The sequence below is a fragment of the Clostridia bacterium genome (genome assembly GCA_026414765.1).
Classification (GTDB): domain Bacteria; phylum Bacillota; class Clostridia; order Acetivibrionales; family DSM-27016; genus SKW86.
Genome location: JAOAIJ010000018.1, coordinates 1 through 53613 on the forward strand (window position 1 = coordinate 1; position 53613 = coordinate 53613).

At 36.2% G+C, this 53613-nt stretch carries 62 protein-coding genes and 5 pseudogenes; 60 read left to right on the forward strand and 7 right to left on the reverse strand.

Annotation, left to right across the window (positions count from 1 at the left end; genetic code table 11):
- Positions 1 to 131: 131 nt before the first annotated feature.
- Positions 132 to 1019: a GIY-YIG nuclease family protein gene (locus N3I35_06255; GenBank protein ID MCX8129688.1), complete on the reverse strand. Its 888-nt coding sequence runs from the start codon at positions 1017 to 1019 to the stop codon at positions 132 to 134.
- A 391-nt stretch (positions 1020 to 1410) separates the two neighbouring features.
- Here N3I35_06255 and N3I35_06260 point away from each other — a divergent pair, with 391 nt between their 5' ends.
- The 35 genes and pseudogenes from N3I35_06260 to N3I35_06430 all read left to right on the forward strand — a co-directional run bounded on the left by N3I35_06260 (position 1411) and on the right by N3I35_06430 (position 27426).
- Positions 1411 to 1605, forward strand: a complete 195-nt coding sequence (locus tag N3I35_06260) for a helix-turn-helix domain-containing protein (protein MCX8129689.1) — start codon at positions 1411 to 1413, stop codon at positions 1603 to 1605.
- A 239-nt stretch (positions 1606 to 1844) separates the two neighbouring features.
- Positions 1845 to 3887 (forward strand): N-6 DNA methylase, encoded by a 2043-nt coding sequence (locus N3I35_06265; GenBank protein MCX8129690.1) that lies wholly within the window; start codon positions 1845 to 1847, stop codon positions 3885 to 3887.
- Positions 3884 to 5137, forward strand: a complete 1254-nt coding sequence (locus tag N3I35_06270) for a restriction endonuclease subunit S (GenBank protein ID MCX8129691.1) — start codon at positions 3884 to 3886, stop codon at positions 5135 to 5137. The genes N3I35_06265 and N3I35_06270 overlap by 4 nt, the downstream gene beginning before the upstream one ends.
- A 2-nt stretch (positions 5138 to 5139) precedes the next feature.
- Positions 5140 to 8202, forward strand: a complete 3063-nt coding sequence (locus N3I35_06275) for an HsdR family type I site-specific deoxyribonuclease (protein ID MCX8129692.1) — start codon at positions 5140 to 5142, stop codon at positions 8200 to 8202.
- Positions 8202 to 8858, forward strand: a complete 657-nt coding sequence (locus N3I35_06280; GenBank protein MCX8129693.1) for a M48 family metallopeptidase — start codon at positions 8202 to 8204, stop codon at positions 8856 to 8858. The genes N3I35_06275 and N3I35_06280 overlap by 1 nt, the downstream gene beginning before the upstream one ends.
- A gap of 296 nt (positions 8859 to 9154) precedes the next feature.
- The gene (locus tag N3I35_06285) at positions 9155 to 10300 is read left to right on the forward strand and encodes an ATP-binding protein (protein ID MCX8129694.1); all 1146 of its coding nucleotides are present in this window, start codon (positions 9155 to 9157) and stop codon (positions 10298 to 10300) included.
- Complete coding sequence (locus tag N3I35_06290; protein MCX8129695.1) at positions 10293 to 10433, forward strand: hypothetical protein; 141 nt, start codon at positions 10293 to 10295, stop codon at positions 10431 to 10433. Before N3I35_06285 ends, N3I35_06290 begins: the two co-directional genes overlap by 8 nt.
- Positions 10412 to 10717, forward strand: a pseudogene (locus tag N3I35_06295) (phage antirepressor KilAC domain-containing protein). The gene N3I35_06290 and the pseudogene N3I35_06295 overlap by 22 nt, the downstream one beginning before the upstream one ends.
- On the forward strand, positions 10704 to 11120 hold the full coding sequence (locus tag N3I35_06300; GenBank protein MCX8129696.1) for a DUF4406 domain-containing protein: 417 nt from the start codon (positions 10704 to 10706) through the stop codon (positions 11118 to 11120). Before N3I35_06295 ends, N3I35_06300 begins: the two are co-directional and overlap by 14 nt.
- Positions 11117 to 11242 carry a hypothetical protein gene (locus tag N3I35_06305; protein ID MCX8129697.1) on the forward strand — a complete coding sequence of 42 codons (126 nt, stop codon included), beginning with the start codon at positions 11117 to 11119 and terminating at the stop codon, positions 11240 to 11242. The genes N3I35_06300 and N3I35_06305 overlap by 4 nt, the downstream gene beginning before the upstream one ends.
- Positions 11239 to 13038 carry an AAA-associated domain-containing protein gene (locus N3I35_06310; GenBank protein MCX8129698.1) on the forward strand — a complete coding sequence of 600 codons (1800 nt, stop codon included), beginning with the start codon at positions 11239 to 11241 and terminating at the stop codon, positions 13036 to 13038. The genes N3I35_06305 and N3I35_06310 overlap by 4 nt, the downstream gene beginning before the upstream one ends.
- Positions 13039 to 13130: 92 nt before the next feature.
- Positions 13131 to 14153 carry a virulence RhuM family protein gene (locus tag N3I35_06315; protein MCX8129699.1) on the forward strand — a complete coding sequence of 341 codons (1023 nt, stop codon included), beginning with the start codon at positions 13131 to 13133 and terminating at the stop codon, positions 14151 to 14153.
- 339 nt (positions 14154 to 14492) lie between these two features.
- Positions 14493 to 15017 (forward strand): recombinase family protein, encoded by a 525-nt coding sequence (locus N3I35_06320; GenBank protein ID MCX8129700.1) that lies wholly within the window; start codon positions 14493 to 14495, stop codon positions 15015 to 15017.
- 123 nt (positions 15018 to 15140) lie between these two features.
- Positions 15141 to 15911: a helix-turn-helix domain-containing protein gene (locus N3I35_06325; GenBank protein ID MCX8129701.1), complete on the forward strand. Its 771-nt coding sequence runs from the start codon at positions 15141 to 15143 to the stop codon at positions 15909 to 15911.
- Between the two features lie 63 nt (positions 15912 to 15974).
- On the forward strand, positions 15975 to 16439 hold the full coding sequence (locus tag N3I35_06330; GenBank protein MCX8129702.1) for a methylated DNA-protein cysteine methyltransferase: 465 nt from the start codon (positions 15975 to 15977) through the stop codon (positions 16437 to 16439).
- A gap of 22 nt (positions 16440 to 16461) precedes the next feature.
- Complete coding sequence (locus tag N3I35_06335; protein MCX8129703.1) at positions 16462 to 17433, forward strand: hypothetical protein; 972 nt, start codon at positions 16462 to 16464, stop codon at positions 17431 to 17433.
- A gap of 24 nt (positions 17434 to 17457) precedes the next feature.
- Positions 17458 to 17796, forward strand: a complete 339-nt coding sequence (locus N3I35_06340; protein ID MCX8129704.1) for a DUF3795 domain-containing protein — start codon at positions 17458 to 17460, stop codon at positions 17794 to 17796.
- Positions 17797 to 17910: 114 nt separating this feature from the next.
- On the forward strand, positions 17911 to 18093 hold the full coding sequence (locus N3I35_06345; protein ID MCX8129705.1) for a hypothetical protein: 183 nt from the start codon (positions 17911 to 17913) through the stop codon (positions 18091 to 18093).
- Between the two features lie 251 nt (positions 18094 to 18344).
- Positions 18345 to 18929, forward strand: coding sequence for a GNAT family N-acetyltransferase (locus tag N3I35_06350; GenBank protein MCX8129706.1), 585 nt, complete (start codon positions 18345 to 18347; stop codon positions 18927 to 18929).
- Positions 18926 to 19423, forward strand: a complete 498-nt coding sequence (locus N3I35_06355; GenBank protein ID MCX8129707.1) for a GNAT family N-acetyltransferase — start codon at positions 18926 to 18928, stop codon at positions 19421 to 19423. Before N3I35_06350 ends, N3I35_06355 begins: the two co-directional genes overlap by 4 nt.
- A gap of 2 nt (positions 19424 to 19425) precedes the next feature.
- Positions 19426 to 20115 carry a class I SAM-dependent methyltransferase gene (locus N3I35_06360; GenBank protein MCX8129708.1) on the forward strand — a complete coding sequence of 230 codons (690 nt, stop codon included), beginning with the start codon at positions 19426 to 19428 and terminating at the stop codon, positions 20113 to 20115.
- Between the two features lie 166 nt (positions 20116 to 20281).
- A complete protein-coding gene (locus N3I35_06365; protein ID MCX8129709.1) occupies positions 20282 to 20416 on the forward strand; it encodes a hypothetical protein in 135 nt (44 codons plus the stop codon).
- 135 nt (positions 20417 to 20551) lie between these two features.
- On the forward strand, positions 20552 to 20980 hold the full coding sequence (locus tag N3I35_06370) for a GNAT family N-acetyltransferase (protein MCX8129710.1): 429 nt from the start codon (positions 20552 to 20554) through the stop codon (positions 20978 to 20980).
- Positions 20973 to 21220 (forward strand): annotated as a pseudogene (locus N3I35_06375) (autophagy-related protein 101). Before N3I35_06370 ends, N3I35_06375 begins: the two are co-directional and overlap by 8 nt.
- A 12-nt stretch (positions 21221 to 21232) precedes the next feature.
- Entirely contained in the window at positions 21233 to 22207 is a 975-nt protein-coding gene (locus N3I35_06380; GenBank protein ID MCX8129711.1) for a methionine biosynthesis protein MetW, read from the forward strand.
- A 97-nt stretch (positions 22208 to 22304) separates the two neighbouring features.
- Positions 22305 to 22940, forward strand: a complete 636-nt coding sequence (locus tag N3I35_06385; protein MCX8129712.1) for a hypothetical protein — start codon at positions 22305 to 22307, stop codon at positions 22938 to 22940.
- Between the two features lie 76 nt (positions 22941 to 23016).
- Complete coding sequence (locus tag N3I35_06390) at positions 23017 to 23391, forward strand: hypothetical protein (protein MCX8129713.1); 375 nt, start codon at positions 23017 to 23019, stop codon at positions 23389 to 23391.
- 54 nt (positions 23392 to 23445) lie between these two features.
- The gene (locus tag N3I35_06395; GenBank protein ID MCX8129714.1) at positions 23446 to 23940 is read left to right on the forward strand and encodes a hypothetical protein; all 495 of its coding nucleotides are present in this window, start codon (positions 23446 to 23448) and stop codon (positions 23938 to 23940) included.
- A gap of 43 nt (positions 23941 to 23983) precedes the next feature.
- Positions 23984 to 24688 (forward strand): 4Fe-4S dicluster domain-containing protein, encoded by a 705-nt coding sequence (locus N3I35_06400; protein MCX8129715.1) that lies wholly within the window; start codon positions 23984 to 23986, stop codon positions 24686 to 24688.
- Between the two features lie 121 nt (positions 24689 to 24809).
- Positions 24810 to 25043 carry a helix-turn-helix domain-containing protein gene (locus N3I35_06405; GenBank protein MCX8129716.1) on the forward strand — a complete coding sequence of 78 codons (234 nt, stop codon included), beginning with the start codon at positions 24810 to 24812 and terminating at the stop codon, positions 25041 to 25043.
- Positions 25044 to 25086: 43 nt separating this feature from the next.
- Positions 25087 to 25404, forward strand: coding sequence for a hypothetical protein (locus N3I35_06410; GenBank protein MCX8129717.1), 318 nt, complete (start codon positions 25087 to 25089; stop codon positions 25402 to 25404).
- Complete coding sequence (locus tag N3I35_06415) at positions 25394 to 25753, forward strand: hypothetical protein (GenBank protein ID MCX8129718.1); 360 nt, start codon at positions 25394 to 25396, stop codon at positions 25751 to 25753. Before N3I35_06410 ends, N3I35_06415 begins: the two co-directional genes overlap by 11 nt.
- Positions 25754 to 25944: 191 nt before the next feature.
- Positions 25945 to 26373, forward strand: a complete 429-nt coding sequence (locus N3I35_06420; protein ID MCX8129719.1) for an Ig-like domain-containing protein — start codon at positions 25945 to 25947, stop codon at positions 26371 to 26373.
- A 183-nt stretch (positions 26374 to 26556) separates the two neighbouring features.
- Positions 26557 to 26946, forward strand: a complete 390-nt coding sequence (locus tag N3I35_06425; GenBank protein MCX8129720.1) for a hypothetical protein — start codon at positions 26557 to 26559, stop codon at positions 26944 to 26946.
- A gap of 12 nt (positions 26947 to 26958) precedes the next feature.
- Complete coding sequence (locus N3I35_06430) at positions 26959 to 27426, forward strand: hypothetical protein (protein MCX8129721.1); 468 nt, start codon at positions 26959 to 26961, stop codon at positions 27424 to 27426.
- On the opposite strand, the pseudogene N3I35_06435 reads toward N3I35_06430, so the two are convergent.
- A pseudogene (locus N3I35_06435) lies at positions 27405 to 28442 on the reverse strand (FAD-dependent oxidoreductase). The gene N3I35_06430 and the pseudogene N3I35_06435 overlap by 22 nt on opposite strands.
- A gap of 196 nt (positions 28443 to 28638) precedes the next feature.
- Between N3I35_06435 and N3I35_06440 the strand changes: the two are divergent.
- The 3 genes and pseudogenes from N3I35_06440 (at position 28639) to N3I35_06450 (ending at position 31150) form a co-directional block, all read left to right on the forward strand.
- Complete coding sequence (locus tag N3I35_06440) at positions 28639 to 29559, forward strand: DUF2935 domain-containing protein (GenBank protein MCX8129722.1); 921 nt, start codon at positions 28639 to 28641, stop codon at positions 29557 to 29559.
- 71 nt (positions 29560 to 29630) lie between these two features.
- A pseudogene (locus N3I35_06445) lies at positions 29631 to 29757 on the forward strand (DUF1540 domain-containing protein).
- Positions 29758 to 30544: 787 nt separating this feature from the next.
- The gene (locus tag N3I35_06450; protein MCX8129723.1) at positions 30545 to 31150 is read left to right on the forward strand and encodes a TetR/AcrR family transcriptional regulator; all 606 of its coding nucleotides are present in this window, start codon (positions 30545 to 30547) and stop codon (positions 31148 to 31150) included.
- Between the two features lie 92 nt (positions 31151 to 31242).
- Here the strand turns inward: N3I35_06450 and N3I35_06455 are convergent, their stop codons facing one another.
- The 3 genes from N3I35_06455 to N3I35_06465 form a co-directional block, all read right to left on the reverse strand.
- Complete coding sequence (locus N3I35_06455) at positions 31243 to 32793, reverse strand: IS1182 family transposase (GenBank protein MCX8129724.1); 1551 nt, start codon at positions 32791 to 32793, stop codon at positions 31243 to 31245.
- 291 nt (positions 32794 to 33084) lie between these two features.
- Positions 33085 to 34185 carry an RNA polymerase subunit sigma-24 gene (locus N3I35_06460; GenBank protein ID MCX8129725.1) on the reverse strand — a complete coding sequence of 367 codons (1101 nt, stop codon included), beginning with the start codon at positions 34183 to 34185 and terminating at the stop codon, positions 33085 to 33087.
- Complete coding sequence (locus tag N3I35_06465; GenBank protein ID MCX8129726.1) at positions 34178 to 34600, reverse strand: AraC family transcriptional regulator; 423 nt, start codon at positions 34598 to 34600, stop codon at positions 34178 to 34180. The genes N3I35_06460 and N3I35_06465 overlap by 8 nt, the downstream gene beginning before the upstream one ends.
- Before the next feature lie 480 nt (positions 34601 to 35080).
- Here N3I35_06465 and N3I35_06470 point away from each other — a divergent pair, with 480 nt between their 5' ends.
- The 3 genes from N3I35_06470 to N3I35_06480 all read left to right on the forward strand — a co-directional run bounded on the left by N3I35_06470 (position 35081) and on the right by N3I35_06480 (position 37620).
- Positions 35081 to 35893 (forward strand): hypothetical protein, encoded by an 813-nt coding sequence (locus N3I35_06470; GenBank protein ID MCX8129727.1) that lies wholly within the window; start codon positions 35081 to 35083, stop codon positions 35891 to 35893.
- A 696-nt stretch (positions 35894 to 36589) separates the two neighbouring features.
- Entirely contained in the window at positions 36590 to 36994 is a 405-nt protein-coding gene (locus N3I35_06475; GenBank protein ID MCX8129728.1) for a hypothetical protein, read from the forward strand.
- A gap of 11 nt (positions 36995 to 37005) precedes the next feature.
- On the forward strand, positions 37006 to 37620 hold the full coding sequence (locus N3I35_06480; protein MCX8129729.1) for a hypothetical protein: 615 nt from the start codon (positions 37006 to 37008) through the stop codon (positions 37618 to 37620).
- A gap of 266 nt (positions 37621 to 37886) precedes the next feature.
- Here the strand turns inward: N3I35_06480 and N3I35_06485 are convergent.
- Positions 37887 to 38112 (reverse strand): annotated as a pseudogene (locus tag N3I35_06485) (cupin domain-containing protein).
- A 251-nt stretch (positions 38113 to 38363) separates the two neighbouring features.
- Between N3I35_06485 and N3I35_06490 the strand changes: the two are divergent.
- The 13 genes from N3I35_06490 to N3I35_06550 all read left to right on the forward strand — a co-directional run bounded on the left by N3I35_06490 (position 38364) and on the right by N3I35_06550 (position 48246).
- Positions 38364 to 38684 (forward strand): metalloregulator ArsR/SmtB family transcription factor, encoded by a 321-nt coding sequence (locus N3I35_06490; protein ID MCX8129730.1) that lies wholly within the window; start codon positions 38364 to 38366, stop codon positions 38682 to 38684.
- A gap of 33 nt (positions 38685 to 38717) precedes the next feature.
- Positions 38718 to 39722 (forward strand): permease, encoded by a 1005-nt coding sequence (locus tag N3I35_06495; GenBank protein ID MCX8129731.1) that lies wholly within the window; start codon positions 38718 to 38720, stop codon positions 39720 to 39722.
- A 19-nt stretch (positions 39723 to 39741) separates the two neighbouring features.
- Positions 39742 to 39981 carry a thioredoxin family protein gene (locus N3I35_06500; protein MCX8129732.1) on the forward strand — a complete coding sequence of 80 codons (240 nt, stop codon included), beginning with the start codon at positions 39742 to 39744 and terminating at the stop codon, positions 39979 to 39981.
- A gap of 341 nt (positions 39982 to 40322) precedes the next feature.
- Positions 40323 to 40829, forward strand: a complete 507-nt coding sequence (locus N3I35_06505; protein ID MCX8129733.1) for a hypothetical protein — start codon at positions 40323 to 40325, stop codon at positions 40827 to 40829.
- Positions 40822 to 41046 (forward strand): helix-turn-helix transcriptional regulator, encoded by a 225-nt coding sequence (locus N3I35_06510; GenBank protein MCX8129734.1) that lies wholly within the window; start codon positions 40822 to 40824, stop codon positions 41044 to 41046. The genes N3I35_06505 and N3I35_06510 overlap by 8 nt, the downstream gene beginning before the upstream one ends.
- A 3-nt stretch (positions 41047 to 41049) precedes the next feature.
- Positions 41050 to 41994: an NAD(P)-dependent alcohol dehydrogenase gene (locus N3I35_06515; GenBank protein ID MCX8129735.1), complete on the forward strand. Its 945-nt coding sequence runs from the start codon at positions 41050 to 41052 to the stop codon at positions 41992 to 41994.
- A gap of 24 nt (positions 41995 to 42018) precedes the next feature.
- Positions 42019 to 42717 carry a DUF4386 domain-containing protein gene (locus N3I35_06520; protein MCX8129736.1) on the forward strand — a complete coding sequence of 233 codons (699 nt, stop codon included), beginning with the start codon at positions 42019 to 42021 and terminating at the stop codon, positions 42715 to 42717.
- Positions 42718 to 42967: 250 nt separating this feature from the next.
- A complete protein-coding gene (locus tag N3I35_06525; protein ID MCX8129737.1) occupies positions 42968 to 44743 on the forward strand; it encodes an ABC transporter ATP-binding protein/permease in 1776 nt (591 codons plus the stop codon).
- A 150-nt stretch (positions 44744 to 44893) separates the two neighbouring features.
- Positions 44894 to 45046: a hypothetical protein gene (locus tag N3I35_06530; GenBank protein MCX8129738.1), complete on the forward strand. Its 153-nt coding sequence runs from the start codon at positions 44894 to 44896 to the stop codon at positions 45044 to 45046.
- A 101-nt stretch (positions 45047 to 45147) separates the two neighbouring features.
- Positions 45148 to 46599, forward strand: a complete 1452-nt coding sequence (gene ccpM / locus N3I35_06535; protein ID MCX8129739.1) for a Cys-rich peptide radical SAM maturase CcpM — start codon at positions 45148 to 45150, stop codon at positions 46597 to 46599.
- Between the two features lie 14 nt (positions 46600 to 46613).
- The gene (locus N3I35_06540; GenBank protein MCX8129740.1) at positions 46614 to 47744 is read left to right on the forward strand and encodes a TIGR04066 family peptide maturation system protein; all 1131 of its coding nucleotides are present in this window, start codon (positions 46614 to 46616) and stop codon (positions 47742 to 47744) included.
- 21 nt (positions 47745 to 47765) lie between these two features.
- On the forward strand, positions 47766 to 48044 hold the full coding sequence (locus tag N3I35_06545) for a hypothetical protein (protein MCX8129741.1): 279 nt from the start codon (positions 47766 to 47768) through the stop codon (positions 48042 to 48044).
- A 37-nt stretch (positions 48045 to 48081) separates the two neighbouring features.
- Positions 48082 to 48246 carry a hypothetical protein gene (locus N3I35_06550; protein ID MCX8129742.1) on the forward strand — a complete coding sequence of 55 codons (165 nt, stop codon included), beginning with the start codon at positions 48082 to 48084 and terminating at the stop codon, positions 48244 to 48246.
- Here the strand turns inward: N3I35_06550 and N3I35_06555 are convergent.
- Positions 48243 to 49685 carry a PLP-dependent aminotransferase family protein gene (locus N3I35_06555; protein MCX8129743.1) on the reverse strand — a complete coding sequence of 481 codons (1443 nt, stop codon included), beginning with the start codon at positions 49683 to 49685 and terminating at the stop codon, positions 48243 to 48245. The two genes, N3I35_06550 and N3I35_06555, sit on opposite strands and share 4 nt — an antisense overlap.
- Positions 49686 to 49811: 126 nt before the next feature.
- On the opposite strand from N3I35_06555, the gene N3I35_06560 reads away from it, so the two are divergent.
- The 6 genes from N3I35_06560 to N3I35_06585 all read left to right on the forward strand — a co-directional run bounded on the left by N3I35_06560 (position 49812) and on the right by N3I35_06585 (position 53425).
- Positions 49812 to 50291, forward strand: a complete 480-nt coding sequence (locus N3I35_06560) for a DinB family protein (protein ID MCX8129744.1) — start codon at positions 49812 to 49814, stop codon at positions 50289 to 50291.
- A 27-nt stretch (positions 50292 to 50318) separates the two neighbouring features.
- Complete coding sequence (locus N3I35_06565) at positions 50319 to 50810, forward strand: GNAT family N-acetyltransferase (GenBank protein MCX8129745.1); 492 nt, start codon at positions 50319 to 50321, stop codon at positions 50808 to 50810.
- A 36-nt stretch (positions 50811 to 50846) separates the two neighbouring features.
- The gene (locus N3I35_06570) at positions 50847 to 51068 is read left to right on the forward strand and encodes a GyrI-like domain-containing protein (protein MCX8129746.1); all 222 of its coding nucleotides are present in this window, start codon (positions 50847 to 50849) and stop codon (positions 51066 to 51068) included.
- Positions 51069 to 51233: 165 nt separating this feature from the next.
- Complete coding sequence (locus N3I35_06575) at positions 51234 to 51593, forward strand: MmcQ/YjbR family DNA-binding protein (GenBank protein ID MCX8129747.1); 360 nt, start codon at positions 51234 to 51236, stop codon at positions 51591 to 51593.
- Between the two features lie 66 nt (positions 51594 to 51659).
- Positions 51660 to 52418 (forward strand): GNAT family N-acetyltransferase, encoded by a 759-nt coding sequence (locus N3I35_06580; protein MCX8129748.1) that lies wholly within the window; start codon positions 51660 to 51662, stop codon positions 52416 to 52418.
- 149 nt (positions 52419 to 52567) lie between these two features.
- A complete protein-coding gene (locus N3I35_06585) occupies positions 52568 to 53425 on the forward strand; it encodes an AraC family transcriptional regulator (protein MCX8129749.1) in 858 nt (285 codons plus the stop codon).
- The last annotated feature ends 188 nt before the right edge of the window (positions 53426 to 53613 follow it).

Consider the following 53613-nt stretch of genomic DNA (forward strand, 5'->3'; position numbering starts at 1 on the left):
TTGCCATAATTATTCAGAAACATGCATATCCAAATTATTGTGGCAAATAATAGTATTATTAAATTCTTCAGGTATAAAGGTTATGGTAACCAGCTATAGCTATTTATCAAAATAAATTTACACGAAATTTCTTATAGACCCTTTTCAACCTCATTTAATGTCTTACCATCGGATGTCTTCCAAGCTTCACGAGCATTAATTGATGTTCCAGTCACGAAGCATGCGGCTTCAGCAGGACTTCGTAAGGGTATATCTGATTGTAAAACCCCATCAGCGCTTATCTTTAGTGAAAAATGTTCTCGCGCTTTCTTTGCATGTTTTGGGCAGGATGACGATAGCTTCATTTTTATCTTGCTACCTTCGAAAAGCACGAAGCCATCACTTGTTCGCTGCCCCCTGGCATTACAGTTCCCCTGTTTGAGCTCAAAAATAACTTCTTGTACAGTAGTGCTAGAATCTTCGTCAGACTTCACAAGGGCTGATTGAGTAAGAGGTTCAAATACCTTATGACCTAAGGCACCCATTACAATCCTTGCATAATCAATGAATTCTTCAAGCTCACTTTCTTTTTCTTCGGTGACATGCCCTGAGTTTGGTTCTTTATCATTCTTCACAACACTTCTACTGGCATTTTTAGCCATGTTGCAGAAGCGATTTTCAAGATAGCTAATTTCGGTCGGTCCAAATGAATTATTTGATGTGGCAAATGCTACAGCTTCAGTCCAATAGTCTTTTTCTTGATTTTGAACGTGCTCTTTCAAACGAAGGAGGATTCCCTCACCGTTTTTTCTCACGCCTGCCTGCCCCACATAAACAACATCCTGACCTGTCTCATCAGAGATGCCAAAAAGGAAGTAAACCCCACTTTGCTTAAGAATAGTAATATCTTTACATTTATCTAGCTCAGTGCGAGGAATTTTATATGCAACGCCGGTCCAGTTGGCGAGAGTACACTTAATACGTCCGGTTGGGGTACCATCCATCAAAAATAGGTTTATACTTTTTCCACGTGTAGCCATATCTATTCCTCCAATGTTAGGGTTTCATGCAATAAAGCAGTATCGGTGTTTATACAACAAATTTTAACAGAAAGTATCCTAATAAAATAATTGAAAATAATCAAAGGGTTTCTACAATGATAAATCTATTTTCCTTAAATAAATATTATGTAAAAATTCGCCATATGTAAATAAAATCCTCTTATCGAGTGATTAAATTTAATACAGGCTTTATAATCATTGACTACAATACAACACTAACTTTGTTCAGCATGCTTATTTGAGCCATGATTATGATAATAGGAATCTAATTGATGGAAGCATTTACATAAATGTTTGGACATCTATTGTTATTGTTCGTTTCTACGACTATAATAGTATTTGAAAACTAACTTACTGTGAGGGTGATAAGATGGACTATATCACAGCAAAAGAAGCTTCAGAAAAATGGAGTATTTCAGAACGTCGGGTTCAGGTTTTATGTAGACAGGGTAAGATTCCTGGAGTATATCGTCTTGGTTGGGCGTGGGCAATACCAAAGGATGCTATGAAACCAAAAGATGATAGACATAAGAATATCAATGAGAGGGGTAAGGATGAATTTTAATATTGGACAAATGCAGATGAAAAAATAATTGGTTCGCCATAATAAAATAGCTGTATGGAAAATGGTTACTGCTTTAATCTGTTTGTAGCAGTAACTTCAGTAACAATGGGCTAGTAATATATAAGTTTCATGTAATGTAAAGAGTACAACATTGTTAAAAGTTTATATTAATGATAAAACTACCTGCCTCCAAGATGCTTGTCGTCCATGGAGGTGAGAAAAAATAAGGAGCTGGAACAATGATAACAAAACAAGCATTAGGAAATACCCTTTTTGGAATGGCAGATATCTTGAGAGACAAGGTCGAGGACTACAAGTCATACATCCTCTCACTTTTGTTTTTTAAAAGGCTTTCTGATAACTATACATGGGAAATTGAATACGGTTTACAGGAATTTAGGAAAGAGTTCGGTGTCGAACCAAACGAAAAGCAGAAACAGAAAATCATTGCCGATAAACATGACTTCATTATTCCAGAGGGATGTTTTTGGGAAGACGTACGAAAAGCCCCTCTTGATAAAAAAAACGATGCTTTAAATAAGGCGGTTAATAATATTGCGGATGCGAATGTTGCGCTTAAAGGAGTTATTAATACTGTACGATGGAATGAGCCATCACCTGATGGATCTGGTGGGAAAAAGCTTCATCCAGAAGTACTTAGTCTTCTTGTAAGCTATCTTGATGCGGTGGATTTAAGTAATCGCAATGCTTCAGTTGATGTTCTAGGCGATGCTTATGAGTATTTAATTAAAAGGTTTGCTGACGAAAATAAAGGGGGTACTACCGCGGGACAGTTTTATACTCCGCAAGAAGTAGTAGATATTATAGTTCGGTACCTTAAACCCCAAAAAGGTAACACCGTTTATGATCCGACCTGTGGCTCTGGTGGTTTTTTAATTAATTCTGCCAAATACATTAAAAGAACAACAGGGTCTCAAAAGAATATACGCCTTTTTGGACAAGAAGATGTCTGGAACACGTGGGCGATTGCAAATATTAATATGATCTTACATGGTCTCGATGCCTCAATAAAGAAAGGCGATACTTTAAGAGACCCCAAATTTACAGAAGAGGAAAATGATCTTGCGATTAGAACGTTTGATTTAGTTATGGCAAATTTCCCATTTTCACAAGAGAACTGGTGGAAAAATGGTGAACCCAAAAAAGATAAAAAAGGGAAAGCGGTTTTAAAGAATGATGGCTCCCCTCAATTAGAGTATCCAGGGAAAGAAGATTTTAACGATCCATATGATCGTTTTGAGTATGGAATTCCACCGTACTCAAACGGGGATTTTGCATTTTTACAGCATATAGTAGCTTCAATGAGTGAAAATGGAAAAGCGGGTGTGGTTTGTCCTCAAGGAGTATTATTCCGTGGTCAGCCAGAAAAAACAGAAGAGGAAGATGGACAAAACCGAAAAGCAGATGATGAATATTTAATTCGTCGTGGCTTCTTACAAGGATCAGTCAATAAAGATGGTGAGTTTGTTAGAGGAGTTAATATAATAGATGCAATTGTTGTGTTGCCGGGGAACCTTTTCTATGGAACTACAATACCGGGTTCAATTGTATTTTTCAATAAAAATAAACCGGAAGAGCGTAAAGAAAAGGTTTTGTTGGTTTATGCAGCTAAAGAAGGATGGTACAAAGAAGAACCAAATATGAATGTTTTGTTACCTCAGGACATTTTGCGAATTTCTACAATTCTTGAATCCTGGGGTGATATTGAAATAGCTAAAGAATGGATAACATCCCAAAAGGTACGACTTAGAGAACTCATTAAAGAAGAACTTGACTTTAAGAAAAGTGAAATAGAACTTGATACACAAGAAGACATTAAATTAGCAGAGGAAAAGCTACGAAAAGCAGAGCTGCAAGTAACAGTTAAAGAAGAAGAGGGCAAGAAGCCGACTAAAACAGAGTTGGGTAATTTGGAAAAAGCCAAAGATGCTTTTGGAAAATTAGTTTCCCTGAGAGAACAACGTATTATTGAGGCCGAGAGGCAAGCTGAAATGGAAAGAGCAGCTATTGATGAAGTTGAAGCCGAACTGATCAACATGCTTGCTGATCCTGAGATGCGTAAACGCTATTTTTCTATTGTTGATATGGAGGAACTGGAAGAGAATGAGTTCAACCTAAATATACCACGATATGTGGATACCTTTGAACCTGAGGAAGAGATAGATTTAGGTGAAGCGATCAAAGGCTTTAAAGCTGCTTTGCTGGAAGAAAGTGAAGTTGATGAGTTGCTTTCAAAGCTAATGGAGGTGATTCAAAGATGAAGGCTCTTCAGAAATTTACTAATGCAGGGATACCCAAAGACTGGACTCCGTTAAGGTTGAAAACGGTTTGTAATTTTAACTATGGAATCCCCTTGTCTGACTCAAATAGAGTAGATGGACCCTATCCTGTATATGGCTCGAACGGGATTGTTGGTTGGCACAATTCATATTTTGTTACAGGTCCAGGAATTGTTGTGGGCAGAAAAGGCACTGCAGGAGAAGTATCTTGGGTATTTGATAATTTCACACCGATTGACACTACATTTTATATCACTCTCAAAGACCAAACTAATAACATGAAATATGTATATTACCTGCTTCAAATTTGTGGTTTCGAGAAATTTTCTGGAGCAACAGGGGTTCCTGGTCTAAACAGAAACGATGCTTATAAATTAATAATTCCTATGCCGAAAGAGACTGAACAAAAAGCTATCGCCGAAATTCTTTCCAAAGTTGACCAAGCTATTGAGGTAGTTAAAAAAAGCATCAAGGTAGCAGATAAACTTAAAAAGTCTCTGATGCAAAACATACTCACTGGCAAGCTTAAGCCAGATGGTTCTTGGCGTAGTGAAGAAGAGTTTTATGTGGACGAGAAGTTTGGAAAGATACCTAAGGGATGGCACATAGTCAAAGGAAATAAAATTACATCAAAAATAACAAAAGGCCAATCGCCAAAATGGAAGGGCTTTGAATACCAACCTTCAGGTATACTTTTCGTTACAAGCGAAAATGTGCGAGATGGTTATATTGATGTATCTGAGCCCAAATTCCTACCAGTTGAATTTCATGAGAAGATCAAAAATAGCCAACTACAAAACGGAGATGTATTAATTAATATTGTTGGGGCGTCGATTGGTCGTTGTGCAGTTTATGATCTGAATATAGAGTTAGCTAATACAAATCAGGCAGTATGTGTATTACGAATAAATGATGATAATGATAGCAAGTTTATTTCTTATTATTTACAATCCGAGAAGACTCAAAGAAGGCTTTTGGGTTCTCAAGTTGAGACTGCACGAGCAAATTTGTCTCTTAGTGATTTTAGAAAATTTAAATTTATAATACCTGAAACAAAACATGAACAATTATTAATTGCTGAAGAAATAGAGAAGGTTAATTCTCTTATTGTCTCCAAACAAACCAAGATACACTCACTGAGAATTCTCAAAAAATCGCTCATGCAAAACCTCTTGACGGGTAAGGTGAGAGTGAATGTAGAAGAAATCAACCAATTACTGGAGGAGGTATAAGAATGAGTAAGTTATCAGAACTCAAAGGTGTAGAAAAACCGGTCACTGAATGGCTAACAAAGATGGGTTGGACTTTTAAGAGTAATGAGGACCTAAAGGCTTATAACCGACCATTTTCCAACCCAATCATAAGCCAGATTTTAGTTGAGAAGGTGGCAGAGTTTAATAGGATATCTATAAGCGTTGCTGAAACAGTGGTTGATCAGCTTCTTCAACACCTTAACAACCCAAGTCCAATTATTGGGAACGAGAACTTTCTCGAGAAACTCGTTAAGGGAATCACTCTTTCGATTGATGGAGAAGACCGAGATTTTCATTTTATCGACTTTGATAATATCTGGAACAACAGCATGATTGTTACCAACCAGTACTGGGTGCAAGGCTTTAAAATGGTGAAGACAGATATCGTCCTACTGATCAACGGTATCCCGCTCATACCTATTGAAGCAAAACAGCGTGCCCGAAAGGGAACAAACTGGATTGAAGGGGTAAGACAGTTTTCCACCTATGATCAGAGAGCGGACAAACTTTTTATGTGTCATGGATTTGGCGTTGCCTGCAATGGTCGTATAACCAAATACGGCATACCTGGTGCGTCATCTTCCTATTTTAATGAATGGAAAAGTACTGTCCTGGATACTACGCATGCAAACCCTATTCTTGATGAATCCAATGACCTTTGCAAAACCTATCTGAATGATGAAGATGGCTTTTATCACTTTGATGTGGAACGTCTGCCTAATGGCGAAGTGTTAGAAAGAATGAAGTTAGGAATTATCGGCTTGCTACAACCTGCGAGGGTCTTGGACATTATTAAAAACTTTCTGGTGTTTGAACGAACAGATGGTAAAATCATAAAAAAAGTAGCTAGATACCAGCAGCTTCGTGCTGCCAATAAAATAGTCCATCGAGTTGTTGAATCCGATTTGAAACAAGGTGTTATATGGCATACACAAGGTTCCGGAAAAAGCCTGACTATGCTATACACAGCTTATAAACTCCGCAACATTCCAAAGCTCAATGATCCGACGGTTTATATTGTTGTTGATAGAAAAGATCTTAAAGAACAAATTGGGGGCACTTTTGATGATTGTGAATTTCCTAACGCAAGACCAGTTTATAATATAGGAGATTTGAAGTACATAATCGATAATGCACCAGCAGGAGTATTTATAACGACAATTCAAAAGTTCCGAGAATTGGGAAATAGACAGGATAATAGAGATAATATCATCATTCTTATCGATGAAGCTCATCGAACACAGTATGGTGATTTTCAGATTGAACTTCAGAATGTACTTCCAAATGCTCGACGATTTGCCTTTACAGGTACTCCAATACCTAAAACTCATAAAGAATTCGGAGTTAAAAATGCCAAGGGAAATCAAGAGTATTACCTTGATAAGTATGGGATTAAGGATGCAATTGAGGATGGGGCGACCGTTCCTATTCGCTATACCTTCGGACCGCAGGAGTGGTTTCTTGACAAGGATAAGCTAAAAGCTGGCTATGAAGAAATTACAGCAGATTTAACTGAAGATGAAAAACGAATGGTTGAAAAAAGAGTACAGCCATGGAAAGTTTTTTTGAAACATGAGGATCGTATTGCGGTACTTGCTAAGGATATTGCTGAAGACTTTAGAAATGTCGTGGAACCTCAAGGATATAAAGCCCAGGTGGTAGCTTGTGACAAAGAGGCTTGTGTGCTCTACTATAATGAGCTTCTTAAATATTTTGATCGATCCGAAATAACTATTATTTTTTCTACTGGCAACTATGAAGAAGGGGAGAAGTATGAGTTATTTAAAGATCATTATAAAGAAGATAAGGAACGCCGTAGGCTAATTGCGAAATTTAAGAAACGTATCACACTGGAAGAACAGAGGGAAGGAAATAATCTTAAGATAATTATTGTTTGTAATATGCTTCTAACAGGCTTTGATGCGCCTATTGAGCAGACTATGTATCTTGATAGCCCAATTAGGGATCACAACCTTCTACAGGCTGTTGCAAGAACTAATCGACCATATGATGATAAGGTTTCCAAACTTTCTAAAGAATTCGGTAGAATAGTAGACTATGTCGGAGTGTTTGAAAATTATAAAGACGCATTGAATTATGACCCTGAAGATATTGGAGAGTTTGAGGATGTAGAAAGTCTGGTTCTTCAGTTCCCAAAAGTGCTCGATGATGCTTTTGAACCTTTTAAGGACATTAAGCTTGAGGATACATATGAGTGTTCTATGGCAATCGTCAGAAAGTTAACGGAATTAGATCAGGGTAAATTTGAGCAGTCTTATAAAGAGGTACTACAGTTGTGGGAATCAATATCACCACATCCGAGGCTCAGAGATTATCGTGAGAAGTATTTGTGGCTCAATGCAGTTTATGAGATTTACCTTGAGGAATTCAAACGTCTTGATTTTGAAGCGGAAGTGTATGCAGCGAAGACCCGTAAATTAATTCAGGAAAGTGCGCAGTTGATTGATTTCAAAGGGCATCTACCTGAAGTGAAAATTGATTCGAACTATTTGAATGAACTTAAGGAAACTAAGCTTTCTCCAACCGATAAGGCTGAAAAGATTATTCGCGATATTGAAACTGTAATCAGAAGAAACGAAGCGAATAGTGCAGTCTATATTGAATTCCAAAATAGATTAGACGAGCTTATTAAAAAGAAACAGGAAGAAAGTGATTCAATAGAGCAGTTAATACTAAAACTCAGCGAGCTTTATAGTGAATTAGACGATATTTCGACGCTTCCACAAAGAATGGGATTTGAGGATAGAGGCACATTTGAAATATTCACGCATATTAAAAATGCAAGGATAGAGAATTTTCATGAAGAAATAACCAGAGAGTTTGCAAAAGATGTTGTTGATTCTGTCATTCGGAAGAAGATATATATTGGCTGGCAGGATGTACCGAATGAAATAAATAGGCTACGAGTTAATATAGAAATCTTTGCAGCTGCAGATAAATACCAGCAATTGGCCATTGACGAGGATGCTCATTTAATGGATACAATCATGCTGAGTGTTGTCAAGCATTTTGGTTTGAGGTGATGATCTTGACCGAAGGTTATACATTAGAAAGAAAAAATATTAAACATGCGCGAATAAGAGTATCCGAAGATAAGCAAGTTAGGGTTTTGGTGCCGTATTCTTTTACAGATGAGGATATCTCAGCGCTTATGACGAAAAAATCAAAATGGATTTCTAAACAGCTAGCTTTTTTTGATAAGAAATCTCAAATTGAGTTGAATCGCAACCAATTACTATTCTATGGTAACAGGTATTCTTATTTTTACGACGAAACTTACAGTCGAAAAATAGTAATTGATCATAGCTTCAAAACGATTCGTGCAAAAAAGGATTTACTTGATCCTAAGATTCAAAAAAACTGGTATAAGAAAGAGGCACGTAAATACTTAGTTTCCAGAACTGAAGAGTTAGCGAAAAGCTTAAGTTTTTCGTATAAAGCTATTTATGTAAGAGATCAAAAGACTAAACTTGGGAATTGTTCTCAGGATGGAAACATATCTCTTAATTGGCGGCTAATCAAGGCCCCGACATTAGTTTCTGATTATATCATTATTCATGAGCTTGTTCATACTAGAATAATGAGTCATTCAAGCAAATTTTGGACTATGCTAAAGTCTTTGTATCCAGACTACAAGGATGCAATGAACTGGCTTGACAAGTATGGGAATAGTTTGTGATGAAAATTTCCTTTAAGCTGAAGGCAATTTTATTTTATTTCTGGTGACTTAGGAATAATATTGTTGAAGTCTAAGCTGTAGATAAAAGATGCCTATAGTAGATAACAAAAAAGAGATGAATTTAAAATTCTAATACAGAACAAATCCTTCTCTACGAAAGACTCCCTACCTAGGGAGTCTTTTTGATATAAAATTAATGTACGAACAAGTACGAAAAATATTGACATTCAAGCCATCATAAACTAGAATTATATTATAATGTACGAATGAGTACGATTATATAGAGGTGAAATAAAATGAAAGCTAACTTAATTGAAAATCTAATAATTTCGCATTGCATTGGGGATGAGAGTAAATTCTCAGATGCCGTTTATGAATTGATAAAAGATGAAGAAAAGAAAGGAAATGTTCCTTTAGCAACCCGTTTAAGAAAAGCATATGAAACAAAGCAAAAGACTAAATCGGAGCCTGAATTTAGTGTGAGTTCGGCCAATTTTACGCCTCAAGCAGCACAGGGAGTTACACCGAGAGATAAAGATAGTCTTTTGGAGCTGTACGAAATTGTACAACCAAATGTAAGGTTGGAAGATGTAATATTACCGGAAAGCCAGAAAAGTGCATTAGAACAGTTGATTGAAGAGCAAAAAAATGCTGAGGCTTTAAAGAAACATAACATTGAGCCAGCGAATCGATTACTGCTATGTGGTCCACCTGGTTGTGGAAAAACAATGACTGCATATGCCATAGGTCAAGCGTTAAGTTTACCCATTGCATATGTAAGATTAGACGGTCTTGTGTCATCTTATTTAGGCCAAACAAGCACAAATTTGAGAAAAGTGTTTGATTCTGTACGAAATCAGAGGATTATTTTATTTTTAGATGAGTTTGATGCAATCGCAAAAAAGAGAGATGATTCTAATGAACTTGGTGAATTAAAGCGCGTAGTTACTACACTACTTCAGAATTTTGATAATATGCCGAGTAATGTACTGTTAATAGCTGCTACTAATCATGAACATTTGCTTGATCCAGCAATATGGAGAAGATTTAATCTGACGATAACTATGGAATTACCTAACGAAGTACAACGATTAATATTACTTCAGAAATGGTTGAAAGAATATGCGATTGATGAAACCCTTGACTATGAGAATTTAGCAAAGATTACTGAAGGCCTAAATGGCGCACAAATAAAAGAACTTACTAAAGCTGCAGCTAAAAAATACTTTATTAGTAAAGAAATAAAAACAGAGGACGTTATAGCAATTTTTATTCAGCAACAAACGATGTATTCAGGAAGCAATGATGATGCTATAAAATTACTAAGTGAAATGAACAATAAGGGGGTATCCCTTAGAACACTGGCAAAAGCTATAGGTGTGACACATTCAACACTAGATTATAGAATTAAAAAGTATAGGGGGGAACAAATAGATGAGTAACGAAGATCAAAAACAACACTTGTGGATACCATTTGAGGAAGTCGAAGAAGTTACAAAAAAGCCCATGAAAATTACTGAAGATAGAGGGCTTGATTATGCACAGCATCAGTTTCGGATGGTACCATCCTTATAGGTGAACTGGCTAAAATTCTCAAAGGCAACGGTATGAACATCGGGCAGAATCGCTTATTTGAAAGACTCCGTCAGGATGGTTTTCTCATCAAGCGCAAAGGCACTGATTACAATGCACCGACCCAGAAGGCGATGGAGCTTGGATTGTTTAAAGTAAAGGAAACCGCTATTACCCATTCGGATGGCCATGTCACTATTTCAAAGACCACGAAGGTGACCGGTAAGGGCCAGCAGTATTTTATCAACTATTTCTTAAATGGAGGTAATGTCGATGGACAGGTTTAATGCGGAACACTACCCTGATCCAACAGCTGCCGATGCACTGGCGGCTGTTGCACGAGATGAAAAGGTAAAGGCAAGGAAGCCCTGCGTGTTCATCTGCTCTCCATTTGCTGGGGATACTGTAGCGAACACAATGAGAGCTATTCGGTACATGCGGTTTGCAGTGATGAAAGGTGCGATTCCCTTCGCGCCTCATCTGCTGTACCCACAAGTACTGGATGAAAACGATCCCTCTGAACGTGAGCGTGGTCTGGTTTTTGGAATGGTCTGGCTCGGCAAGTGCGATGAGTTATGGGTGTTCGGTAGCCACATATCAAATGGCATGGATCGCGAGATTGCTAAAGCAAAGAAAAGAGGTATTCCCATCCGACGTTTCAGCGATGCTTGTGAGGAGGTTTGCGAATGAAGATAGCAATCGGCAACAGCCGAATGGATAAAAGATGGAAAAACAAGGACATCTCGTGGGAGGAATTTAAGAACACCGTCCGTACTACAAGGCATATAACGATGTACTTAAAGAGTATGTGAAGACAGGTAAAATTTCCCTGACAAAAAGATATATACTTAGGTTCCAACCACAACCCATAATAAAGCTCTTTAATGATATTATGCAAAACAAATGGAGTTCAATCAATCACATTGCTAGTAATAGGAAAGAGGCCGAAGGTAATATTATAAATAAGCTAAAAGAACTGCGACAGTTAGATTTAATTGAAGGAAGCAATGAATCATTTAAACCAACAAATTTAGCTACTAAAGCTTATAATAAAATGAAGATTCCTGAGTACTTAAACGGCATAATGAAGCAAAACAGTATAGTTAGAGAAGTAATTAGCAAAGTAGCGGTTGAGAAGAAAATGCATTTAAATGCAGTTAAAGAACTCATAAAGAAGGAAATGCCATTCATTGATGCCAAAGATACTACATGGCTATTTTATGCAAGGGTTATAAGTGGGTGGTTAAAAGCCGTTAATATTTTGGCATATAAGGATAGTGTTTTGTTACCTAAACAAACAGGTGATGAAAGTATTGACTATTTAAATTCAACTGGGTTTATCCCTTCAATTTATATGCAGCAGTTAGGAAGATTTATTAATGTATTTGTTGGGTCAAAAGAACCTAAGAGCATTAAGCAGCTTTCGGAAGCCCTAGGCAGAAAATCAATTAATGGGGCTATAACAGATTCTAGTTTTCTTGGCCTTGTAGATATTGTTGCTAGAGGATATTACAAGTTAACAAAAGATGGAGAACGTTTCTGCAATATGGAAATAGATGAACGGCGTAAGTATATCTTTAGCAGGATTGATTCAATTGAACATATTCACAACTATATTAATGATATAAAATCAGGAATTGAGCAAGATTCTGCATTTGAAAAAATGGTAGAATCATTAGGTGGTAATAAATGGAGTGAAGAGACTTATAAATGGAAGCACAAATTAATTAAAAATTGGCTTATTTATTGTGGGATATTGAAAGATAGTAGAGGCCGTAAAAAAATGGTTAGGAGATTCCCGAATAGAACAGACTTGTATAATGATAGGAGCACACAAATGATCACCATAAAAAACACCCCAAACCTTACCGGAGTATCCATAAGCGGAGATTTAAATGACCTCTACAACCTTGTGGAGGCCTTACACGAAATCACCGTAAATGAATACTCCGAAAAACACCACCAATACATAAATATCTCCACCCGGGTTCTTGGGCTCTGCTATGACATCCGGCATGCCTACCAGGGAGACCGGAAGGTTGAGCTTGTTGACAACAACATGACCGAGGATAAAATGAAGTGGCACTCCATCATTGCTCCCAAAAATAACGTTTATTACAGCTGCAACTATCTCTACCCGGAGATGTTTTTCGTCATGCTTGCCTTGAATGCCCTTGTTGAACTTCGGATCAGGGATCTTACAAAGGCAAAGTACATCTTCAAAGAAGCAATGGACAAGAAGGTTATCTGGGATGAAACAATCGCAATCATCCGGCTTTTTCAGGCTGAATTTGTGAAATGTGTCAAAGGCACATTCACAGAGGCCACCTTTGCCAGATGGATGAATGTGATGAATAGTGATTATATAAGTATTGAAGATATTGCCGGACAGTATGTTGATTTGCTGAACATCAAATATATAGATATGACTAAGGAAAAGCGCCTCAAAAACCTGTCCTCTATTGCCAAGAGAATCGCAGAATTCAGATATGACAATGACCATAAGGAAATAAAGGAAGTTGTTACTGAGGCAGCAAGAGAACATCGGTGTGAACCGGGAGCAATTAAGCTGCAGGGGATTGAGTATCCTGAGGATTTTGAATGGTAAATTGATAGAAAACAGAGCTTGATTTTATTGGAAATGTAATATAGAATAAAAAACAGAACAAATGTTCGAATTTATTTTTAAGGGAAAACAAAATGAGTATTGAAAACAATTCTGAGTTTCTTATATACCAGACCGATGACGGTCAAACAAAGATTGATGTACGTATTGAGAATGAGACTGTTTGGCTTACTCAGATGCAAATGACAGCGCTGTTTCAGACAACAAAGCAGAATATAAGCCTTCATATCAATAATGTCTTTAAAGAAGGAGAACTTGACCCAAATGCAACTGTCAAGAAATACTTGACAGTTCAAAATGAAGGCAATAGAAGGGTTTCGAGAGAAATTGACCATTACAACCTTGATGTTATCATATCCGTAGGCTACCGTGTAAAATCCCACCGCGGCACACAGTTCAGAATGTGGGCAACCCAGCGCCTCCGCGAGTACATCATCAAAGGCTTTACCATGAATGATGATTTGCTGAAAAAATCCGGTGGTGGCAATTATTTTGAAGAACTCCTACAGCGCATCAGAGATATCCGTTCCAGTGAGAAGGTATTTTACCGTAAGGTGCTGGAAATCTATGCAACCAGCATTGACTACGATCCGCGGGCAAAGGCAACACAGGAATTTTTCAAAACGGTACAGAATAAAATGCACTATTCCGCTCATGGAAAAACTGCTGCAGAAATTATATATGAGCGTGCAGATGGGAATAAACCTAATATGGGGCTGACATCTTGGACAGGCTTAAATCCTAAAAAGACAGACATAACCGCAGCAAAAAACTATCTTAATGAGGAAGAACTTGATACGCTAAATCGAATTGTAAATATGTATCTGGAATTTGCTGAGCTGCAGGCCATAAGAAGAAAGCCGATGTATATGGCAGACTGGATCAGCAAGCTTGATGAATTCATGAAAATTTCCGAAAGGGAGATCCTTACCCATGCAGGCAAGGTGTCTCATGAAATTGCTATACTTAAGGCAAATGAAGAGTTTGAAAAATTCACTGAGCGTACAAAGAATGAACTGTCTCAGGTTGAAAAGCACTTTATTGAAAGCATTGAAGGTACTGTAAAAAAACTGAAGGAAAGCAAAAGGAAACATTGATAAACTGAACCATGGGACAAATGGCTATATTATTCCGATAACGGAAATATATCAATGAAAAAGTATAATTTCCGAATATATATTTCCGAACCTGACATTCTGTCCTTTCTGTCCCATTAGTCACAGAGGGGGCAGGCTTACAACGTAAACCCTCCAGGCAGAATCCGTTCCTCCCTGAACCCCTTAAACAACTCAACCTTACTAACCCTTAACACGTCTTTCACCGCCACAAACCGGTCAAACCAGTTGGCCCTCTGTAGCGGAGTGGCGTTTTTAGCATCACCCTCGCCTCCACCAGCAGGAAAAAGGCATGGCAGTTTGCTACAGTGAAAAGCATTTTTGTCCAACGAGAAATACAAGGGTGATGCACTTCTTCAAAAATACTTTACGGTGGACTTCTTGACTAAAAAGCGTAAGAGCAATGAGGGCGAGGTTCCTCAGTACTATGTTCAGAACAGCCACCCGGCCATTATTGAACCTGATGAGTTCGATGCGGTTCAGGCAGAAATTGAGCGACGAAAAGGTCTCGGTAGGCCATCCGGTTGCAGCAGCCCTTTCTCAGAGAAGCTTGTCTGCGGTGATTGCGGTGGCTTTTTCGGCTCCAAGGTTTGGGGCTCTAACACAAAATACCGCCGTATTATCTGGTGGTGCAATGAAAAATACAAGAGCGACAAAAAGTGTAATACACCGCATGTAACAGAGGAGGATGTAAAGCAGCGTTACCTCATAGTTTATAATACTCTAATGGGTGACCGGGAGGAATTTGACGATAGGCTATGGGCTTTGGCTGTCGGGAAGGTCAAGGTAATGCCGGATGGCAGACTGGTTTTTAGCTTCAGGGATGGTACGGAGATTGAAGCATAGTTTTTATGAAATTAAGACAATTGAGATGTAATTCTTTGAGGAAAAATACGCATCTGGAATGGTTTGACATTATTGTAACGTTGCGTTACAATAATGTCAAACCATATTTTTGGAGGCTTTTTTATGGACATTAGAGAAGAACTATTCCGTGAAAACTATTTGTTTACGCGTGAAGATATATTAAAGTCACTAGAGTTATTTGTAGAACACGAGAAACTAAATGAAGAGTCTGGATATTCAAGCGAAGTTGTGAAGAATAGAATAAAGCTTTGCAACAAGTTTATTGCAGCAGTAAAGAAATGCAAACTTCCGGTTTTGACCGATCTTTGGTGGTTCTATGAATATCAGTTTTTAGGTAATAGCATAGAGCTACATCTTAGTCAGGCTTCTGAGATTGAAGTTGAAAATGGCGAAATTAGTGTCATGACATCAACAGTGGAGCACACTTTAATAACGGTTGAATGCGATTACCTTACAGTTGAGAAGTATGCCTCCATGCTTGGAATTGAACCTGTTACGGTCAGGCAATGGATTAGGCGTGGGAAATTAAGACATGCAAAAAAGAATGGTCGTGATTGGTTAATTCCCAGCACTGAAGATAAGCCCCAACGTGGCTTTTCCCCTGTGCAGTACTTAGTGGAAAATGAAGCCCAGATTGACAGTGGTGAATTCCCTCTGTTATCCGCATGCGACTCAATATCTATCTTTCAATCTCAAGATAACAAAAGCAAATTCATTTGTTACCTTAATAATTATAAAACTAAATTCCACAGTGAGCTTGAACTGACAAGAAGCGAGGTTGAAAGGCTGGAACATACAATTATTGAATCGGGTAAAGCAAGAGTTGAAGGGAGTATACAATACGTCCCTTATATTAGAGATATAGAAGACTGAGTAATCGGCATTACTCGGATATTTAAATAAGAAATTTATTAGGTTGGAATTGGAGGTGAAAGTGTGGCAAAGAAATCTTTTAACCAACAACTGCAGGATAGCAGGGATATGCCCAAAATAGCTGAGATTACAGATCCAAAGGAAATTACAAGAAATGGTGGAACTAAACTGCTTATCGCTCCACCACTTGCCTATGACGAAATAATGAAAAAAGTTCCAGCAGGAAAGGTTATTACTTCTGACTACATACGAAGCTATTTAGCAAAGAAGCATGGTGCCGACAATACCTGTCCTTTGACTGCAGGAATATTTATTAATATTGCAGCAAAAGCTTCTGTTGATCGTGGAGTTGATGAGACACCTTATTGGAGGACCCTGAAAAAAGATGGTGAGCTTAACGAGAAATACCCTGAAGGTATTGATGGGCAAAAGCTGCATCTTGAGATTGAAGGTCATACCATTATTCAGAAGGGCAAAAAGTATTTTGTGAAGGATTACAAGGAGAAGTTTTTTGAATTAACTGAATAAATTTACTTAAGGGGGATAACCCATGGATATAGTCAATTGGTTGCTGGAAGGTGAATCATATGTTCAATATGCCGTGAGAAAAAATATTCTGAAGCAGAATAAGAATGAATTAAGCGAATTAAAAGCTTCTGTACTGTTGGATATACGAATTCAAAGGTATTTGAGTGATATAGTTGATTTTAATGCAACACTTGTTACTAATCATAAAAATCCCGATATACCAATACACAAATTGCTATTTTTGCTGGAAGTGGGACTGGATACCGATGTTCCTCAAATAGACATGGCAATACAGCAGATATTAAAGAATAAAGATGAAAATGGAGTTCCGAAGAGTATGACTAACATACCGAAGCACTTCGGTGGTTCGGGAGAGGATACACTCGCCTGGTCGTTATGTGATGCACCACTTATGCTATATGCTTTATTAAAAGCAGGGATGGATTATGATAACCAAGTCAAAGAAGGTGTCGAACACATTATTGCATTAATTAGAACTAATGGATTTCCTTGTGTAGTATCTAAGGAGCTCGGCAAATTTAGAGGACCTGGAAAAAAGGATGATTGCTGTCCTTACGCTACACTTATAATCCTGAAACTCCTATCGATAGTTCCTGAATACCAAAAATCAGAATTGGCAAATTCAATATTAAATGTTTTGTTGGATTTATGGGAAGAAAGCCAAGAGCAACATCCTTATATGTTTTACATGGGGACGGATTTCAGGAAGCTTAAAGCACCTGCTCTATGGTATGATATCGTGAGTGTGGCTGATTGCTTAAGTTATTTTGAATCTGCGAGGAAAGATAAGCGTTTTGGTGAAATGCTTGATGTTATTGAAAGTAAAGCAAACTCACACTATCAGTTCATACCTGAATCTATATATCAGAAGTGTAAGGAATGGGACTTTGGCCAAAAGAAGCAACCGTCTGCGTGGCTTACTTATTTATGCGCTAGATTACTGGAGCGAAGCGGAAGGATTAGCTTTGAGTAATTGTGTTGAAAGGAGTTTAAGCATATGTCTGTTTCGAAAATTGGTTGTTGCGGAGCCTACTGCAGGACTTGCCCTGCATTCCAGGAGCAAGCATGCAAAGGATGTAAAATTGGTTATGAAAACGGCGAAAGAGAAATTTCAAAAGCAAAATGCAAAATAAAAGTTTGCTGCATCAATAGCAAACATCGATCCTGTGCTGATTGCAACGAATATGCTGCTTGCAATACTGTTAATGACTTTTATAACAAAAACGGCTATAAATATGGAAAGTATAAGCAAGCAACAGAGTTTATCAAGAAGAATGGATATGATGCCTTTCTTGAAATTGCAGATAAGTGGAAAAACGCACATGGGAAGTACTGAAGGTGTAGGTTTCACCGATTTTATACCCACTGCCAATTGAACGGTGCTTGGCAATGTAATAATTAGTTTACAACATGGAACAGATTGGTTGATGGATATGAGGAGTATTTACCTTTGTGGAAGGAAACCCTTGAGGGGGATGATGTAGTTAAAGTATATAGGACAAGGGAAATGATGAACTTGGTCAGGAAAGTCGAATATATAAATGAAATGCCTTATGGGTTGATGCTTAAGATCCTGTCTCATTTTGAAATTGGCATGATGACACCATTGAGGTTGTATTCCTTGCAGTGGTAATTATAGAAGTTGCAGTAAATGATTTGAAATGAAATTAATGAAATTTTAGATTTGGAAATGAAAGAATTCCTGCAAAAAGCTATTGACAAATCGGTAATGTTATGAAAAAATATCTATCAAGTTGAGTATGCATAAGAGCAATGTTGCTTGAGCTGCATAGGGGCAATAAAGCCTTACACGTGGATATATACCCGCGGAGTCACAGAAGATGTGATTCTGCGGGTTTTTATTATTTCGAAGGAGGTTTTCTTATGGATTCAGTGAGGCTTAAGTATTTAGGTAATCCAACATTGGATACAGAACGATTAATACTAAGAAAACTTGATATTACAGATGCAAATGATGTTTTTGAGTATGCAAAACATCCGGAAGTCGCAAGGTACGTGACTTGGGAAGCACATAAGTCCATTGAAGATGCGAAGGGTTTTATTAATTGGGCGCTTGGACGTTATAAAAGCGATGAAGCTGGGGAATGGGGAATTATGCTTAAAGAGAATAGCAAAATAATCGGAGCCATGGGTTTTGTCCAGCTTGACCTGCAAAATTCTTGCGGGGCAATTGGGTATGTTTTATCAAAGGAATATTGGGGTAAAGGCATTATGACTGAAGCAGTTACACGTCTAATATCTTTTGGTTTCAACGACATGGAGTTAAACAGGATAGAAGCTGTTCATGCAGTTGAAAATGAGGCTTCAGGTAAGGTTATGCAAAAATCAGGAATGCAGTTTGAAGGTGTTTTGCGTCAGAAAATGTTTGCAAAGGGAAAGTTCTGGGATGCTAAACAATATTCTATTATAAAAGAGGATTGGCTTGTAAAGAAAGAAGGGACTATATGAGAACATTGTCTGAGCGGGTACAAACAAAATTAACAGGATGTGGTGTTGAGATTGCAACAAAAAATGACCTTGAGGATATCCTGAAGCTTCAAAAGCTTGCATATCAGGAAAATGCAATAAGATACAATGATTTTACAATTCCACCGCTTACTCAGACTTTGGAAGAACTGAAGAAAGAATCGGAAGGTTCGATTATTCTAAAAGTTGTTGAAGACAGGATGATTGTAGGTTCGGTAAGAGCCTTTGAGAAGGACGGAAGCTGCTATATTGGAAGACTTAGTGTACATCCCAGTTATCAGAATAAAGGGATAGGCAAAAAGCTTATGAAGGCTATTGAAAAATGCTTTGAGGGAGTGAGGTTTGAACTGTTTACAGGGTATTTGGATGAAAAGAATCTCGCCTTTTATGAAAAGCTGAGCTATAAAAGATTCAGGGAAGAAAAGATTAATGATGATCTACGGTTTGTTTATTTTGAAAAGAAGGCAGGGGTGTAGCCATGGAGAGAATGGACAAAATAAAAAATCACTTTGAAGAAGAAGCGGAGATGTATGACGGTATAATAAAAAATCTTATACCCTATTACAATAAAATGGTTGAGGCACTGGTGAATACTTTGCCTTTTGACCGAACTGCTGAAATTGATGCTATTGATCTGGGCTGCGGTACCGGCACTATATCACGGGCAGTAAAAGATGCTTATCCGAAAGCAAAATTAACATGTGTGGATATTTCTGAAAAAATGCTTAAAATAGCTGCTGGTAAGCTGAGTGATGTATCAGATGCAACATTCGTAAACAGAAATTTTTATGACTTCAGCTTTGATAAAAAATATGATGCCGTAGCTTCATCTCTTGCTCTCCATCATCTGGCGACAAAACAGGATAAGCTTGAATTTTACCGAAAAATATACTCATGTCTTAATAGTGGTGGCGTATTTATAAATGCAGATGTGGTTCTTGCATCCACAGATGCTCTCCAAGGCCGATATATGGCACAGTGGAAGAGCTTCATGTGCAAGAACGTGTCAATGGATGAAGTTGATAACAAATGGATTCCAACATACTACGAGGAAGACCGTCCGGTATCAATGATGGATCATTTTGAAATGCTGAAAGGTGCCGGATTTGAGGTTATGGATGTAGTCTGGAAGTATTACAATTTTGCCGTGTACATGGCACTAAAGTGAGGGGAATCCAATGGGAATAAAGGTTGTAAATATACAGGGGAAAATTGGAATAGCAAAATCCCATCTGCTGGCCGCACTTCTTAGAAGCATCGGAGTACCTGCCGGGTTTTGCTAGCAAGGACTTCTGTTTGATGATATAAGTGACCGGAGGATTGTCATTCACGGTTTGGCTGGAGTATATATTAAAGAAATTGATAAGTGGATAAGGTTGGATGCAAGAGGGAATATACCAGTAGTTGGTGCACAATTCAGCTTAACCGAGGAAAGACTTGCTTTTCCTGTAAGGCAAGAACTAGGATAGTTAATTTATTCTGAGCCTTCAATAGCTGTACAAAGGTGTCTGTTTGATTCAATGGACCGGGAAGCGCTTGTTTTGAATCTGCCCGGAAAGGTTTGATTCTCAAAAAAAGTATTCTGAGACAGGAGGAGTATATACATGATGCTTGAATTCAAAAATGAACTTCCAACCCTTGAAGAATATAAATATCTTCGTTCGGCAGTAGGGTGGAAGCTTGTTGACGACAAATCAATATTAAAGGGGCTCGATTCTTCTACATATTCGATTCTGGCCAAAGTAGGAGATAAAACCATTGGCATGGGGCGCATAGTTGGGGATGGGGGTATTTTTTCATTAATTGTTGACATCATTGTGATTCCTGAATACCAGGGTCAAGGCATTGGTAAAAAAATTGTTCAGAACATCATGGACTGGATAAAGGCGAATTGTGCTGTAGAAAGTACAGTGTGGCTTTTCGCTGCTAAAGGGCGTGAAGGTTTTTACGAAAAATTCGGCTTTGAAAAACGTCCTATGGATGGTTATGGTGCTGGAATGCAGTGGTTTTGGAGGAGACATGATCATGCCTGAAGATATAAGATATATAAGGAAAAATGAACTTGAAAGTCTTTTGGATTTGTATACACAATAAAACAAAGATGATCTTGAGCTTGAAGAAAACGAAAAATTATCGGCTCTGTGGGAATGCATTCTTAATAATCCAAGTCATCATTATCTTGTTGCAGGGGCAGAGGAGAAGAGACACTTAAGTTTTATGAAAAGGCAGGGTTTGAAAGAGGCAAAAAGACTGGATTCATTGTGAAATACTAAGGGGTGGTGGCGTTGAAAGAAGAACAGGATACTCTTTTGCATATTTTTTATTGCCTAGAAAACCAGAATCAGCCTGTAAGCATGGACTCTATTAAACGTAATTTAAGCTGGTCAGGGAATATATCCCTGGTGGCTGAGGATGAAATCAAACGGTTGATTGAAAAAGGCTACTTGACTACTGAAAATGATAATATATTTTCATTGACCGATATTGGTCGGAATGAAGCTTATAAAGCAAGCAGAATCATGGTGAAAAATGAATTTGATAAAAAGGTTACAAGACTAACAGGAAGCCGCACATACCTTGACTATTGCGAAGAGGTCTATGGCTACAGAATGTATCTTTTCAATATGATGGATAAAGAACAGCTTGATTTCATTATCAATTCTGTTTATATATCACCGCAGGACAAAATTCTGGATTTGGGATGCGGTACAGGAAATGTCCTCAACACTCTTTGTTCGAAATACAACTGTAAAGGAATCGGTATTGATCAATTAAGTAATGGGGTTGTAGAAATAAACAGCAAAATGATTACATATATTGATGGCGATATTGACAGGCTTTCAGATTATGATATAAAGCCCAGCATAACAATTGCCGTCGATAGTCTGTATTTCAGCAGTGATCTGGATAAATTGATCCAACAGTTAATAAGTATAAGAAACAACAGATTATTCTTATTCTATTCCCAGTATGTTCTTGATGAATCCGCAGTGGACAGGAGTATGCTCCAGCGTGATAAAACAAGGCTTGCAGAGGTACTGGATAAAAACTGTGTATCCTACGAAACAATTGATTACAGTGGGAATGAAGCTTTATTGTATGAAAAATCTATTAAAGCACTATTGAAATATAAAAAAGCATTCGAAAATGAAGGAAATTTGGATCTTTTTGAGAATAAATTAAGAGAGGATATGGGAGGGAAGGAGATATACAGTAAGGGTCTTGCAAAAAGGTACCTTTATATTGTTAATAGGAAATAAAGGATTTGGTGATAAGTTTGAAGGAGATACCTCAAAGGTGGATTATAAAATAATAGGAATACGTGAAAATAAAGAATGAACATTAGGAGGGCTGAAAATGAGACTGTCATTTTTACAAAAACTTGGTGCCTATTCGATTATTGCAGGAGGATTTTTATCAGCTGCTTATGCGTTTTGCTTTACGCTTTTGCTGCCTGTACAAGAACCGACCAAAGATTTCTCGAAAATGGTTAGCCACCCGAACTGGATCTGGGTTACTTCGCTTGCCTTGCCGGGGATAATCCTGATGGTTTTCGGTTTTACAGCAGTATATAGCAGGATATATGAAAAATCCGGGTGGCTTGGTTTTACAGGATACTTTTTCATTACTACTGCTTATGTTTTTCAGGCAGCTCAACTCGTTTCAGAAATCTTTTTATACCCGATTATTGCTGAAAATGCTTCCTCAGTTGAACTTTTAAGCAAGAATATTATTTTGAACCATCCGCTAAATACAGTTTTTTCTTACGGCTTTCAAGCAATTATACTGCTCGGCGTGCTTTTGTTCGGAATAACACTTATACGGTTCAAAGAATTTAATAAACTTGGTGGGATACTTTTTCTTTCAGGGGCGGTATTTTATGCTGCAGTATCTGCTCTTTCCATTTTCATAGGGATAGCGGGCATAATTATGTTTTCGGCGGGCTGCACAATCATTGGTCTTAATCTTATGAAAATGAAAAAACAAGTGTAATTATGGCTTCGCTGACTCACAAGTAAATGAATTTTACAATAAAGACTTTCCTAAATAATGAGGTAATAAATTAATGATTATTGCTATCACTGGAAGCATAGCTTTTAGCTTTGCAATTATTTTATACATACTAATTGCTTTGGGACAACCATATGGCGAGTTTGCTATGGGAGGAAAATATAAGATTGTTCCGAAAGAAAAAAGGTTTATTTTTGGTATTTCTGTTATTGTCCAAATTGCAGCAATTGTTGTAGTCTTACAGACTGCCGGTGCAATTCCTCTTATTTTTTCACAAAGCACTACAAGGGGAATATGCTTTTTCTTTGCAGCATTTTTATCACTGAATGTAATTGCCAATGCCATTTCCAATAGCAAAAAAGAGAAATATGTAATTACACCAATTTCTTTCATAACTGCTATTTGTTTCTGGATAACAGCAATTGGGAGATAAAAAGCTGTACTTTTTTGTGTGATATATGCACCCACTAATAAATGCGGAGGTTACATGGCAAGTATAAGCATAAGGAACGGTAACAGCTATAAAGCAAAAGATAAGGTGAAAATCGTAGTTTTTACCGAGGGTACTGTACTAAGACCTAAAAGCATTATCTACCATTTCAGCCACTCATCCTATGTTCCGATAGGTGATTCTGTTGAGAGATTAAAGGTATGGGAGCAGCAGGGGGTGGAAATTCTCTATATAACTTCCAGGAAAAAAGAAAAACAGGTAGAGAAAATCAAAGAGTTACTCTTGAAATATGATTTTCCAGGAGAATACCTTTATTATAGAGGAGCAGGGGAGAAGTACAAGGATATAGTCGAGGGAGTTATTCCTGGTGTTTTGATAGAAGATGATTGCAGAAGTATCGGCGGTTCATGGCAGATGTGTATTACTTATGTCAAGCCGGAGATAAAGGACAGAATAAAATCAATTGTTGTTAGGGAATTCAAGGGCATTGATTGTTTGCCGTACAAGCTTCAGGACTTGATGAGCATATAAGGCGATGAGCCTGGAAAATTATCAGTATGGGGGAATTAGAAAGATGAGACTGATAGAAAGAATAAAGGAATTAGGCGATAACTATGGTATTGACTTTATTGGTGTAGCAGGAATCAACCAAGTTAGAAATGAAATCAATGATATTAGTGGTTCCTTGATATCTGATTTCCCAAGGGCGTTATCTATAGGTATAATATTGCAAAAGAGTATTGTAAACCTTTTAAATGATAGAGATACATATGAAAATGTGCTTCAATATAAAACACATGCTTACGATATAATAAATGACCGGCTAGACAATTTTGCTTCGATTATCAGTTCTGTTATACAGCGAAACGGGTATAAAGTAATGCCATTACCCGCGGCAGAGCGTATAGATAGTAATAGAGTTTGTGCTTCAATGTCGCATAAAGTTAGTGCAAGACTAGCTGGTTTTGGATGGATAGGAAAAAACTGTCTTTTGGTAAATCCCAATTATGGTCCTCGTATAAGATGGACTACAGTACTTACTGATGCTCCATTTGAAGAAAATAAAGAAATATTAGAAAGTCAATGTGGTAGTTGTAATAAGTGTGTTAAAATATGTCCTGTTCAAGCCCTAAAAGGTAGAAATTATGTGGAACATGAACCACGTGAATTAAGGTTTGATGTGAAAAAATGTGAAGAATATTATAATTCTACGCTTAAAGAAGCAGGCAGACTTCAGGTATGTGGTATGTGCCTCTATGCCTGCCCGTTTGGTAAATGAAATTAATTTAAAGAAAACGGATTACCGATGTCACACTTTAACAATTTGTATGTCTAAATATATGAATGTGTTAGTTAAATAGTGAAGCAGTATCATATATACAAATCAGGTGAGGGCATTTATGAATGAAAACATTGACGGTGTAGTAAAGAAGGCTGTTGGCGGAGATAAAGCATCTCTGGAAGAAATTATAATCAATATTAAGGATATGGTTTATAACCTTTCTATTAGGATGCTCTGGAATCCTACTGATGCAGAAGATGCAACTCAGGAAATCCTTATAAAAGTGATAACGAATCTATCAAAATTTCAAGGATATAGTAAATTTTCTACATGGGTCTACACATTCCAATAAGTATATAATCTTAAATACTGATTAAGCATGAGGGGGCTAAGTAATGGGAAGGATTATTTTTTCGCTGGTGATAGGAGTGGTTGCTGGAATAATTGATATTATTCCAATGTTTTTACAAAAGCTTGACAAGTATGCAATATTATCGGCTTTTGTGCAGTGGATCATTTTAGGATTTATAATTACCCATATTCAATTTGGTGTTGAAGGATGGCTTAAAGGATTGATAGTTTCAGTGCTGTTAGCACTTCCAATTATTATTCTTGTTATGAAAACTGATTTTAAATCGATTTTTCCCATTCTTGTTATGTCAGGAATATTAGGAAGTTTAGTTGGCTTTATAGGTGATAAGTATGTCAAGTAAAACATCTATGCAAATAAAAGTTGTGAATGCCAGGCTTTTGAAAGATTATGGAAGCTGGATTTATTGCGATGTCTGTAACAGTACAGTTGGATATCTTTGCTACACTACATATCAATACTTTGTATATAATTTTACTTGTAATTGTGGAAGCAAAGGTGTGGTTGAAATTAGAAGAATAGAGGGTGAATCTGATAAGATATTGGATAGTACGTTGAATTTGCTTCTGAGAAAAGGGAGGCTGTGTTGCCCGTTTGATCAATCGCCGTTGTTTTCTATAGTTAATAAAAATGTTAAAGAATGCAGTTATGATATTGTGTGCAAGAAGTGTTTTAAACACTTTACCATTTAAGTTTATGTCGCAAATTTATGCTTATATAAACAAAAAAGTATGCATAAAAGTCAAAATAGATTAAAGTACTCTATGTAGCAAAAATTACCAAAAAGTCTTGCAGCACAAATATTTGTAACTGATTAAGGCTTTTTGTGTTTTTGAGGAAAACATAGAGCTAAACCTGCACTAAATAATGTTCTATTCATGTAATGCAGGTTTTTATTAATCTTGTATTAGAAGTTGGATATGATTGCCTTTTTATAAGTTTCTGCTGTGCTATATTAATATCATCACTCAAAGCTATTGCTATCAGTCCTGGTAATACAAACAGCAAAATTAGCAGTTTTACTTATACAGTAAGCTATAATAGCGATATTGGAACAAACAGCAGCAATATTGCTGCACCTAGGCTTAAAGCTACACCAAAAAAAGGAGACAAGGTAATAAATGGCGCAGCTTCTCCGTTATCAACAGTAACGATTAAAGTGAATGGGAAGGATGGTGGAACAGCTAAAACAGATTCAAAGGGTAATTTTACTATAAAACTGAGTAGTGCACTAAAAGCCGGAGATAAGCTGGAGTTGACATATAAAATCAATAACAAATCCAGTGCACCTTTGAATATAACGATAAAATAAAAAGGGTTATTTGTTCTGTCAACAAGAAATAAAAGTCAGATTATTATATAATATTTTATAAGATGATTGGTACTGTCAAAGCTAGGATGAACAAGCTTTGATTTAGTCGTGGGTTTGTAAGTCTAGGCATCGCCTTAACCACGATTTATCTGAAAACCCTTGATAATCAAGGGTTTTCAGCGTTTGTTCAGAGTACTTGGATGGACACCCCAAAAGATGGCGGTGGAATGGAACAATGTTGACATCGCCCTTTTTAATAGGCTCCCAAGAGAGGATAAAAACCTGATTGCTGTTGTTGAAGCTAATAAAAAAAGAAATTCCTGCCTGACGGCCTATTCACAGGCACGAGGTTATGCAAGTGCAAAAGGCAGGGAAAGCTGCAATCTGCTGATTGTCTCTGATGGTCTCCGGTATGGTGTGTACATTAGGAAGGATGACGATTATATTCTTCATGCCTATATGAATCTTACCGACTTTAAGAATGAATATCCCATATATGGGTGTAAAGGGATAAGAGAGGGCATTGGCGGGCAAAAGCTTCATCTTGGGATGGAAGGTCATACCATTATTTGAGGAGGATTTTTTATGGATATTCTAAATAGGTTGTTGGAATGCGAGCCATATGTTCAATATGCTGTGAGAAAAAATATTCTGAGGCAGAATAAGAATGAATTAAGCGGATTAAAAACTTCTGTGCTATCGGATATACGAATTTATAAATATTTAAATGATATAGTTGATTTTAATGCAACACTCGTTACTAATCATAAAAATCCCGATATTCCAATACATAAATTGCTATTTTTGCTGGAAGTGGGACTGGATACCGATGTTCCTCAAATAGACATGGTAATACAGCAGATATTAAAGAATAAAGATGAAAATGGATTTCCAAAGAGTATGACTAACATACCAAAGCACTTCGGTGGTTCAGGAGAGGATACACTTGATATTATTGAAACTAAAGCAAACTCAAAATATCAGTTCATTCCTGAATCTGTCTATCAAAAGTGTAAGGAATGGGACTTTGGTCAAAAGAAGCAACCATCATAAGTAAATCTTGAGCCATGACAAGGACAATCCCAGGATTTTTCTGCTGAATTCCAGCTTAATTCGCAGCCCATATGTGTGCATGTTGTATCTACGACATGTAGTGTGTCCTGCTCATCCCTATATGCTCCAGCTCTTTGGCCGCTTGCCTCAATCACTTTTCCTTCTCCCGGTCTAATATCTACATCCAGCGAAAGGGAAGATAATTTACCTTTTATTAGTTCCTTTGCAACATTAAGGTTTTCCACAGCAAAGGTTTTAAGTGAAGCTGATATTGTTTGTCGAGATGGATTGTACACATCCTGCCAAGGACTATTCCCATTAACGATTAAATCTCTTAATAGCATAGCGGAAGCCACACTGTTGGTCATTCCCCATTTCCCATAGCCGGTAGCTACATACATATTGGGGGTTTTTGATGTGAAGTGTCCTACATATGGCAGGTCATCTAAAGTCATACAGTCTTGAGTAGACCAACGATAAGGAATGTCTGCTACTGTAAAGGTTTCATTTGCAAAGTCTATTAATGCTTCATAGTGCTTGATAGTGTCTTCGCCCTGTCCTGTTTTATGATGCTCGCCCCCGATTAATATCAATTCACCATGCTCAGTTAGCTGATTTCGTAAAGAGCGTCCAGGCTCTTCAGCTGTTATATACATTCCACCCGGATACTTTTCCTTTGCCTTGATTGCAACAACATAGGACCGTCCGGGATATATCCTTGTGAAGTACAAACCGGTTTTATTATAACAAGGGTAATGAGAAGCAATGATAACCTTTTCAGCGACTACCTTTTTTCCTTTATCAGTAATTAATGTGTATGCCCCATCTTCTTCGATATTTACGATTCTGCTTTGTTCAAATATCTGGCTGTTGTTTCCTATAATTTTTTCTGCAAGAGGAAGCAGAAATTTTCGTGGGTGGAATTGAGCCTGATTATCAAATCGCACAGCGGCTTTAATGGGGAACGGCAAAGGTGTTTCTTCTAGATAGGTTGCCTTTATACCAAGGGAAGATGCGGTATTTGCTCCTTTTATATACTCATTATAGGGTTCTATACACCATTTATTTTTCACTGATATAAATAAATTATCCAATTCATGAGTTTGATCATAAAAGCAAACCGGTTTTAACCTAAACTTAAAGTGTAGCAGATTATGTAACGTAAACATATTATGTAGCATAGTATGAAATATTCATAAGGAGGAATATACTATGCTATCAAGCTTGGATTTTGTGCGGCAGTCACTTGAAATACATCTGTTTTTTGCAAGAATAATGAAAGAACACTCATTTTTCCTTGAAGTAGGATTTACACCAAAGGATGATAACTTTACCCAAAAGGCAGATGAATTTCGAAGGGAGTTTGACAGACTTTTAGCAGAAGTCGTACCGCTTTCAAATGGTATTGTAAGCCCAGGAGTGCTTCAGTCAGGAGAGGTAATAACTCAATATACGCTTAAAGCAGAAATGGCTTCATCGTATTTTACAGGAGTGCGGATACCAACAGAATTGACTCAGGCGGAAGCAGGATTAATGGGTGGAGGCTTAATGGCAGTAAATCCAATGCTTGAGCAGAGAGTATCTTTGATAAATCAGGGGGCTATGGGCTTAATATCTGCTCTAATACAGTTTAAAGCCACAATTCTATCAAATGTTTTATCCTGCAAAATGTTTACACATACCTACCCGTTAATGGTAGATCATATTTTGAGGGAAGTGAAGTTTTACTTACGAATGGTTCAAAGGCTTCAAAACAGAGAAACTATAAATGTAGATAGAGAAGCCTTGGAACAAGAAGTGTTCTGGAACAGAATCATGGCAGAACACTCAAAGTTTATTCGTGGTTTGCTTGATCCTACTGAAAATGATTTGATAAATACAGCCAACAATTTTAGTAATGAGTTTGACAAGTTGACGGCAGAAGCGATGGCTGCCATGGATAAGACCGTACCTATAGCAAAAGTCACAGATGACAGCCTGAGGGCAACTGCAGCAATCCGGGATTTCAAAGCACAGGGAACACAAGGGTTGGTTGAATGCAAGATTAAATCAATTATTATTCCATTATTGGGTGACCATACATTGCGTGAAGCCAATCACTATCTGAGGCTTTTAAAGATATTTGAAAGGTAATTGGTATTATGAATAGCATTTGGTTTTAGCCAAACATTATTATGTGAAAAAATTGTTTGGATGAAACCAAAATGTGTGTAAATAAAATGGATTATCCTAATCCAGGAATAGAGTGTGTTGTAAATACTTGTGGTTACTATATGTCAGGTAACCATTGCTCAGTGGAAAAAAATAGAGGTGCAGCCGAGAAACGTCTAAAATAATTAATTTACAGTTATAGTGAAAAATAAGAGAATTGAATCCTGTTTTCAGGAGGCAGTTTTCTTGTTTTTTTAAAAGTTTAATATTCATTTTATATATGAGCTGTCGTTTTTGAATTTATATAAAAAATTGGGATTACACCCTTCATTACTTAATCAATCTCTTAACTCACACCATATTTATCAATCTTCTCAGGTTGTATGCAAGGAAACTAAGCCCCAACTCAGCTGTTTTGTTTTTGTAAATCTTTGAGTAACCGTATTGACAATATATGAATATAGTTCTAAAATGAATTATGTTCATATATTTAAGTAATAGCTTCAAATGAAAGGAAGTGGTAAAAATAAAGATTTTTAGTTTCTGGCAAAAATGGTTGTTTACAGTTGGGTTGATAATGTCGATTTTTGGATTGTTACTTGCTTTTTTTAACCAGTCGGAATTTTTCAACCTGATTTATAATAACCAAATAAACTCATTGTTTTGGGATGATGGACAATTAACTGAAAAAACTATTATGTTTCAGAAACTGGTATATGGAGTGCTAGGTGCGACTTGTATTGGATTCGGGGCTTTTATTTCATTCATTGCTTTTTACCCGTTCAGAAATAAAGAGTTATGGTCTTGGAATTGTATTGCAGTTGCTGTGACGTTATGGTTTATTCCGGATACAGTCTTATCTTTATACTTCGGTGCGGCATTTAATGCGGTCTTAAATACACTACTATATATTGCAATACTTTTTCCCTTAATCTTTACAAAAAAACATTTTCAGAGGATTTAGTATATGGCAGGACTACGGGAGAAGAAGAAAACTGATAGGAATAAACGTATACAAAATGCTGCTATTAAGCTTTTTGGAACACAGGGTTATGAAGCTACTACTATGAGAGGAATTGCGCAAGAGGCAGAATTGGGAGTCGGAACGCTTTACAACTATTACAAATCAAAGGGAGAAATACTTCTTTCAATTATTGATGACAAATCCGAAGAGTTCGTTTATGAGTTTGATGATGCAATAAAAAATCGAAAGAATGACATTTTTAGTTCCGTGAGTACATTCTTTGGAATATATATAAAAAGCTTTTCGATTTATAATAAACGGATATGGCGAGAGTTTCTTTCAGCAGCACTGACTAAACAGCCATCAATCATTGAGTATATATGGGCGATTGACTCTATTTTTATAAAAAAATTTACTGAGTTGCTTCAACGCTTTGCAAAAGATGGACTTATTGGGAATGGCATCGACTTTGAATCTATTTCACTTACTTTTTATAGTGTTTTGGGTTTTCATATTCTTAAATATATATCGGATGAGGATATATCAATCGAAGTACTGAAAGAATCATTTGAAAAGCAGATTCGTGTACTTATAGCGGGTTTGATATAGGATGTATTTAATAAAATGAGGTGTTCAAACCTTTTGGTTATAATCACAAAGAAGCACGGGGACGGTTCGAAACCACTGAAAAAGTGCCATTTTCATATAACTTTTAGCCAGTAAATTTTACCTTTAACAGAAATATTCGAAATTTTTACCATACAGTAATAAATAACGTTAAAACGAGAGGGTAGTAGGCTTGCTATCCTCTTTAAATTTACTGCTAATGCTGTTAATTTTGCTTGCGTTCGCATGCTTCTAAGACCATACCCTCTGGCACGATCCATCCCATGAAATCTTTTCATTTCACCATTTTTCCATTCATGACTTGCTCGTTTCTTGTACTTTTCTAAAAACCCAGGCATCTTGGCTCGCTGGCTATATTCGTAAAATTCCGGGGTGTTCAAACCTAATAACAGCTTATTTGCTATATTGCTTCCATTTATACAATTTTTCCGGTTCGGGCAGTTACGGCAGGCTTCTTTTTCAAATTTGTATTCTAAAAACTGTCGCCCATCCTTTCTTGTTACCTTCTTTTTATCAACTGTATAATTCCCATATTCACAAAACCACTGGTCTGAGTCTTTATTGTATTTGTATCTGTTTTCGTCCACCCGATAAACTGTTTCACTTACAGGAATAATTGCTTCCACATGATCTCTTTCCAATATTTCAAGAATCGGTTTTCTGAAATATCCTTTATCCCCATAGGCTCCTTTGATATTTATCCCACACTCCTTTGTCTTAGTGTATAGCTCTTCATATCCACTTCCATCTACATAAGCCCCATCGTGGGCATCAACTGCAGTAATTATTCTTTCTTCAGGAAGCATTGTAAACTCTACTTTATATCCGAAAAAGCTATTTGTTTTAGATTTATAGCCTACTCTGGCATCTTCATCAACTAATGACCTTATACCTTTTTGTTGAATAAATTTAGGGTCTTTCAATATCTCTTCAGCTTTATCTATCGCATTTTTTGTTTCTGGTAAGATCGATACATCAACTTCATTTTTTACTTCCGTAATAAGCTCTTCCAGATAGTTCTTCATGGTTTCTTTTGCTTGCTTATGGTCTTCTATCTCCTTGTAGTTTGGAATTTTTACGTCTATCTGCTCTGGGATTATCCCATTTTCTTCATTGAGGCTTTTAAGAATTTTTTTAGCAAGATGCTTCATAACCCTTTCAGGTACTTTCTTTGTGGTATTAGCTTCTGTATGAGTACAATCTATACTGATTCCAGTCCCCTTGATTATTCCTTTCTCTACACACTGCTTTACTACTTCTTTAATAATGTCATCCAGAGTTGCATATTTCAATCTTTGGATTCTGAATTTCGCCAGTAGACTCGGGTCAGGGAGGTCTTCTTCAGGATTTATGCCAATAAACCACATGTAGGCAAGGTTTACTGCTGCATTTTCTATAATCTGAATGTCCGAAAGGTTGTACATGTATTGTAGAATCAGTAATTTTGCCATCATCTCAGGCTCTTTTGCAGGTCTTCCATAATATTTGCAGTAGGAATCTTCTAATATTTTATTGATGAAACTGAAATTTACTGCATTATTTATTCGTTTAAGTATATGATTTTCTGGAATTTTGTTATATAATATTGAATACAAACTTAATTGCTTAGGTTCATTCTTAAGCATCAAGAAACCCCCTTGTAGATAATGTTTGCGTCACATTCATTATATCATACAAAGGGGTTTTTTGATAGGCTTGTATAGTATTTTATTGCATTATTTACAATATTTATTTAAAGTTTTTCAGTGGTTTCGGACGGTTCCTGTGCTTCTTCTTTAAAACTTAATAAATTGAAGGAAAAAACAATTTTAATGTACCATGGTTTCCATCCAAACGGTATTCATTATACAACTAAAAAATTAAAATGATTAACAAAAAGGTATATAATGCGATTTTCGGCATTTCAATTTTCAAAATTACATTAGATCCCTAAGTAATATCAATGACTCTAAAGCTATGCTATCAGCGGCCTTACACTCATCAATCAAGAATGCGATTTTTTGTCTTATCTCGGGTTTTGCAAAATTCTGCATTTGCTGTTCATTGCGGGCATATCCACCCAAAATATCTGCCATTTTCCATATGTTTGATACTATCTTAGAGAATTGCTCTTCAGCACACTTGCATAAATCCTTAAATCCGGGAAACTCCTCAGATATTTTTTTTATAAATATAGCTGCATTACGTCGGCCATCAATAAGACAATCCATTGCATCTCCCTGGCACATAAGGCGTTCGGCTAAAATTGGCAAAATTGCATTCTGGGGGAAATCAGATTCGCTTAATACAGCTTTTTTCCAAGCATCATAAGCTACTATGCCTTTAGCAAAAGCTTTACCTGGCTTTAAGTCCAATCTCCCTGTCATTACTTTAATAGCATTTTCTATAATTGCTTTATTAGTTATTTGTGGTTTGCGTTTTTCACCAATAGAAATTACAGCTATAGTATCATTGTTTTCCCACCATTTATTTGAAATGAAGTATCCTGATTCATCGATTTTAACATCAGTAGCGAATTCTGCAGCATCCTGAAAAAAGTTCCAACCCAACAGGATTTTACCACTTTCTCTATAGCCTGTTATAATACAGGCTTCTGGTGGACCAACTATGCCAAGTGCTATACATGGGGAACCTTTGTCAATTTGATTCTTAATAAAGTTGATAAAATCATTTTTATTATCTGAATTGTTATTGCTGTTAAATCTTACATCACATGATGTGTTTGTCCTGGTTATTATCCGGAACTCACGACCTAATGCTTCAACACCTAATCTGTAAATTTCTTCTGGATTATCAAATGTATGAATAACATCAACATTCCCACCATTCCACGAAGTCGTATCCCATGTTAGACGAAAAGCTGCTCCTGTAGATGCCATCAAAAAATCTATACTTACATCTTGACCAAGATAGTTTGCACAGCTTTTCACACACATTGGATATGGTGTACATCCGTCTGAGCCATATTCAACTTTAGAAATTCCATATAGTATAACACTGGTTTCACTTTTATTCATGAGTATCATCCTCTCTTTTCATTGAATTTAGTAGCCCAACGCCAAACACGCAGGCACAGAGCTTTATTCTGCCTACAGTTGGACGCTTTTTTCTGAACTCAGATGGTGTTAGCCCAGTGATTCGCTTAAATGCACGCGTAAAAGTATCATGATTAGCAAACCCGTATTTAGTAGCGACGCTTATTACACTTTGGCTGTTATGCAGGATTTCATATGCTGCATTGGAAATTTTTCGAGTAAGTATATACTTTGAAAGAGTTATACCAGTTTTCATAACAAAAATATCCCGTATATGTGCTATTGAAAAGCCTGTGGCTCTTTCTAACTCTTTATAGTTGATTTTTTCATGTATTCTATTTTCTATGTAAATGATAATACAGCTAACAGTCAGAAAGTAATCCATAATCACCGCCATGATTTTCCTTCGCAAAGTATATTTAGTATATCATAACAGAAGAAATATTCTCGACTTTTTTACGGGAATTGATATTATCAAAGGCTGACCTAAACATATTACCAGCATTAAGGCCAATAATCTTTTTATGCAAACATTTCTCAATAAATTTACCACACCATACAATAGTATAGTTTGTTTACACTTGTCCAAAATTATATATAGTATTTGATTAACTAAGGTTTGGAATACATTACAACAACTATAGACAAATATAAACGTATTCTTTTTAGTACTTATTATTTTGAAGAAGTAGACAATAAATAAACTTTATTAGGCTACAAGAAACATAGTTCATAAACTTATTAGTTGCATACTTCAAAACATGCAATTGCTATAATTAGCCTGAAAGACATATGCAGCATATTCAATGTTTACTATGTGTGTAAAATATTGTATAATTATACCATTAAATGCAATTCTTTGGGGGTTATGTATTAGATGAATACTTCAATATGGTCTGTGTTATTTGTTACAGTACCAGAACAAGCATTAATGCTTATAACCTGTTTATTAGTGGCAGGCTACAAAGATGTTTTTAGTTTGAGAGTGGAAAAAAATATCGTTAAATTACTCGGAACTGTAATACTTATGGTTATAAGTTCCATTTTATGTTTACGTTTTATAGATAACTCGAATACAACAAAATCAATTGCTTTGGGAATTATGTTTTTAATGATAATCTATACTGTATTTAGATATAGCTTCTTCAAGTGTTTAGGTGGACTATTAGTTTCATCTATTATTGTAATCATTGGAGAAGCGATATCATATAGTATAATACTTAGCATTTTAAACATAACAAGTATTGATGTGTACAATTTTAGTACTTTTTCAATGGTGCTTATTTCATCCCCAACTCGTATCCTTCAGTTAGTATTCTTGTATTTTTTACTTCACTCAAAAAAAATAAAAATAGAAATTAATAAACCTTCCAAAAATGAAATAGTGTTGTTATCTTTTTGTATAGCGATTATTATTATGAATATGTATCAGATTGAGCACTTCATTACAATATCAAGAACAAAAGAGGATACACTTTTGATGTTTATGAATGCTATTTGTACTACAGGGTTTTCGTTATTTTGCTTAATGAAGCTGACTAGTATGGAAAAAAAGATGGTTTACCAGCACCTTATGCACGACTTTGATTTGCATAGAATAAAACAGCTTATTGAAGAGGGTAGGACTGACTATGCCGCCGAATTGATTGATTTAACATTAAAAGCTCAGAATAGTACAAATTATGATTGAAAGGTTGGGATAACCAATGAAAATTAAAGCTTTGAAAGCATTGGGAGCTATTGCAGCGCTGTTATCAGTTGCATCAGCAGGTTTCCCCAGTTTTTGGATTCTCTATCAACCACGTGTACCTAAATGCTTAAGAAAGTAAAATAATAGATTATCCTACCCTCTTCAAATAAATTGTTAACTAGGAACGTCACCTAAACAAATAACGAGGCTACTTTATATACTGCAATTGCTTTAAAATATTTTAAAAGCCTAATGCCCTAAAGTATTAATTTGTCAAGATATTAATTGCACAATCAAGTATTTTGGTTTATGTCTACAAAAACGCAAACTGATTATTAGTAAGTTTTTTTACTATTCTCAGTCACTTTAGTGCTGCATTGGGTACAATCCCATTCATTACACAGTTCAACATATCTTAACGGCTTTCATAGCCTTTATCTGCCACAGCTTCAATCTTCTCTACCTAATGAGTTTCCTTCGCACTCCGAGCTACTTCTTTTAACAGTCCTTGGTCAGTGTTGTGATTGATTACTTCATATTCTGCAATCAGATGATTCCCTTTATATACCGCTTAACTGTCTGTGAATTTGCACTATTCAATGTAGTTAAGCATATTATGTAAATAAATGGTAATAAGTCTGAATTTTTTTCTTATTTGCCCATGTACAGTGATTAACTTGGAAAGGGGGCTTTAAAATGGCGAATTTGTTGGATTATGTGGGTGCCGACTCCAGAGTGGGACAAAAGAATAATATATGGGCTCTCTTTCTTTTTTTCTTTTATAATGCAGGGGAGGGAACCTTCAGCGAACTAAGTCCAAGCAGGATCACTTTTTCAGGAAACACCACCTCACTGGGCAGAACAGAGCCTTTCAACTTACAGGTGGAGCTCTTGAGTAATACGCGGTGCAATGTAATATTTCAAGGTGCCGCTAGAAATATACCTTACCGGATACAAGACAATACTTTTTATGCCGATCTTTCAACCGATGCCTTGTTTATCATGTCAAGATACAATAACTCGGAAACATTTGTCAGTGTATCTGTGCTAACTGGAGACGGGGGAGCAACATCTACCACATATCACATACAACCAGTATAAGGGGTGTAATTGTGAAGAGTATTTACCAAGAAGTAGTGGCGACTATGAGAAATTTAGGAAAATACTATTACACTTTTGAAATACAGACCGAGAACGACTGGGGTGGAGATATGAATAGGTCCAGGAAAGGAAAATATCGGGAGGAGTTCTATGGGGATTACAAAGTAGATTTTACCAATAGAACTGCGTATATAACTTTAAACAGCAATGATAAGCGGTTTTTGAATCAAGAAACATACTATAATGACCGAAAGGTATACTTCGGACAAGAGGGCAGAAGGTGGGATATTCTCAAATTTAGCAAAGAAGAGTATAATAATCTGTTTGAACAGAATGGGAAGCTCTCACTTTTTGCTTTCGGTAGCTATGACGCAAGCAGAATGACTACTCAATACGAGGGTGAGAATATAGTTTTGGACAATATATATATGCCAAAGTTTGATTTTAAAAAAAAGGTATACAACCTTGAAGCATTTAAAATTAGAATGAAATCAGATATATTAACAAATTTGATAAAAATTATAATCTTCGACGGGGACAATCGGTACGGCTATTCAGGCCGTATCAGATACAGATACAAATTGGCTGCTGTAAATGACCTGGTACATATCGAGGAACCATTCTAGCTATATAAGCGTTGGAGCATATTCAAGTCTGCTCCAGGAGTTTTTCAAATTTTCATCCGAACTCCGCAAAATTATCTTCTATCTTTATGCCAGTGTCTTCATAATAAGTTGGCAGTACTCCGGAGGATATGCATTTTTGTATATCCTCCAGTTTATAAACCGGAATCGCCGTCCGGATGTGCCGGAATATGCACATATTAAGCAAATTAAGATAAGAGACAAAAGTTCGATGGCGTGTTTATTGGTTTTCACAAAGGATATTTGTATTAGTGATCATGGCCTTCCTCGTCAGCTTCAGCATTTGCTCTCGTAGCATGGACCGGACCATATGGATGCTGGGGTGGTGCATAAATATAGTACAGCTTAAGCGGTCTATTACCTGTATTAATTAGATTATGCCATTTGCCGGCAGGGATGATTGAAAGCATAGTTATCGCGTACATTTGCTTGAAAATCCGACATATCTTTCCTATCGCCCATTTTAATAAGCCCGTGTGCTTTGATTTGTTAGAATTATATAAATTCTTATCGTAAGAAACAGCAAGATGATTGCTTAGTTGCAATTGAAAGAATTTCGATTATTGTTTTTTTGAGATGCTGCATTGACATTCCATGGAATTAGGAATATAATATTTTCAGTATATTAGAAAAAACTAATATACTGAAAATAGGGAGATAATCAAGATAAAGGATTTAATTGAACAAAAGATTGGCGAGTAGCCTACTAGGATGGAGAATTACTTATGTCAAACATGGGGAATCAGCTTGTTTCAAATATTTTTAAGGCATTATCGCATCCTACAAGACTTCAGATTGTCAGGCTTCTAAAAGAGAAGCCGTTGTGTGTCTGTGATATATTGCCGCAGTTGGAATCGGAGCAGTCTAATACATCACAGCACCTATCGGTGCTGAAGAATCAGGGCATTGTTGACAGCAAAAAAGACGGACTTATGGTTATATACCGCATAAAGAGCCCTGAAGTGTACCAAATGATAGATATTGCAGAAGCTATCATATTAAGGCAGATAGAGGAAACAAAATCATCCTTGGAAAAGAACAAGTAAGTTATTTGAGAGGGGTTAAAGGGAGATGGTTTTTTGTTTGTATTTGAATGGCTAAACAATCAATTGTTTAAAATGGAATGGCTGTACAGTCTGATCAGGCTTTTGGTGGAAAAGGTGTTTGGGTTGAGTATCCAGGATAGATTGGGTGGAAGCATACATTTCTTTGTTTATGACGTAATAAAGATATTTATTTTACTTTCAATATTGATTTTTGTGATTTCATATGTACAAAGCTTTTTCCCTCCTGAAAGGACAAGGAAGATATTAGGCCGGTACAATGGAATATCTGCAAATGTATTAGGCGCACTGCTTGGAACTGTTACACCCTTTTGCTCATGCTCCTCCATTCCCTTGTTTATTGGATTTACAAGCGCGGGGCTGCCCATAGGGGTTACGTTTTCATTTTTGATATCCTCACCGCTTGTGGATTTGGCTTCTGTGATACTTCTTGCAAGCATATTCAACTGGAAAATCGCCATAGCTTACGTAATTGTAGGCATTATACTGGCTGTTATCGGAGGCTCTGTTATCAGCAGATTAAAGCTTGAAAAATACGTGGAGCCGTTTGTTTTTAGTAACAAGGTCCTGGAAGCAGAGAGAGATGAGTTGACTGTCCGCGATAGAATGGACTTTTCCAAAGAGCAGGTACTCAGTATAATCAAGAAGGTTTGGATGTATATCTTGATTGGTGTTGGAATAGGTGCCGCCATCCACAACTGGATTCCCGAGTCTGTTATCTCTGCAGTACTTGGTCAGGACAAATGGTACTCCGTTTTACTGGCAACCATCGTTGGTGTTCCAATGTATGCGGATATCTTTGGAACACTGCCTATCGCTGAAGCATTGGTTTTAAAGGGTGTGGGAATTGGTACGGCATTATCCTTTATGATGGCTGTTACTGCACTTTCGCTTCCATCTATGATCATGCTGAAGAATGTGGTTAAGACTAAGCTTTTAGTTATCTTTGCGGGTATTGTTACCTTGGGAATAATCATTATTGGATATATATTTAATGCTTTTGGATACATATTAATATAATTTTAAGGAGAAATTTGCTATGGTAATCAAGGTTTTAGGTTCTGGATGTAAAAACTGTGTGACATTAAAGGAAAATACAGAAACAGCGCTAAAGGAATCAGGAATTGAAGCAGAGATTGTCAAGGTTACAGATTTTAAGGACATTATGGCCTACGGTGTAATGTCAACTCCGGCATTGGTAATTGATGAGAAGGTTGTTTCATTCGGAAAGGTTTTAAAGCCCAAGGACATCGTTAAAATACTCGGAACCTTTAAATAAAACTGGCTTGCTCGTGATGGAAGATTGGTCCCAATCCATAGAAGAAAAGTATGGCATGGACATGGCAAAGGTTAATCGATTTCAAGCAGCTTGGCAGTAATTCCGGGAAAAGACTGAGGAGAAATCAAACGATTGTTCATTAAATTTTTGAACTCCTTTACTATATGTTTATGCTATAATACATGACAAGTTTGATAGCTTGATATATGCATTTTCAGCTGCTTTTTTTCAAGCACTGATATGTAAATTTATTGCTTCTCATGTAAAAAATATTTGACATACTGTATAATCAATGATACAATTTGTATATTATTAATTACATACATAAGGAGTGATTAGATATGTCATATCAGGAAAAGAGAACAATCGTATCAATTATTACAGGGCTATTAATTTTTGGGGCATATTGCATATACACATATGGGAAGTGGCAGTCTGGTGTTATAGCCGCCGATGATATGAAATTCTGGGCGAGCACCATGCTTGTGTTTATCGGAATAGGTATTGCGGCAGCCATTGTTATACAAATTGTATTTCACATTCTGCTTTCCATTGCGATTACCATAAAGGAAAGCGTTATGAATGGCAAGTGTGATGACAAAGAAATTGAAAAAACAATTGGGGCTGAAATGGTTACAGATGAAATGGACAAATTGATTGAACTTAATTCGATGAGAATTGCCTTTGTTGTTGTCGGTATAGGATTTGTTGCAGCTCTCTTCTCGCAGATATTCAGCTATTCTATTGCAGTCATGCTAAACATTATGTATTTATCCTTCTACGCAGGGTCACTGCTTGAAGGATTCGTTCAGCTATACTTTTACAGAAGGGGAATAAAAAATGGCTAAGAAATTTGAAATTACAAATAACATACGAAGACTACGTTTCTTTGCCAATGAAATGACACAACAGCAGCTTGCCGAAAAAGTTGGGGCATCAAGACAAACCATAGTGGCAATAGAGGCTGGAAAATATTCTCCCTCATTGGAACTCGCTTTCCGTATCGCTGATGCCTTTGATGTTAAAATCGGGGAAGTGTTTGAGTGCGAAGTGAAGGAGGGCTAAACAGTGAAAGCAGTAGTATATGATAAAAGAAATTCTACCAACACCCTTGTGTACCAGGAGGTAGAAAAGCCAATACCGAATGATAATGAAGTTTTAGTAAAAATCTTTGCTTCATCGATAAATGCTGCCGATTACCGCTCAATGAAGATGGGGATCATTCCGAAACAGAAAATCTTTGGAGCTGATATTGCTGGACGTATTGAGGCGCTTGGGAAAAACACGAATAAGTTTAGAATCGGAGAAGAAGTGCTTGGAGATATTTCAAATTTTGGTTTTGGAGGTTTTGCCGAATATGTTGCTGTCCCTGAAAGTGCATTGGTTTTGAAACCGGCCAATGTTTCGTTCGTAACAGCTGCCGCGATTCCAATGGCTGCAGTTACAGCTCTTCAGGCTTTGCGTGATAAAGGAAACGTTCAACCGGGACACAAGATACTGATTTGTGGTGCCGGGGGCGGTGTGGGTACATTTGCGGTTCAGCTAGCCAAACACTTTGGGGCGGAAGTATCTGCAGTATGCGGCGGGGAGAATGTAAAGGTGGTACAATCTCTTGGTGCGGACCATGTGGTTAACTACAATAAGGATGACTTTACCAAAGGTAGTAAGCTTTATGATCTCGTCTTAGCTGTAAATGGAAACCATACGATTTCAGTATATAAGCGCATGTTGGCTCTAAAGGGTGTTTTTGTCCTGGTTGGAGGGGCATTGACTCAGGTTGTCAAAACAATGCTGTTTGGAACATTCATGTCAATGGGCAGCAGAAAAATGCGATTTCTTGCGGCGAAGCCGAATGTAAAGGATTTGGAATACATAATTAAGCTTGTTGAAGATGGCAAGGTCAAGCCAGTTATTGACAGGTGTTATCCGATTCATGAAACTGCAGAAGCAGTGCAGTACCTCAGCAAGGGTCATGCCAAGGGGAAAGTTGTTATAAATGTTCAGAATGATTAATAGATTAATGAAGGAGTGTATGATATGATTCCAAGCAAAAAGACGGCGAGATTAGCAGGATTTTTCTACTTACTTATGCTAGTGTTCGGTGGGTTCGCAGAAGTAGTTCGACAGACTTTATTTGTAACTGGGGATATGGCTGCCACAGCCAATAATATAGTATCAAATGAATTTCTTTATCGCTTTGGTATAGTAAGCGAACTAATTATGATGACGTGCTTTGTGCTACTGCCTTTAGTCTTATACAAACTACTTGTTTCAGTAAATAAGAATATTGCTATACTTATGATTATTTTTGCTATAGTGAGTGTTCCAATAAATATGCTCAACCTTTTAAATAGTTATGCATGTTTGCAATTAATGAGCGGTGCAGGATACTTAAATGTCTTTGAATCAAGTCAGTTGCAGGCGCAGGCAATGCTGTACCATGATATGTATTTAAGTGGGTATGAAATAGCAAGCATATTCTTTGGTTTATGGCTGGTTCCCTTTGGGTTTTTAGTCTATAAGTCAGGGTTTCTTCCCAGGGTTCTTGGTTTTTTGCTGATGATCGGTGGTTGCGGAATGTTTATAAATGTATTTGCACATTTTCTTTTCCCGAGCTACCAGATAGTTAATACAATTCTTTTAATACCTGGAACGGTTGCAGAGATTAGCACAATCCTGTGGTTATTAGTCAGAGCCATCAACGAATCAAAAATTAAAGCTAAAGAATTATTGTAGTTAACTTTGGTGCTTCCTTTTCATAGACAAGCAGCATTTTTATATAGGCAGGGTTAATAAAATGACAGGTTCGGAAATATGATACTTGTCATTTTTTTTGCAGAATTATGACAATTGTAATGATTTTCATGACAAAGGACATGGTGTAAAAAAATGTATATATTGTATGATTATTATAGAAATAGCAATAATACAAAAACAAAATTTATGATTTGAAATATAAATATGTTTTCAGGATAAGGACAATGCTATGGAAATATTTCGCATAAATTCTGATGATTTAAAGTTATTGAAAAGGGCAATAAAATACATAAAGCCTTATAAAATAAGGTTTAGTCTTGCATTTATCTGTATTTTTGCAGGTATAGCTGTTGGAATAATACAGCCGTTATTATTTGCTAAAATAGTTACTAACTTGTTTTCAGGGGATTTCAATGGGATCCTAATATATTCATTATATTTATTATTAATGTATTTACTGCAAATGTGTCTAGGGTTTTTTCAATCATATTTATTCAGTTATTTACAGGTGAGCATAACATTTGATTTAAAGAATAATATGTATGACAAAATCTTATGCTTACCCGTAAAAGCATTTGATAAAATGGGAGTAGGGGATTTTTTATCCCGTTTAGAGGGTGATGCATCAGCTATAGCTAGTATTATTACAGAGCAGTTACTAAATGCAGTAGTTGATATAATTAAAGTAATTATTTTGAGTATTGTTATATTCATGGTTAGTACACAGTTAGCCTTTATTGTTATACTAAGTTTCCCTGCTAATTTCTTAATATTCTCAATTTTTGGTAGAATATTAAGAAATAAAGTTAAAGAAGCTAAAAAAATCAGTGATACTTATTATAGAAACATTCAGGAGTCAATCTCAGGGATAAGGGAAATAAAAAGTCTGGGAGTAAAAAACAGTAAGCTGAAATCCTATTTATTAATTAATCTGGAACTTAAAATGAAGAATTTAAAGATAGCAATACTAAATATATTTTCAAATACTATAACTCAAAGCGTTGAGTATATTACAACTGTTCTTGTACTGGTTATAGGGGGATATCTAACACTAAAAGGCTTTATGAAAATTGAATACTTACTGGCATTCAACTCCTATTCAAACCAATACTTGACCTCCTTAATGAATTTATCAAGGCTAAATTCAAATATACAACAAATATTTACATCACTTGAAAGAATATTTGGATTAATGGATAACTTAAATTATAGCTGTACAGAATTTGGTAATGTGAAAAAGGATCATGTAAAAGGGGATATTGAATTTAAAAATGTCATTTTTGAGCATGATTCAAACCAGCCAGTCTTAAAAGAAGTTTCATTTATTGTTCCTAGTAATAAAATTATTGCAATCGTTGGACCGAGTGGAAGTGGAAAAACAACAATATTCAATCTTTTACTTCGGTTTTATGAACCTATGTCCGGGCAAATACTTTTGGATAATATCTGTATAGGTGATTATGATGAGGAGTCACTTAGAAAACATATCTCCATAGTTCGACAGGAGCCTTTTTTGTTTAATGTATCAATAATAGATAATCTACGATTAGTAAATCCATCTGCATCAATAGAAGAAATTGATAATGCTTGTAAGGCAACATATATATATGATCACATAAAAAGCCTACCTCAAGGATATAACTCTATAATTGGAGAAAATGGAGTCAATTTTTCAGGTGGTCAAAAACAGAGGCTGGCAATTGCAAGAGCATTACTAAAAAATTCAAAAGTTATTTTGTTTGATGAGGCAACCTCGTCTCTTGATAACGAGTCCCAGTTTATTATTAAAAAGACAATTAAGGAGTTATCTTCAAATCATACAATTATAGTTATTGCACATAGACTATTAACTGTAGTTGATGCAGATGAAATAATTGTCATTGATAACGGTAGGATTTCTGGAAGTGGAACACATCCCAAACTAATTAAAAACAATGCAATATATAAAAATCTATATAAAGAAGAGCTTAGAATAATAAACGAGAAAAGTGTCCTTGAAGCATAATTAAGCATTAGCAAATTTTCATATTGGTATTCTTCAATTTGTGTAAATAAGGTTTAATTCTCATCATTTTAAAGCGCGCTAAAAGGTGAGTATTAATATATCCCCATAAGAATAATTCGGGAGAAAGGATATAAAGGAGGTGAAATTGATATGAAAAAATTGGCAAGAAAGTCTCAAAAATCTATACAGACACTGGAAGCATTCTGCAGTCATGTGGCAGGTCATTATTGTACTTCATGCTACTGTGTTACACAAGGGGGTTCTGGTTTAGCTAAAATTCCGGTATATAGCGCCGGATACTAATAGGACAACCTGTAGACTACTCAGGATAAATATGCAGTGGGGGTTAGTTTTAACCCCACTGCATATTTACATAAAAAATAATAAAGTTAGGAGAATTACTGATGAATTCTGAGTTACCTTTTGTTCATCTGTTTAAAAATATTAATGAGTATTATTTATATGATGTAAACAAACACAAGATACTTAACATACCAGAAGAAGTATATAATTTGTTACTGAAACAGAAAGAAACGGGTGATAAAGTCCAGCACCCTTTAATAGCAAAAATGATGGAAAATGGGTATCTGTCATCCAATAGGGTTGTTGAAATGCTTCATTCAGCAGACCCTGTCTTAGAAGATTACTTAAACAGTAAGGTTGAAAGGATGGTACTTCAGGTAACCCAACAATGTAATTTCAGATGTGCATATTGTGTTTATTCGGGGGAATACACAAACAGAAAACATGCGAATAATAAAATGAGTTTAGAAGTAGCTAAAAAAGCTATTGATTTTCTGATTAGTCATTCAAGAGATTCCTCTTCAATTGATTTGGGGTTTTATGGAGGAGAACCATTACTGGAATTTGACTTAATTAAAAATTGTATAGAATATTTTGAAAAAAAGGCTGAAGGTAAGGCAATAACAATAAGCATTACATGCAATGGGAGTTTAATAAGTGAAGAAATCATAGAATACTTTCAAAACCATAATGTTACAATGAGCATAAGTATTGATGGGCCTAAAGAAGTGCATGACAAAAACAGAAAATTTGCTGGCAGCGGATGTGGTACTTTTGACAAAGTTCAGGAAAACTTAATTATGATAAGGAAAAAGTATCCGGAATATGCGAAATCCATACTGTATTCAATGGTTATTGATCCAACACTTGACTTAAGCTGCATAAATCAGTTTGTAGCTACCGAGGAATATTTTGATGATGTAATAATAAGCACCTCTATTATATCCAGTGATTACAAAAAGGATAAGATTAATTATACTGAAGATTTCATTTCAAAATGGGAATACAATAAGTTCAGATTCTTTTTGGCGATGCTAGGGAGAATAGACGATGGGAATTTAGCTAAATTTGTAAAGATATCTTTTAAGTTATTATATGATTTTATGGAAACCGCTGATAAGTATTATCCGGAAATAAACAGTAAAGACCATCACTCCGGGCCATGTGTGCCGGGACAAACAAGGTTATTTGTAAATGTTAATGGTGACCTCTTTCCTTGTGAAAGGGTCAGTGAAGATTCTGAAGCTATGAAAATTGGAAATATTTATGATGGGTTTAGTTTTGATAAAGCCCGGGCAATACTGAATATTGGAAAGTTGACTGAGGATAATTGCAGGGATTGTTTTGCATTCAGAAGATGCACTTTATGTGCTTCACATGCTGATGTGGTTAATGAGAATACAAGTGAATTATCAAAAGAAAAAAAGTTATCTGCATGCTTGGGAGTACGGCAAAGATTTGAACAGGATCTTAAAGATTATTGCACGCTAAAAAGGCTAGGGTATGACATTAACCGTGATGTTATCAGGATAGGAGAAAAAAATATAAAATAGGGAGATATAGATATATGAAAGGTAAAGAGAGAATAATTGTACATCCTTATGATTCACATTTTACTCCGGTATTAAGAAATACGAATTTTTTGAACGAATATGATATCGTGGGCGTTTCTTCGCTTACTGGTTGGGGTTTTAGTGGTAAGGATGCTGGTTTGGCAGATGGCGGCAATTTGACCGGGATTATCGTCGAAAAAAAATTTGACGTACTTATTGAACTATGCGATACCGTACTATTTCTTGAATCTGATTTGAAATGTTCATTTGAATTGAATATTTATCCTCAAATTATGCAAGCAATAAATGCAGGCAAGAATATAATCTGTACATTAGATTTAAAAGAAAAGTATAAAGAAATCTATGATGCATGCATGTCGAAAAGTGTGAATTTTAACTATTTAAGGAAATCAGATGCTAGTGAACCTGAATATTTAAATAAACCGGGTAAAATATCAGACATCAGTACACCTATTATTGCGGTAATCAGCGTCACTGAAGGAGCGAATAAATTTGCCATCCAATTATCCTTAAGAGACAACATTCAGAAAATGGGTTATAAGGTTAGTCAGGTAGGAACTAGAAACTATTGCGAATTATTAGATTTTCACTCATTCCCGGAGTTTATGTCTAGTGGTACAATACCTGAATATAAAAAGGTTCTATTGTTTAATGAATACATAAAAAACATAGAGGTGCAGGAAGAGCCGGATGTTATAATAGTTGGAATACCTGGTGCAATAATGCCATTTAATAATGATATTCATAATGGGTTTGGTATTTTAGCTTACGAGGTATTTCAGGCAATAAATCCGGATGCTTCAATATTAAGCCTTCTATATGAAGACTATAAAGCTGAATACTTTGATATTTTAACTAAAAAAATAAGATATCAATTTGGATTTGATGTTGATGGCATAAACATTACCAATAAAAAGGTGGATTGGATGGAAATGATGAACAATAAAACATCAACTATCAGAACACTTTCAATAAATACGGATTTTGTTAATAAAAAAGTGAAAGAGTTTAATAATAAATCGGATATACCAGTTTTCAACATATTGGATGACTCGGATTCAAAAAGTATGGCTCAAGTGATAATAAACAAATTAGAAGGAAATGCAAATATAAAAATTATTTAGTTTGTATTAGGAGGGTGTTTTATGGGCATAAATTGTGATACTAAAAAAGTTGATGAAACGTTAAAACAGATAATTGAGGATAAACTAAGTCTTAACTTGAATGGTTTCAGTGATGATATGGCTGACCAGGATTTGCTTGGAAGCCACTTTCGGCTAAAGGCAAGTGAGTTATTATTTATTTTTTTTGAAATAGAAAGAGTTTTTAATGTAAAAATTCCTGAAAGAGATATAAAAGAAGGTAATTTTAATACTTTAAGTAAGATTAAGAATATTATTCTTAATCAAATTAAAGTAAAATAAATTAAGTTAAGTTAACAATTAGAGAAGAATACACTAATTGATAGGTATGTTCAAACCTATTGGTGTCAGCGAGTACAAGCTTTTGCAGGAAATTTCTGAGGAACTAAAGAGCATCCCGAATTATGTGGTCAAAAGCAATACAAAATGCGATGGAGATGCCTTAAGGTTCATGGGATGGCTAATACTGCCTGACACAGGCTAAAACAATATGCTGCCATCATACTTAGTTCTCGAGGGTATTCTTCCGATACTATCCTTAATGACACAAGAAATAGTACGAATACCTTTAAGAATTTTTTCATTATTAACTCTATACAGGCTTAAACGGACGATATTTGATTTTCTGTAATCCTGCAAAAACAAATCTTCAATATCAGTTAAGTAAATACTTTCCGAATGGAGTTTCATGGAAAATAACCTTGCATTGGTACTGGGAGGAAGTTCAATACAAGTAAATACGCCAGTTCTTGGTATTGAAGCTTTGCATTCAGTTGGCAAATATAAATTACATGCCTTTCGTAGGGTATCCATTTGTTTGAGAAAATGCTTTCTAATTTGCTTTATATGCGTGTCATACATACCACTTTTTATAAACACTTCAAGAGCACCTTGAGATAAAACGTTGGTTGTAATATCACAGCAAGCTTTATATTCTTTGAACACATTATAAAGAACTTTAGGCATAACGGCAAGACCAATTCTTAAGCCGGGTAATACAGTCTTTGAGAAACTTTTCAAGTAAACAACTCTGTTTGATAAGTCATGAGAAATCAATGGGTCAGACTTTGAATCCAATTCCAAATCAGCAAGGTAGTCATCTTCCACAATGTATACATCATACTTTTCGGCCAGTTTTAAGATATCCTTTTTTTGAGATTTAGTATATGAATAACCAGTTGGGTTATGAAAACGGGGCATTGTATAGAAAAACTTGATGTCATCATTACGAAAATACCTTTCAAGTGTACCCAGATCAATACCTTCCTTATCTCTTTCGATACCTAATGCTGTAACATTGTTTAATTCCAGAACCCTTTTCATACCAAAATACGTAGGTTGTTCTATCAGAACGTTCTTTTTACCGTTGGGAAAGGGCATACAGGCTAATATGAATAAAGCTTGCTGTACTCCTGATGTAATGAAAATATTATCAGTATCAGCAAATACCTGGTAGCCGGCTAGGTGTTTTTGCAAAGCTTTTCTTAAAGCAAAAAAACCTTTTATATCTGAATATTCATATAGGCTATCCTTATGTATTTTTATTGCATGAGTTATACACTGGCCAAAATCCAGATTTGAAATTATAGTCGGATTGGGATAGACAGAAGAGAAGTCTATTGTATTATCGTCTTCAGGCTTTTGCACAATGCTTTCTCCAGGACAAACTGAAGAAAAATCAGAGATGCTTTTTTCTTTATTATTTATATTATCCTTTTCAACAACATAATAGCCACTTTGAGGTATTGAAAAAATCACATTTTCTCTTTTTAGCTCCTCAAAAGCGTGAATAACAGTGGAAGTACTACATTTGAAATGGTTGGCTATCTTTCGGACAGATGTAACTTTATCTCCGGCTTTTAGCTCCGATTCTTTTATTGACTTTTTTACGTACTCCATGATTTTGTTGTACTTGTTTTGCATAAGTCACCTTAAACTGTATTGGTACAGTTAACCTTATTATTGATTGAATTTTTGAGTGTCTATAATTATACTATGGGTGGACTGGTACAGACAATATTAATATTTATTTGATGGGAGATAATGCTTATGACTTTAAAACAGTATATTATAAAACAGCTCATTGAGATAAAACAAGTTATGGAGAGAACAATGAACGGTTTGAAGAATGAAGACCTTACTTCACATGAACCGTGCAACCACTGGCCTATAGCATGGAATATACAACACTGTTGTGGCGGAATTGATTTACTTCTGTATAAGCACATAACAGGAGGCCTTTTTTTAGAACATGATGTGGATAGAATTGCTTACCCTTTTAAGTTTGAACCAAAACCAAATGATAGCTATCCTCCTTTAACTGAACTGGAAACACGCTGGACAAGTCTGATGGATTCAACCATTAATGCAATTTTGAAGCTGGAAGACGAAGAGTTTGATGAATCTTTGATAAATAAATGTTATACAGCTATTAGTCATACAAATTTACATCTTCGTGGCATTTGGTGCATTCTAGGGGAAAGACGTGTAGATGAAAAATGGCCGATAGAAGATACTTGTATGCTTTAGATTGAATAATAAAAAGGAAGGAAGATTATGGACATGAAAATATCGACATGTACAAAAGAAGATTTTGATGAAATAATAGAAAACTTTGAACTGTATTGGGGCAATGAAAAAAATGAAAGATTGCAGAAAATCAGGACATTGCACCATCCAATGATGCTGTATGAATTAGGAGACAATGCGTATGTTGTTAAAGATGACAATAAAGTTATAGCATACTTATTTGGTATAATATCACGGAAAGAGCCGCTTGCTTATGTTCATATGATTGCTACTCACAGGGATTATAAAAGAAAAGGATATGCAAGACAACTGTATGAGCATTTTATTGAGGCAGCAAAGCAGGATGGCTGTAAGTACATTAAAGCGATTACATCCATTGGAAATGAAGAATCAAGGAGATTCCATACAGGAATCGGAATGAGGTTAATAGGTGAAACAAATACCCAAGGTATACCCGTAGTCAGTAATTATGCTGGTCCGGGAGAGGATAGGGTAGTTATTATGAAAAGTATTGTATAAGAGAGTCGCTCACTTCGCCTTCGGTAAGTAAGCCAGATGGATAGTATTCAAGCCCCCTTAGTGGTACGTACTATTCCGGCTGGTAAATATGCAGAATTCACGATCAGGGGGCATGTTCAGGAAGCAGTAGGAGCGCTTTGGCAAGAAATCTGGCAGATGGGTTTGGAAAGATTGTATTCTTATGATTTTGAGGTATACCACAATAATTCTGAAGATATTAATGACCAGATGATCGATATTTACATTTCTATTAAGTAGCTAAAGAACTTAATAATTTTAAGATAACACGATAAACATGACATGCTATTGTCATGTTTATCGTGTTATAATGGGAAAAAAGCTTATGATATTCAAAATACAGGAAAATAAAAGAGCTAACCAAAGTGGCGACAAAATAAATTATGAAGGAGTTTAAGGACTATAATGAAATATGAATGGCTTGACGAATACTGTCTTTCTAAGAAGGGAACAGAAAAAGAGTATAAACCGGAGTGGGATGCCACCCGCTACATGATTAGGGGTAAGATGTTTGTTTTACTTGGCGGGGACAAAGATGGAAAACCAATTGCTACAGTAAAGTTGGAGCCCTCACATGGCGAATTATTGAGACAACAGTACAAAGACATTATACCGGGTTATTATATGAACAAAGAACATTGGAACTCCCTAAACCTGGAAGGAAGTGTGCCGGATGGGGTACTGAAGGAAATGGTAGACAGTTCTTACAGGTTGATTTTTGAATCTCTGAGTAAAAAAATCCAAAAAGAGCTGTTGGGGGAATGAGAAATATTTCAGTCAAGATACCGGTTGCTGTGAGTGTAAACACAGACATGAAAGGAGTAAAGCGGTATGAAAATAATGAGTATTGACAGCAGCAATATTGATTCTGAGCATATTTGCTGTGCTATTTCAGAAAAGAAAGGCGAGACTTGTGTAGCGTCTAAGAAAGCCTGGATGAAAAGACAATTTGAAGAAGGTCTTGTTTTCAAAAAGCTTGATATCCGGGGAAAGGTCTTTATAGAGTATATACCTGCAGAAAATGCATGGTGTCCCATTGAAGCCGGGGGATATATGTATATAAACTGTTTTTGGGTTTCCGGGCAATTTAAAGGTCAGGGCTATGCAAACAAACTGCTTGACGAATGCATCAATGATGCGAAACGGCAGTGCAAAAAAGGTCTTGTTATTCTCTCGTCAAAAAAGAAGATACCGTTTTTATCAGACCCTAAATATTTAAAATATAAAGGTTTTAAAACATGTGATACTGCAGAGCCCTATTATGAGCTTCTATATCTACCATTTGATGAAAATATGGATAAGCCAAAATTTAAGCATTGCTGCAAGCGTGCTTCGATTGATGAAAAAGGCATGGTTTTGTTTTACTCAAACCAATGCCCGCATACCGATAAATATGCTCCATTAATAGCGGAGATTGCCAAATCAAAAGGAAAGAACATTACTTTAAAAAAGATTGAATCAAAGGAGCAGGCACAAAATGCCCCGGCTCCGTTTACGACATACAGCTTTTTTTATGATGGGCAGTTTGTGACCAATGAAATATTTTCTGACAGCAAGTTTGTAAAATTTTTAGAGGAAAAGAGTTTGTAAATATTCAGTCTTTCTGGATTATGATATTATAGTACCTGGAGTGGTTGGGAATTTGGTGCAAAATATTGATATACCTCACATTTTCGTGCACAAATTGAGAGGACATGTTATACATCTCCGAATATAATTAAGTCGAAGGAGTAAATACGATGGAATGGTTGGATAGGCTGAATCAATCAATAAGCTACATAGAGGATAACCTTGCAGGGGCAATAGATTTTGAGCAGGCAGCAAAAATTGCATGCTGTTCATCCTTTCACTTCCAAAGGATGTTCTCATATATTGCAAATGTTTCACTGGCAGAGTACATAAGGCGCAGAAGGATGACTCTTGCGGCATTTGAACTGCAGAACAGCGATGTAAAGGTTATCGATTTGGCTTTTAAATATGGATATGATTCTCCAACCTCGTTTTCAAGAGCTTTTCAGAATGTTCACGGAGTGCCTCCGTCGGTTGCTAAAAGTGAGGGAGTTATTCTGAAGGCGCATCCACGTATAACCTTCTTGATTTCGATTAAAGGAGAAGTGGAGATGAATTACAGGATTGAAAAAAAAGCAGCTTTCCGTGTTGTGGGGGCTAGAAAGCATTTTGATTTGAACGTAGAAGAAAACTTTAAAGAAGTGCCTAAGTTCTGGGGAGAGACCTTTCAAAACGGTATGATTGCTGAAATCGGGCAATTATCTAATCAAGAACCTTTTGGGGTTTTGGGTGTAAGCACATGCATGAATGGTAAGGATTTTGATTACTATATTGCTGCTGCTACTGACAAGCCAGTTCCGGAAAACATGCATGAATATCAAGTGCCTGCAGCTACCTGGGCAATATTTGAATGTATAGGCCCTATGCCTGCTGCTCTTCAAGAGCTTCAGAAGAGGATTGTAACTGAGTGGTTGCCGACATCAGGATATGAATATGCGGATGTACCGGACATAGAGGTTTACCCAGAAGGAGATACAAGCTCACCAAATTATAGATGTGAAGCTTGGCTGCCGGTTATTAAGATATAGAAAAAGAGGTTTTTATATAATTGCCTTTGATTGTTGTAGCGGGCGCTATCGGGTCTATAAGAAATTTCGTGTAAATTTATTTTGATAAATAGCTATAGCTGGTTACCATAACCTTTATACCTGAAGAATTTAATAATACTATTATTTGCCACAATAATTTGGATATGCATGTTTCTGAATAATTATGG

What these genes read in the sequence shown, in the direction of transcription:
- N3I35_06255 (MCX8129688.1), bottom strand. Translation starts at nt 1,019, where the DNA reads ATGGCTACACGTGGAAAAAGTATAAACCTATTTTTGATGGATGGTACC.
- N3I35_06260 (MCX8129689.1), top strand. Translation starts at nt 1,411, where the DNA reads ATGGACTATATCACAGCAAAAGAAGCTTCAGAAAAATGGAGTATTTCA.
- N3I35_06265 (MCX8129690.1), top strand. Translation starts at nt 1,845, where the DNA reads ATGATAACAAAACAAGCATTAGGAAATACCCTTTTTGGAATGGCAGAT.
- N3I35_06270 (MCX8129691.1), top strand. Translation starts at nt 3,884, where the DNA reads ATGAAGGCTCTTCAGAAATTTACTAATGCAGGGATACCCAAAGACTGG.
- N3I35_06275 (MCX8129692.1), top strand. Translation starts at nt 5,140, where the DNA reads ATGAGTAAGTTATCAGAACTCAAAGGTGTAGAAAAACCGGTCACTGAA.
- N3I35_06280 (MCX8129693.1), top strand. Translation starts at nt 8,202, where the DNA reads ATGATCTTGACCGAAGGTTATACATTAGAAAGAAAAAATATTAAACAT.
- N3I35_06285 (MCX8129694.1), top strand. Translation starts at nt 9,155, where the DNA reads ATGAAAGCTAACTTAATTGAAAATCTAATAATTTCGCATTGCATTGGG.
- N3I35_06290 (MCX8129695.1), top strand. Translation starts at nt 10,293, where the DNA reads ATGAGTAACGAAGATCAAAAACAACACTTGTGGATACCATTTGAGGAA.
- N3I35_06300 (MCX8129696.1), top strand. Translation starts at nt 10,704, where the DNA reads ATGGACAGGTTTAATGCGGAACACTACCCTGATCCAACAGCTGCCGAT.
- N3I35_06305 (MCX8129697.1), top strand. Translation starts at nt 11,117, where the DNA reads ATGAAGATAGCAATCGGCAACAGCCGAATGGATAAAAGATGGAAAAAC.
- N3I35_06315 (MCX8129699.1), top strand. Translation starts at nt 13,131, where the DNA reads ATGAGTATTGAAAACAATTCTGAGTTTCTTATATACCAGACCGATGAC.
- N3I35_06325 (MCX8129701.1), top strand. Translation starts at nt 15,141, where the DNA reads ATGGACATTAGAGAAGAACTATTCCGTGAAAACTATTTGTTTACGCGT.
- N3I35_06335 (MCX8129703.1), top strand. Translation starts at nt 16,462, where the DNA reads ATGGATATAGTCAATTGGTTGCTGGAAGGTGAATCATATGTTCAATAT.
- N3I35_06340 (MCX8129704.1), top strand. Translation starts at nt 17,458, where the DNA reads ATGTCTGTTTCGAAAATTGGTTGTTGCGGAGCCTACTGCAGGACTTGC.
- N3I35_06350 (MCX8129706.1), top strand. Translation starts at nt 18,345, where the DNA reads ATGGATTCAGTGAGGCTTAAGTATTTAGGTAATCCAACATTGGATACA.
- N3I35_06355 (MCX8129707.1), top strand. Translation starts at nt 18,926, where the DNA reads ATGAGAACATTGTCTGAGCGGGTACAAACAAAATTAACAGGATGTGGT.
- N3I35_06360 (MCX8129708.1), top strand. Translation starts at nt 19,426, where the DNA reads ATGGAGAGAATGGACAAAATAAAAAATCACTTTGAAGAAGAAGCGGAG.
- N3I35_06370 (MCX8129710.1), top strand. Translation starts at nt 20,552, where the DNA reads ATGATGCTTGAATTCAAAAATGAACTTCCAACCCTTGAAGAATATAAA.
- N3I35_06385 (MCX8129712.1), top strand. Translation starts at nt 22,305, where the DNA reads ATGAGACTGTCATTTTTACAAAAACTTGGTGCCTATTCGATTATTGCA.
- N3I35_06395 (MCX8129714.1), top strand. Translation starts at nt 23,446, where the DNA reads ATGGCAAGTATAAGCATAAGGAACGGTAACAGCTATAAAGCAAAAGAT.
- N3I35_06400 (MCX8129715.1), top strand. Translation starts at nt 23,984, where the DNA reads ATGAGACTGATAGAAAGAATAAAGGAATTAGGCGATAACTATGGTATT.
- N3I35_06405 (MCX8129716.1), top strand. Translation starts at nt 24,810, where the DNA reads ATGAATGAAAACATTGACGGTGTAGTAAAGAAGGCTGTTGGCGGAGAT.
- N3I35_06410 (MCX8129717.1), top strand. Translation starts at nt 25,087, where the DNA reads ATGGGAAGGATTATTTTTTCGCTGGTGATAGGAGTGGTTGCTGGAATA.
- N3I35_06415 (MCX8129718.1), top strand. Translation starts at nt 25,394, where the DNA reads ATGTCAAGTAAAACATCTATGCAAATAAAAGTTGTGAATGCCAGGCTT.
- N3I35_06420 (MCX8129719.1), top strand. Translation starts at nt 25,945, where the DNA reads ATGCAGGTTTTTATTAATCTTGTATTAGAAGTTGGATATGATTGCCTT.
- N3I35_06430 (MCX8129721.1), top strand. Translation starts at nt 26,959, where the DNA reads ATGGATATTCTAAATAGGTTGTTGGAATGCGAGCCATATGTTCAATAT.
- N3I35_06440 (MCX8129722.1), top strand. Translation starts at nt 28,639, where the DNA reads ATGCTATCAAGCTTGGATTTTGTGCGGCAGTCACTTGAAATACATCTG.
- N3I35_06450 (MCX8129723.1), top strand. Translation starts at nt 30,545, where the DNA reads ATGGCAGGACTACGGGAGAAGAAGAAAACTGATAGGAATAAACGTATA.
- N3I35_06455 (MCX8129724.1), bottom strand. Translation starts at nt 32,793, where the DNA reads ATGCTTAAGAATGAACCTAAGCAATTAAGTTTGTATTCAATATTATAT.
- N3I35_06460 (MCX8129725.1), bottom strand. Translation starts at nt 34,185, where the DNA reads ATGAATAAAAGTGAAACCAGTGTTATACTATATGGAATTTCTAAAGTT.
- N3I35_06465 (MCX8129726.1), bottom strand. Translation starts at nt 34,600, where the DNA reads ATGGCGGTGATTATGGATTACTTTCTGACTGTTAGCTGTATTATCATT.
- N3I35_06470 (MCX8129727.1), top strand. Translation starts at nt 35,081, where the DNA reads ATGAATACTTCAATATGGTCTGTGTTATTTGTTACAGTACCAGAACAA.
- N3I35_06475 (MCX8129728.1), top strand. Translation starts at nt 36,590, where the DNA reads ATGGCGAATTTGTTGGATTATGTGGGTGCCGACTCCAGAGTGGGACAA.
- N3I35_06490 (MCX8129730.1), top strand. Translation starts at nt 38,364, where the DNA reads ATGTCAAACATGGGGAATCAGCTTGTTTCAAATATTTTTAAGGCATTA.
- N3I35_06500 (MCX8129732.1), top strand. Translation starts at nt 39,742, where the DNA reads ATGGTAATCAAGGTTTTAGGTTCTGGATGTAAAAACTGTGTGACATTA.
- N3I35_06505 (MCX8129733.1), top strand. Translation starts at nt 40,323, where the DNA reads ATGTCATATCAGGAAAAGAGAACAATCGTATCAATTATTACAGGGCTA.
- N3I35_06510 (MCX8129734.1), top strand. Translation starts at nt 40,822, where the DNA reads ATGGCTAAGAAATTTGAAATTACAAATAACATACGAAGACTACGTTTC.
- N3I35_06520 (MCX8129736.1), top strand. Translation starts at nt 42,019, where the DNA reads ATGATTCCAAGCAAAAAGACGGCGAGATTAGCAGGATTTTTCTACTTA.
- N3I35_06525 (MCX8129737.1), top strand. Translation starts at nt 42,968, where the DNA reads ATGGAAATATTTCGCATAAATTCTGATGATTTAAAGTTATTGAAAAGG.
- N3I35_06530 (MCX8129738.1), top strand. Translation starts at nt 44,894, where the DNA reads ATGAAAAAATTGGCAAGAAAGTCTCAAAAATCTATACAGACACTGGAA.
- ccpM (MCX8129739.1), top strand. Translation starts at nt 45,148, where the DNA reads ATGAATTCTGAGTTACCTTTTGTTCATCTGTTTAAAAATATTAATGAG.
- N3I35_06540 (MCX8129740.1), top strand. Translation starts at nt 46,614, where the DNA reads ATGAAAGGTAAAGAGAGAATAATTGTACATCCTTATGATTCACATTTT.
- N3I35_06545 (MCX8129741.1), top strand. Translation starts at nt 47,766, where the DNA reads ATGGGCATAAATTGTGATACTAAAAAAGTTGATGAAACGTTAAAACAG.
- N3I35_06555 (MCX8129743.1), bottom strand. Translation starts at nt 49,685, where the DNA reads ATGCAAAACAAGTACAACAAAATCATGGAGTACGTAAAAAAGTCAATA.
- N3I35_06560 (MCX8129744.1), top strand. Translation starts at nt 49,812, where the DNA reads ATGACTTTAAAACAGTATATTATAAAACAGCTCATTGAGATAAAACAA.
- N3I35_06565 (MCX8129745.1), top strand. Translation starts at nt 50,319, where the DNA reads ATGGACATGAAAATATCGACATGTACAAAAGAAGATTTTGATGAAATA.
- N3I35_06570 (MCX8129746.1), top strand. Translation starts at nt 50,847, where the DNA reads ATGGATAGTATTCAAGCCCCCTTAGTGGTACGTACTATTCCGGCTGGT.
- N3I35_06575 (MCX8129747.1), top strand. Translation starts at nt 51,234, where the DNA reads ATGAAATATGAATGGCTTGACGAATACTGTCTTTCTAAGAAGGGAACA.
- N3I35_06580 (MCX8129748.1), top strand. Translation starts at nt 51,660, where the DNA reads ATGAAAATAATGAGTATTGACAGCAGCAATATTGATTCTGAGCATATT.
- N3I35_06585 (MCX8129749.1), top strand. Translation starts at nt 52,568, where the DNA reads ATGGAATGGTTGGATAGGCTGAATCAATCAATAAGCTACATAGAGGAT.